The organism is Sphingobium chungbukense, from assembly GCF_001005725.1.
Classification (GTDB): Bacteria; Pseudomonadota; Alphaproteobacteria; order Sphingomonadales; family Sphingomonadaceae; genus Sphingobium; species Sphingobium chungbukense.
This window is the reverse complement of sequence record NZ_LBIC01000009.1, coordinates 285,834-342,339: the sequence shown is the minus strand read 5'-3', so window position 1 is coordinate 342,339 and position 56,506 is coordinate 285,834. Positions and strand designations below refer to the sequence as shown.

Genomic DNA, 56,506 nt, shown 5'->3' with positions numbered 1-56,506 from the left:
GGGCGGCGAAGGGGTCACGACCGACGCGCAGGGCCGGGTGTACATCGCCAACGGGCAGGTCTTCGTCCATGCGCCGGACGGGAAGGAGATCGGCCGGATCGACGTGCCCGAGCGCCCGTTGCAATTGCTGTTCGGCGGACCGGACGGCAGGACGCTGTACATCCTCACCCACCACGCGCTGTATGCGGCGCGTATCGGAGACGGATGACAAGCCCTGTCCTCTGTGGCTTGCCCGTTGCACCGTGACGGTGCAAGGTCGCGGATCGACAAGAGGAACGCGACCGTGACTGCCCAACTGGCTTATCCCCCCATCGACATACCGGCGATCGGCGACGGCACGGCAACCCGCGTCGCGGAGGGCGTCTTCTGGCTGCGCATGCCGATGGACGGCAGGATCGAGGCGATCAACCTGTGGGCGCTGGCCGATGGCGACGGCTGGACCATCGTCGATACCGGCCTTCGCACCACCGAAACGACAGCGGCCTGGCGGCAGGCCTTTGCCTCGACCCTCGGACACCGGCCGGTGCGGCGGATCATCGTCACCCATCTCCACCCCGATCATAGCGGCATGGCCGGCTGGCTGGCACAGAAACAACCGGCCCAGCTCTGGATGACACGGTTGGAATATATGACCCTGCGCGTCCTGGCCGCCTATACCGGGCAGGAAGCGCCGGAGGAGGCCATAAGATTTTACAGGACCGCCGGCTGGGACGAGGAAGCGCTCGACCATTATCGCGCGCGCTTCGGCGATTTCGGCAAGCTGCTCTATCCCCTGCCCGACAGTTTCCGCGCGCTGGAACATGGTCAGACGCTGATGATCGGAGGCCGTGCGTGGACGGTCGTCGTCGGGCGGGGGCATTCGCCCGAACATGCCATGCTCCATTGCCCGGAAGCGAAATTGCTGATCTCCGGTGATCAGGTGTTGCCGGAAATCTCCTCCAACATTTCGGTATTCCCCCTGGAACCCGAGGCCGACCCCCTTGCGGGCTGGCTGGAATCCCTGAACAGCATCCAGCGCGTTCTGCCCGACGACGTGCTGGTCCTGCCCGCGCATGGCAAACCCTTCCATGGCCTGCATGCGCGCATCGACGCCTTGCTGGAAGGGCATGAGACCGGCCTTGAAAGGCTTCACGCGCTGCTCGAAACACCCAAACGGGCGATCGACGTCTTTCCGGCCCTGTTCAAACGGGAGATCAACAGGAAGCTGTTGAGCCTTGCCACGGGGGAAAGTCTTGCCCATCTGGCCTGCCTCCGCAGTCGCGGGCGGGCGGTGGATGAGGCGGACGAAGCCGGCATCCGATGGTGGCGCGCACTTTAGGGTCTTTCACGCCGCATTCAGCCGCAAGGGTGCACAAGGTCGGCATCGAGCCGCGCCATGGAGACTGGGACGTTGCTTAAGTCGATAGGAACAGCATCCCTCCTGCTTTCCTTGTCGGCGGCCGGATGGGCCTCGGCCGCCAGGGCGGAAACCTATTATGTCAACTCCATCAAGGGCGACGACCGTTTCGGCGGGACATCGCGGGAACAACCCTGGCGGTCGCTCGCCCGCATCCGGGACACGCCGCTCAAACCGGGGGACCGCGTGCTGCTGGAGGCCGGGTCGCTCTGGAAGGAACCGCTGACGATCACCCGGTCCGGCCGGGCCAATGCGCCGATCACCATCGCCGCCACGGAGGGCGGACCGCGGCCGCGCATCGATGCGGGCGGCGTTTCCCCCTATGGCGTGGCGGTGATGAACGCGGAATATGTGACCGTCAGCGGGCTGGAAGTGACCAACACTGCCCCCGCCCCGGCGCAACGTTTCGGCGTGCTCGTGTCGGGCGAGGACAAGGGCGTGATGCGGGCCATCCACATCAGCGACATGTACATCCATGATGTACGCGGCACCAACGACCGCAAGGATAATGGCGGCATCGTCTTCCGCGCGACCGGGCAGCGCGTCGCCACCCGTTTCCATGACCTGCGCATCGAGCGCAACATCGTCTGGCGCGTCGACCGGTCGGGCATCGCAGGCATCAGTGACCGGGTGACCTTCCTCAACTGGTTCCCCAGCGAAGGCGTCGTCATCCGCGACAATTATGTCGAGGATGTGGGCGGCGACGGCATCGTTCCACGCGGCACGGACGGCGCGCTCATTGAACATAATATCGTGCGCCATGCGGGCAGCCGCGCGCCGGGCTACAATGCGGGCATCTGGCAATGGAGCACGGACAACAGCCTGATCCAGCTCAACGAAGCCGCCTATACCCGCACCCGCTACGACGGCCAGGGCTTCGATTCCGACTTCAACTCGCGCCGCACGACCATCCTCTACAATTACAGCCACGACAATGCGGGCGGTTTCCTGCTGATCTGTTCGCCCCGGCCCAATGACAAGGATAATCTGGGCAATCGCGGCACCCGCGCCCGCTTCAACGTCAGCCGCAACGACGGCAGCCGGATCTTCCAGCTTTCCGGCAATGTGTCGGACGCGACGATCGAGAAGAATGTCATCCATGTCGGCCCCGCGCTGGACGTGCAGATGATCGTCGCGACGCAATGGGACGGGTGGGCGCGCGACGTCAAATTCCACGACAATCTGTTCAAGGTCGCGGGCACGGCCCGCTATGGCAGCGAGGCCGGACGAAACGGACCCGACTATCTGATCAAGGCGGGATTCTCGCCCTCCTCCTTCATCCGGTTCAAGGGGAACAGCTATATCGGCCGCCATGTGGAACCGCCGGAGGACGGGATCGGCCAGGCCGTCATTCCCTATGTGGAACAACCGCTGGACTGGGAAGTCCCGACCTTCGATCCATCGAAGCCGGACGGATTTGCGGACTTCATCGTCCGGCACCGTGAATGGATGCTGGGCATGTTGCAGCGCGAACTGCAATCGACGGTCGAACTGAAACAGACCCGGCGCATGTCGATTTTCGAAGCGCGCCGGTGATCTGCCACGTCGGATGGGGGAGATCAGGCTGGCCCGATTGTCGGCGGCTGGTCCTCCCATCGTCAGCCCGACCACCCATCGGGGCGGGCGACAGGCAATCGTGCGTTCCTTTCAACCTTGCCGTCCTGGAGCATCGTGCGCAAAAGTGGGAACCGGTTTTGCGCTTAAAGCGATGCGACAACAAAAGCTTAGAGCGCGCGACTTGCGTACGATTTGACGCAGCGCGCTCTATTCCTCCGCCGATGGGGAAATGCTGGCATGATGCCCCTCATCGATGCTTTGGATCCGCTTGATGAGCCGATCGGCCAGTGATGGCCGCACCGGCCTGCCCTCCATGATCTTGCGCCAACTATTATAGCTGATGCCGAAGCGGTCGTTCAACGCCTCGTCGGTCCTGCCGACTTGCAGGAGCAGCATCCGGTCAACAAGATTTTTGTCGATCACGACGAGATTTGACATTTTCCTCTCGATATTCTTGACGGTTCCAGGACAATATTCAGATCAGACCGGGCTTGGCCCCGACAACATTCCATGGACAGCATCCTGGAACGCGATTGGTTGTTCGACATTGGCGAGGTGAGCGGCCTTGAGCATGGCAAGGCGGGAGCCTGCGATGGCTGTTGCGAGAGCGTTGCTGTGGGTTGGCGGTGTTGCAGGGTCGTGCGTTGCGCCGATGACGAGGGTGGGGGTTTGGATGAGGGCGACGGTGCGTCGCATGTCCATGTCGCGGATGGCGGCGCAGCAGCCGGCATAGCCCTGGGGGTCGGTGGCCTGGAGCATGGCGGCGATGGGGGCGATGGCATGCCGGCCGCTTTGGGCGAAGGCCTGGGTGAACCAGCGCTCGACCGAAGCCCTGGCGAGCGGGGCCATGCCCTGCCGGCGTACCAGGGCGATGCGCGCGTCCCAGGCGTCGGGCGGCCCCATGAAGCTGGAGGTATTGGCAAGGACCAGGCGGCGCAGCCGGTGCGGCTCGCGGATGCCGAGCCATTGCCCGACCATACCGCCCAGCGACAGGCCGCAAAAATCGACCGTCGCGATGTCGAGCGCATCGAGCAGTTCGATGACGTCGCGCCCCAGCCGGTCGATGGAATAGGCGCCCGCAGGGGCATCGGACGCGCCATGGCCGCGCTGGTCGTAGCGCAGCACCCGGAAGCGGTGGGCCCATTGCTCCATCTGCGGCGCCCACATGCCCATGTCGGTGCCCAGCGAGTTGGAGAGCAGGAGGATGGGAGCGCCTTCCGGCCCGTCGAAGCGCCAGGCGATGCGGCAGCCGTCGCCGGTGGTGATGAACGCCTTGTCCATCAGACCCGCTCCACCGCGGGCGCCGGCCCCCCATATGTCCCGATCTGCGGGTTCGGCTTGCCGGGATTGCCCGAGAACCCGAACCCGCCCGACATGATCATCATGCCGTCGAACGACAGTCCGTTCAGTGCGACCCGAGGGCTGTCGTGGATACAGGATGCCATGGAACGCCTCTTCCCGCTTCAGGCCGCAGCGCGGATGCGGGACGAGAAGCCCTCGTCGCTGGCGACGTCCGCCTTCTGGAGTTCGAAATCGAAGGCGATGGTGGCGGTGTCGCCCTGCCGGTTGGGAACGGGCAGCAGGCCATCGCGCGTGGCGAAGGCGAAATCGTCCGCGGCGAAGGGATCGTCGCCGAAGTTGATCTGCGTGGTCAGCGTGCGGTAGCCGGGCGCCTCGACGAAGAAATGGACATGGGCCGGACGGTTGCCGTGGCGGCCGAGCCCCTGCATCAGCCGGTCCGTGGCGCCCTGCGGCGGCACGCTGTAGCCGTTGGGCATCTTCGAATGGAAGGCGTAGCGCCCGTCGCTGCCGATGCGGATGCGGCGGCGGTTGTTGAAGGGGGTCTGTTCGCGGGTCGGGTCGAAATGCGAATACCAGCCCTGGCTGTTGGCGTGCCAGACATGCAGGATCGCGCCTTCGACGGGCGCGCCGTCCGGTCCCTTGATCGTGCCGCTCATGAAGAGCGTGCCGGTGTCGTCGGCATCGTCGGTCAGGTTGACGTCGCCCTCCACCAGCGGCGCGCCCGCGACATAGAGCGGCCCTTCGATGGTGCGCGGGGTGCCGCCGGTCCTGCCGGCCTCGGCATCCCGGGCGTCCATCAGCAGGTCCATGAAATGTTCCAGCCCCACGCCCGGCACGATCAGGCCGAACTCCGCCGCGCCGTTCTGGAAATAGTGGATCGCGGCCCAGAACTCGCTCTCGCTCACCTCATGGCGCACGATCGTCTTCATCACCGCCTCGACCAGGTCGCGGGTGATCGCCTTGAGCCGCTTGTCGCCGCCCTGCGCGTCGACGCCGCTGGCGCGGTCGAGCAGGGCCTGTACCGGCGCGGATGCAACAAAATCTTCAGTCATCATGCCTCTCCAAAGGGTTGAATATCAGCGATCATCGTCATGCAGCGAGGAGGGATGGCGGCAGAGCGCCGTCACCTTCACCTCCATGAAGGGATAAAGCGGCAGGCCGGTCAGCAGGTCGTGGAGCTGCGCGTTGCTCTCCACATCGAAGATGCTGACATTGCTGTACTGGCCCACGACCCGCCAGATATGGCGCCAGGTCCCGGCCCGTTGCAGCTCCTGGAAGCGCGCCTTCTCCGCCGCCTTCAACGCTTCGAACCGGGCTGGATCATAATCCAGCGGGACACGCACATCCATTTCGACTTTGAAGAGCATGGGTCAGGCCATCCGTGCAGAGGGGAGGGAAATGGTGGTGCGCGCCGCGTCCCGGCGCAGGAAGGCGATCCGTTCCTCGTCCAGCGTCACGCCCAGGCCCGGGCCGTCCGGCACGCCCAGGCCGTAATCGGCATAGTCGAGCGGCTCGGCCAATATCTCCTCGGTCAGCAGCAGAGGGCCGAACAGTTCGGTGCCGAACGGCAGGGTGGGGAAGGTCGCGAAGACATGGGCCGATGCCGCCGTGCCCACCGCCGCTTCCAGCATCGTGCCGCCATAGACGGCGATCCCCGCCGCCTGCGCGATCGCCTGCACGTCCTTCGCCGCGTACAGCCCGCCCGACTGTTCGATCTTGACGGCGAAGACGTCGGCGGCGGCGGCGGTCGCATAGTCATAGGCGCTGGCGGGGCCCTGCAATGCCTCGTCCGCCATGATCGGGATCGGCGAGCGGGCGGCGAGACGCGCCATGCCCGCGCGGTTATGGCGCATGATCGGTTGTTCGACCAGGTCGCAGCCGGCATCGGCCAGCATCGCGACGCCCTGGCGCGCCACCGTCTCGTCCCACGCCATGTTGACGTCGACCCGCACGCTGGCCCGGTCGCCCAGCGCCCGCTTGATCGCCGCGACATGAGCCACATCCTCGCCCAGCGGCCGCTTGCCGATCTTGAGCTTGAACGCATTGTGACGACGGGAAGCGAGCATCGCCTCGGCCTCCTCGATATCGCGCCCGGTATCGCCGCTCGCCAGCGTCCAGAGCACCGGCAGCCGGTCCCGCACCCGACCGCCCAGCAGTTCGCTCACCGGAACGCCCAGCCGCTTGCCCTGCGCATCGAGCAGCGCGGTCTCCACCGCGCATTTGGCAAAGTGATTGCCCACCACATGCTTCCCGATCACGCCCATCAGCGACGCGATCCGGGTCGCATCCCCAGAACGCAACAGGGGATCGAAATAACGATCGATGGCAAGCTTGATACCCTCAGGGCTCTCCGGCCCATAGCTCAGCCCCCCAATCGTCGTCGCCTCGCCAACCCCCTCAATCCCGTCGCTGCAATGAAGCCGCACTAGGCAAACAACCTGCGCTTCCATCGTCGCCATCGCCAAAACATGCGGACGAACCGTAGGCACTTCCAATATATTCGTCTCAATACCCGTGATCGTGATCACGCCTGCACCCCATATTGTTCGCGGACCAGTTCCGCCACGCCCATGCGTTCCAATATGGAGGTCGGACACATGAAGGTGACGCGCACCACGCCGGGCAGGCGGCTGATTTCGATGGAGCCCGCGATGGTGGCCCGGTTCATGATTTCATCATAGGGCAGGCCCGTCACCTCCGCCGCCCGTGCGAGGCCGTTATGGGTCGCATCGTTCAGCGTCGGCCCCGATCCGATGAAGGTGATCGGCGCATTGTCCTCGATCGACTGCTGGCCGTAGCGTTCGGCCAGCCGCCTGATCGCCCTGCTTTCCTCACCGCTCATCGGCTGCGCCAGGAAGGGCAGGTCCTCGGGATGTTGCAGCAGGATCGGTCCGTCCAGCTTCAGCCCCTTGATGACCTTCACCTCCAGTTCGACGACGCCCGACACGTCCGTCGCGTGACCGGCGATCTCGCCATTGCCCTGCTGTGCGTGCATGTCGCCCATATAGACGCCGCCGCCCGGCACCTTCACCGGGCAGATGAGGATGGCGCCTTCCCGCACCGAATTGGTGTCCATATGGCCATCGGTCTTGTGCTCGTTAAGCTCCTCCTGCGTGAAGCTGTAGCCATGGGGGGCGTCGATCAGGAACGAGCCGAAATCGCCGGCATTGTGGGAATCCGGCAGGTCGCGCGAGGGAATGGTGCCGATATTGCCCAGAAACGGCCGCATGCGGCTGGCCAGGCCGGATATGTCGGCGCGCGCCAGGGCGAGGATGGAATGCTGGTTCGCCTGATCGGGCATCGCCGCGACCGTGCGCGCATCGCCGGCGATGCGTTGGGCGACATCCTTGCCGACGGTCAGCGAGACCTTGTTCTCGCGGTCGAGGACGATCACATAACCGTTGGAGAAGCGGAACGCATTGACCTCCGCGCCGCAACCGTCGCAGCGCACGGCTTCCTCGCCAATTCCCTCGATGTGGCTGGAGGGGCTGGTGGCGCCGCAGTTCGGGCACAGCTTGGCGACGAAGGGGTCGCCCAGATAACGACCCTCGACAAATTCCATGACGCCCGACGATGTCGCGAGCGACGTCACCTGGACGGTCTTGAGCCTGATCGCGATCGCATCGCCGATCTCCGCACCCTCGACAAGGACGGGCCGCGTCACTTCATGGCCGCCCTGAAATTTCGGCGTGATCATCGGACCCCAGCAGCCGGGCGGGGTGCCGGTGCGGATGGTGCCGCCGTCCCGGACGGTACCGGCCGGTTCGATGCCCGGCCCGACGATGCCGCCGCTATAGTCATAAACCTCAATATGCGATCGTGCGTCAGACATTGGAACTACCCTCGATTTCTATTGGGACCGATCAGAGCGCGGCGTCGCCGTCGGTGCGGACGAAGCGCCGCGCGTCGAAGCTGTAGGGAACCGCGCTGCTGCCGCCGTAAAGCTCATGATGCGGGGAAGCCTCGGCAAAGGCGCAGGCGAGCAGGAAGAGATCATGCACCTCTTCGGGCATCCCGCTGGCCGGATGGTCCGACAGCAGGCGCAATATGTCGTCGAGCCGCGGCATCATCGCCTCGTAAAGCGCCTTGAATTCGGCGGGGCTGGCGGACCAGCGGATTTCGCTGCGTTCATTCTCGCTGGGCCTGGCCCAATGCGCCGCAAGCGGCGCGAGGTCGGCGAAGGGAGCGGGAAGGATGGGATGGGTCATGATCAGGGTCCTCAGGCCGCGAGAAAGGTGTCGAGCGTGCGCGCGGCATGGCGGATCAGGAATTCCTGATCCATCAACTGCATCTCATCGATCGATCCGGACATGATGCCGGTGAAAGTGTCCTCCATGGTGGCGGTGTCTTCCAGCCAGGCATTGCGATGCAGCGCGTTCACATGCTGCTGCGCCACCTGTTCCGCGGCGGTTTGGGCTGGCCGGAAATAGTTGATGCCTTCCCACAAGGTCCGCCCATGGTCGAGCGGCCAGAACTGGTGGGTGAAGAAGGACATGCCCGGATAACCGCAGCCCGAAGCCAGGTGGATGATGAAATTGGGGAACAGGTTGGGCAGTTCGAACTGGAAATCCGCGCGCCGCTCCGGATTGATCGCGGGCGGCAACTGGTCCGGACGCGGCCGGTGGCGTTCGGTCGTGCTCAGCATCGAGGCGAAGGCGAGCGTCGAGGGCGCCGTGTCCATGCCCGCGCCGTAGATGGTGGAGGATGCGTGCGGCCCCATCAGCTTGAAGTCGGTGTGATCGACCCCCTTGAAGCCCGGCAGCGACCCGGCATGGATCGTCGGCACGTGATAACCCTCGCTGAAAGCATAATGCGCAACCTTCCAGTTGCAGTTCAGCACGGTCGAATAGCGGAAAGCGGTGGTCGATTCCGCATAAGGATAGCCGCCGAACAACTTGCCGAAGTCACCCAGATATTCGGTCAGCGACTGCGCCGGTTCGGCATCGAAGTTGATGAAGACAAACCCTTCCCAGATGTCGCAATGGATTTCGCGCAGGCCAAGGCAGGCGGTGTCGAGCTTGCCGAACTTCTCCTTCATCGGCACCGACCGCAGCGGCCCGTCGGTGGAGAAGACCCAGCCATGGAAGCGGCATGTCACCACATTGGCGCGCGAGCGGCCGAAGGTTTCGAACCCGGTCGTCGGGACGACCTTGTTGCCGCGATGGGTGCAGACATTGTGAAAGGCGCGGATCTGGCCGTCCTTGCCGCGCACGATCAGGACGGAGGCGTCCGCGACCGGCAATTCCTTGACCTTATAATCCCCGACATTGGGAAGTTCCCAGCTCGTCGCGACCTTCAGCCAGGTCTTCCGGAAGATCTTCTCGCGCTCCAGTTCATAGATGGCGGGATCGCTGATCGCCCGTACCGATACGGGATCGACGCCCAACTCTGCACGAATATCCTCCGAACTGCGCGAGATATGGGCCAAATCTTCCGCCGTTATCCCTGTGGTCATCATTCACTCTCCGAATATTGAAATGGGTGCCGTCGCTCATTTGGGTGTTCACGCATCGGCGAGCGCGTCGGGCTTCTCGCCCCAGCCGTCGGGATAGTGGGAAATGAGATCGGCCTGGAGTTCGAGCACGGCGAATTGCCAGGCCGGCCCGCTCTTCCTGGCCATCGCGACATAGCGGCCGCCGATCCAGTAGGCCCGGCCGCTGGCCGAGGTCGCGACTTCCCAAAGCATGAATTCGACGGCGGCATGGTCGCAGGACGACGCCAGTTCCACCTTGGGGGAAACCAGATAGTGCAGGGTCCATCTGAAACCCCGATCGGCATTGCCGGCCACTTCCCGCGCGATGGCGTCGCCGCCCGACAGCATGCCGTATCGGTCGATCCGGAACGTCGCATCGTCGGTGAACAGCGGGCGCAGCATCTCCGCCGACGGCCCGGCGTCGAAGGCGCGGGAAAGATCGACGATCAGCGCATCGATGTCGCGCAACGCCTCCAGCCGCGCAATCCGCTGTTCCAATGTATCGGGCATATGTCCTCCTTCCGGTGGGGGCGCCGGTTCCGTCGGTCGGAACCGGCGCCTTCATGGTTCAGAAGGTCCGGCGGGCGCTCAGGAACCACTCGCGCGGCCGCCCATAGGCGCCCTCGGTGATCCCGCCGAACGAGTCGACGAAGCCCGATCCCAGATATTTCTGCTTGGTCAGGTTCTTGACGCCGAGCGTGACCAGCCAGGTGTCCGGCTCGTCGCGATAGGCGATCGAGGCGTTCACCAGATGATAGCCGCTCTGCACCAACAGCGGGCTGTTGACCGCATCATTGTAGACCGTCGAGCGATAGGACCAGTCGACGCGCGGCGTGAACTTGCCGACACCCGCGACATCGATATCGTAGGAAGCGCCTGCGCTCAGCGTCCATTTCGGCGCATTTTGAAGATGCGTGTCCTTGGTCACGCCGCTGTTGAGCGCGCGGATGTCGACCTGCCGATATTTGGCATCCAGATAGCCAAGGCCCGCCTCCAGCTTCAGTTCTTCGGTCGGACGCGCCTGCAGTTCGAGTTCGACGCCCTTGATGCGGGCCTTCGCGGCGTTCTGGATGATGGGCGCGAAGCCCAGGATCGGGTCGTTCACGGTGATCTGCAGATCGTCATAATCGTTGACGAAGGCAGCGCCGTTCAGACGGAGATGACGGCCCAGCAGGTCGGACTTGAAACCGACTTCATAGGTCGTGCTCGTTTCCGGACGGAAGGAGGGGATATTGGCGAAGGGCGGAAAGACGCGCTGGGTGAAGCCACCGCCCTTGAACCCCTGGGAGTAGGACGCATAGGTCAGGAATTCGGGCGACCAGCGATAGGAAAGGCTGGCCATCGGCGTCCAGGCGCGGTCCTTGATCGTCATGCGCGCGCGGGGACCCATCAGCGGATCGCCATTCTGAAGACCCGAGCCGTCGGGGTTGAAGGGCTGACCCGTCAGGAAACCCGCCGCCACGACATATTGATTGCCGTTGTCGAAGGTCTTCCTGTCCTCGGTCCAGCGGATGCCACCGGTCAGGCTCAGATTATGCACGATCTCGAACGTCGCCTGGCCGAAGGCGGCAAGGCTGCGTCCGTCTAGGATCGCACCGCTCATGAATACGGCGTCGACGATATTGACCAGATCTTCGTGATTGCCGCTTTCCTTCGAATAATATCCGCCGACGACCCAGTTCAGGCGGCTGTCGAAAGCATCACCGAGCAACTGGAATTCCTGCGAGAACTGGTCCTGTTTCCAGTCGCTCTTGGTTTGGACGATGCTGGCCGGGCTATGGTCGGAATCGCGGGTCCAGAAGCCGGTCACCTTGCGATAGGCGGTGATCGACTTGGCGGTGACGCCGCCACCCAGGCGCCATTCCAGCGTGCCGGAAACGCCCCAGATGTTGAGGTCGGACGCCGATTCATAGCGGCGCTTGCCGAAATTGTTGAATGTGTCTGAAACCGCCTGGAACGTGCCGCCATGCCGGTAGGGCGCCTGCGCCCACTGGCTGTTGTAGCAGCGCGTGTCGGACAGGCGCGCCGGATTGGAGAGGTCCGTGCAGATACCGGCCGCCCCGGAATAGACGCTGTTCCAGACCTGCGCCGCCGGTGCGTTCTCATCGACCGCCAGCATGACGTTGGGCGCCGATTTCTCGCGCGAGCGCGTACCGTCGACCGCCAGGTTGATCGACAGGTTGCTGGTGGGTTCCAGCCTCAGCGCGAAGCGGCCGGCCAAAGTGTTGGTGTCGCCCAGGTCGGGCGCCAGCGGCACGGTGCCTTTCACATAGCCGTCGCGCATGTGATAGAAACCCGACAGGCTGGTATAGATGCCGTCGGCGACCGGCACGTCGATCGACCCCTTGATCTGGACGCGGTTGTAGCTGCCCGTCGTCAGGTCGAGGCTGGCGCCAAGCTCCTCGGCGGGCTTCTTGGTCACCACGCTGACGGCGCCGCCGATCGTGTTGCGGCCGAACAGCGTGCCCTGGGGGCCGCGCAGCACCTCGATCCGCTCCACATTGAGGACGTCGAGCACATTGCCCACGCCGCGCGAGATATAGACGCCGTCGAGATAGAGGCCGACGCCGGGATCGGCGGAAAGCTGATAGTCGTTCTGGCCGATGCCGCGGATGAAGATGGCGGCGGTGGCGTTGCTGGCGGAAACCGGCACGGAACTGTTGAACTTCACGTTCGGCGTGAAGTCGCCGATCTGTGTGACATTGTCGATGCCGCGCTGTGCAAGCCCTTCGGACGTGACGGCCGAGATCGAGATCGGCGTATCCTGGAGCGATTCGGCGCGACGACGGGCCGTGACCGTGATCTCCTCGATACCGCCGGGCTGGCTGGCTGCCTCGTCCGGGGCCTGCTGCGCGAGCGCCGACGAACCGTGGCCGATGCCCGCCAGCGCCAGGCCTGCGATCAGGGCCCGAAGCGAAGCGGATTGCAGCGGCCCAAAGTGCAGGGACAAGGCGCGGCGGCCGGAGGGGGTGCGATTGCGGGCGTTAGGTTTCATTGTAGCTCCCTGGTTTGACTGGTTATTATTGTCGTTGTACCGCCCGTCCGCGCCTCGCGGATCGGATCGGCCTTGCTACTCCTGGAACGGCGTTGGCGACCGACATCGGACGCTCGCCTATAATCGAACGCAGATGAAGGCATCGCGCTAGCCCGTTGCTGCGGAGTTCGACAACTGAGCGCGATGGAGTGCAAGGCGCGGAACAAAGCGGTCCCCTGCCCCTTTTACGGCCCCGCCGCCTTTGATGCCGCCGCAGGCTAACGGACACGGGAACGGGCTAGCGGGTCATGGCGCGCGCCGACATCATTTGTCCGGAATTTCAGCCATTCGACTGTCGCCGGGAGTCGGCAACCGGTCGAATCCATAAGGACAGCAGGATGAACGACGCACATCGCTGGTTACATGAGCATCCCGAACTCGGATCGGGGCCGATCCCCATCGAACCCTATATCGCGCCGGAATGGTATGAACGTGAGCGCGAGAAAATCTTCAGGAAGGTCTGGCTTTGCGTCGGCCGGGTCGACGAGATACCCAGGAAGGGCGATTACAAGGTCAAGCGCCTTGCCGCCGCCGACACATCGGTCATCCTGATGCGTGGCAAGGATGACGTCGTGCGCGCCCATCACAATATCTGCGCGCATCGCGGCAATACCGTCGTCACCGAAACCGGTCCGGAAACTTTCGGTCGCAGCAAGGCCGCGATCGTCACCTGCCGTTTCCATGGCTGGGTCTATGGTGCCGATGGTGCGTTGAAACATGTACCGAGCGAAGAACGCTTCTATCAATGTTTCGACAAGAAGCAGAACGGCCTGTCCCCGATCCATATCGATTTCTGGGAAGGTTTCATCTTCATCAATCTGGCGGAAACACCCGACAACAGCCTGGCCGATTTCCTGGGCGACTATGCCGGACATTTTGCGGGTTTCCCCTTCGCCGAACTCAGCTATCAGTTCACTTATCATACCGAGCTGGAATGCAACTGGAAGGTCGCGCACGACGCCTTTGCGGAAGCCTATCATGTCGACACCATCCATGCCGGGTCCTTCCCCAACACCTTCTCCACCGGCCTTCAGAATGTGAAGCTGATGGGACCGCACCGGACCTGCGCCGTATGCCTGACGCTGGGCGCGACGCCGACGCCCGTTGCAGGCATCGCCAATTCGATCGCCGGCGCCTCGCTCGTCACGCAGCGCGCCGAAACGATGCTGCCGCCGACCATCAACCCCGACAAGCGGGACGATTTCGCGTTCGAACTGAGCGTGCTCTTCCCCAACACGCTGATCCACATATCGGAAGGGATCTGGTTCACCCATCAGTTCTGGCCGATCGCCCATAACCGGACGTTGTGGGAAGGACGCTATTATGTCCGGCCGCCCAAGACCAATGCCGAACGCTGGGCGATGGAACATGCCATGACGCTTCAGCGCAACGCCTGGCTGGAGGACACCGCCACCATGGAAGACACGCAGCGGGCGATGCAGTCGCGCGCCAAGACGGTGCAGAACCTGCAGGATGACGAGATCCTCATCCGTCACAGTGCCGCCGTCGTCGATGAATATGTCAACGCCTGAGGGAGACGCGACCATGACGCAAGCCGAACTGCCCGCGGGCTTCGAAGACCTTTCCGCCTGCCTCGACTGGAACCTGCCGACGGCCGACCAGCGCCAGAGGAAGCGGCAGGGATCGTCCAGCGCGGAACTGCGCGCCTTCTATGACCGGATGCTGCCCCGGCTTTCCGGCATCCTGGCCGAAGTCGACCGCTTTCCGCTCGGCGCGCTGCCCCAAAGCCATCATGCACTCTACAATCTCGCGCTCTCGCTGGCCGAGGTGGCGCCGCATATCGAGCTTTATTCCGGCTCGCCAGGCGTCCCCTATGCGTTCGAGGAAGGACGGTTCGTCGCCGTGCATGGCGGGCAGGAGACCTGGCGCGGCCTCAGCCCCATGGCCACGGCCTGAGATGACGGGGATGACCCCTTCGACGGTCGAGGAGCGGTTGTTCCGCATAGAGGCGCGCAACGAGATTTCCGATCTCGTTGCGCGCTATGCGCATGGCGCCGACCGCAGGAACGATCCGGCAATGATGCAGCCGCTGTTCCACGAGGACGCAAGCTGGTCGGCCGAGGGCTTCGCGACCTTCCACGGCGCTTCGGCGATCGCGGCGGGCCTGGCCGCGATCGCGGCGGAAGAGGTGCTCTGGTCGATCCATTATATGATCGCCCCCTATGTCGAGTTTGCAGAGGACGGCCGGTCGGCGCGCTGCCGCTGGTATCTCTGGGAACTGTCCACCATGGCGCATGATGCGGGGGCTGAAGATCGCTGGCTGGGCGGCTGGTATGACAGCATTGCAAGATATGAGGATAATCTATGGAAATTCGCTTCGGTGAAACTGGACCTGCGGGTGCAGGGAGTGGCGACGCCACCCTGGAGCCTCAAGAAGGCATTCGATCAATGACCCGGTTGTGCGCGGTCGACGAACTGGACGAAGACGAGATATTGCGGGTCGAACTGGACGGCGGACACGGGATCGCCGTCTATCTGCTGGACGGCGAGATATTCGCAACCGACGATCTGTGCACCCATGGCGAAGCGTCTCTGGCGGAGGGGGAGATAGAGGACGGGAAGATCGTCTGCCCCTTCCACCTCGGCAGCTTCGACATCCGCACCGGAGCGGCCTGCGCCGCGCCCTGCTCGATCGCGCTCAAGACCTATGCCGTCGAGATCGTCGACGGGGCGGTGCATATCGCGATGTGACGGCCCTTTTTCAGCCCTTCAGTTGCCGCAAGGTGGCTGAAGGGCGTTCGCCGAAACGTTCGGCATAGTCGCGCGCGAATTTGCTGAGATGGCTGAAGCCGCAGGCGAGCGCGACGTCGGTCACGCTATGCCCTTCCTCCACACCCTCCAGCAACATCTTGCGGGCAAGGTCGAGGCGAACATTCTTGAGATAGCCCATCGGCGTCACACCACGAAACCGCCGGAAACCGGCATGGAGCGACCGGGCGCTGATGCCCGAAATCTCGATCATCTCGATCAGCGAAATCGGTTCGCGCGCATGATTGCGGATGTAATCCTCGACCCGGCGGACATAATAGGGCGCAGGACCCGACGGCGCCGAATCGAACAGATCGGAATGATTGTGCGGCACCGCCGCGAGCAACAGGCGCTTCAGCGTGTCTTCGACCGAACCGCTGGCCCGCGGATGGGTATAGCCCGTCAGCCCATGATCGATATCGTCGCAGATCGTGCGGACGAGATGGGCAAAGGCCTGGGCCGCGCCGACCAGCGGCACCGGCCGCGTCGAGAAGATCAGTTCGTCGGGCCGGAAACCCAGTTCCTGCGCCAGAACCCGTTCGAGGTCGGCCTTCGGAATCTTGATGGTGAAATGCTTGTAGCCCGCCTCGAACGTCTGGCTGAAATGGGCATCGGGGGCCAGCACGCACATCTGGCCCGGCGCCAGGCTGAAGCTGTTGCTGTCATGGGTGATGAAGGACGTGCCATGCAGCGAGAATTGCACGAGGTAGATCTGCCCCATCTGGGGCACGTCGATGGAGATGCGGCCGAAGGGGTTGCCGTAATCCTGGGCGTTGAAGGTGAGTGCCCGCAATTGCGCCTGGTTGTGACGGAAATCGATGGGAGGCCTGCCTCCCTGCACGTCCAGCCGGTGCGGGCAGAACATCCGGCTCATATGCTCTTCGACTTCGCCCGCGTCGGTGCTGCTGAACCTGTTCCACTGGACGAGCGGAAGGATTTCCCCGTTCCAGAAACGGCTGGGCGCTGGAATATCGGTCAGCATGCCCATATCCGCCCGTGTCCCGCGACGTGGGACGACATCCTCCCTTGTCGGCCCGAACCCGAAACATGCGCCTTCCGATGCGGCCTGTCGTGCCCTCCCCAAGACACTGTCATAATGCGACGGTTCATTGACGCGTCCTCCTCATTCTCTGACGCAATGACGCCCGCTTTTCTTCCGCCGGTCAAGCCGTAGTTCGCAGAAGATCGCGCCGCGGGGGCAAGGCCTGCGATAACGGGATAGTGATCGGGAAATTTTGCGCTCAGTTTCGACACCGATAAGCGGCGATGCCGACATGCGTGCAGGTCGGCCAGTCGCGCCGAACGGTCAGAACCGGGAGAAGAGAGTTGAACGAACCAATCGCCGTGGACGTCCTGGTGATCGGCGGGGGTCATGCGGGCGCGCATCTGGCCATTTCGCTTCGGCAGAAGGGCTTTGCCGGAACGATCACGGTCGTGAGCGACGAACCCAGCCTGCCCTATGATCGCCCCCCCTTGTCGAAGGGCTATCTGATCGGCAATCTGGAGATCGACCGGCTTTTGCTGCGGGACAATGATTATTGGACCGAACAGCAGGTCCGCTTCGAACTGGGACATCGGGTCGGCGCACTCGACACCGGCCGGAAGTGCGCAGAACTGGAGGATGGCCGCATCATCCGTTTCCAGTGGTGCGTCTTCGCGACCGGGGGCAAGGTTCGGCGTCTCATCTGTCCGGGATCGGAGCTTGCGGGCATCCACTATCTGCGCACCGTCGCCGATGTCGACGCGATCCGCGGCGGGTTGGAGAATGGCGGCGTGCTGGGCGTGATCGGCGCCGGATATGTGGGCCTGGAGGTAGCCGCCGCCGCGCGCGAGATGGGCCATGAGGTGGTCGTCATCGAGGCGCAGGACCGCGTTCTCCAGCGGGTGACGTCCCCCGTCGTGTCTGACTTTTTCGAGCGCCAGCATCGCGCGCACGGCGTGGACCTGCACCTGGGGCAACAGGTTGCGGGCTTTGCCGGCGAAGGGCGCATAGCGGCCGTCCGGCTGGCATCCGGTCTGGAAATCCCGGTCGATCTCGCGATCGTCGGGATCGGCATCGACGCCGACACCGCCCTGGCCGAAAAGGCGGGCATCGCCTGCGACAGCGGCATATTGGTGGACGAATATTGCCGCACCTCGGCCGAGGGCATATTGGCCATCGGCGATTGCGCCCGCCATCCCAATGATTTCGCAGGCGGCCTATGGCGACTCGAATCCGTCCAGCATGCGATGGATTCCGCGGCCATTGCGGCCGATACCATCCTGGAAGCGCCGACCGAATATCGGGCACTGCCGACATTCTGGTCCGATCAGTACGACCTGAAGCTGCAATCGGCCGGTCTCAACAAGGATGCGGACGAAATCGTCGTCCGGGGCGACAGCAAGGAAGGCCCCCTGACCGTCATCTACCTGAAGGAGGGACGCATCATTTCCGTCGATGCGATCAACAACCCCAAGGATTTCATGGGTGCGCGTTCGCTGATCCTCAAGGAAGCCCGCCCGGACCGGGCGAAGCTGGCGGACATATCCATCCCCTTGAAGAAGGCGGCCTGAGATCGGTCGATTCCACCGGGCGAGGGCCCAGCCCCCTATCCGCAGGGGCCGGACAAGCCCTCAATAGGCCGAACGCAGGCAGAAATCCTTGAACGCGCGTGCATCATGCAGGGCGTTGTGGGGCGTCTTGCTGTTGGCGGCCGAACTGAAACCCGCTCCGTTGATCAGTTCGAGGCGAAGGTCGCTGATGGCGATCTTCTCCCCCGGCCCCGTCACCATGAGGTGGCAGAAATAGGCGAGATCGTCCGGCCAGTCCGCCACGATCACCGGATCGGGATCATGCGCCAGATAGGCTTCGAGATGGTGGGCGGCCTGTTCGCGATTCAGCTGGAGGTCGATGCCGGGCGGAACGAAGCGAAGATAGGGGATCACATTCTGCTGCACCCAGGGATGGATTTCGTCCGGAAGGGGCAGCGAAACATAGAAATCCTGATCGCCATATTCCGGCACCAGCGCCAGGCTGATCAGATCGCCGCCAAAGCCGTTGAATTCGGTATCGAGGAAATATCGCAATTTCAGGGACGCTTTTCACAAGGGTGCAGGGGCAACATCGTCCCGTCGCTATGACGTCGACTTTGCGGGCCGTAAACCCCTTCATCGCGCCTGCGCTTGGACTATGGCCCGGCTTGTCCTAAGAGGCGGGCGCCCCGCCTACGGAAGGACAGCATGCAACCACGCGAATTCATCGGATCGGCCCATGTCCCTGGGGGCGAGACATTGACGCTCTATCGCCGGGGCCGGGATTTCATGATCGTGCTCGACCGCAACGAACTGATGAGCAGCCGCATGAGCGGATCGGAGGAGGCGCTCGCCAACATGACCTGCGAACGGTTGCGGGGGCGCAAGTCCGTGCATCTGCTGGTCGGCGGCTATGGCATGGGGTTCACCCTGCGCGCGGCGCTCGCGGCGCTGGACGGGAGCGCCCGGATCACCGTGGCCGAACTGGTGCCGGAGATCATCGAATGGGCGCGCGGCCCCATGGCCGAACTGGCGGCGGGTTGCCTCGACGACCCGCGCGTGCATCTGGTCGGTCAGGATGTCGCCGATGTGATCGCCGACGGGCGTGGCCTGTATGACGCGATCCTGCTCGACGTCGACAATGGTCCGGACGGGCTGGTGCGCCAGGCCAATGACCGGCTTTATTCGGCGCGGGGCCTGTCGGCCGCGATCGCCGCGCTCAAGCCGGGCGGCGTGCTGGCGATCTGGTCCGCAGCGCCCGATGCCGCCTTCGCCCGCCGATTGTCCCAGACCGGGCTTGCTGTCGATGAAGTGAAAGTCCGCGCCCGCAGCAACGGCAAGGGGCCGCAGCACATCATCTGGTTCGCGCAAAGGCGATAGAGGCTAAGCGCGCACCTCGCGCCATGTGCCGGGCGGCAAGCCGTCGATGGTCCAGTCGCCGATCCGCCACCGCACCAGCCGCAGGGTGGGATGGCCGATGGCGGCCGTCATCCGGCGCACCTGCCGGTTCCGGCCCTCCCGGATGGTGAGGCTGATCCACCGGTCGGGCACGCTCTTGCGAAAGCGTACCGGGGGGTCACGGGGCCAGAGGGACGGCGGATCGATCAGTTCGACCTGCGCAGGCAGGGTCATCCCATCCTTCAGCCTGACGCCGCGCCGCAACTGGTCCAGCGCGGCGGCCTGCGGATCGCCCTCGACCTGTACCAGATAGGTCTTGGGCATCTTGAATCTGGGATCGGCGATGCGCGACTGGAGCCGCCCGTCATCGGTCAGGAGCAGCAGGCCTTCGCTGTCCAGGTCGAGGCGCCCTGCCGGATAGACGTGCGGCACGTCGATGAAATCCGACAGGGTCGGGCGCGCCGATTCGGACCGTGCATCGGTGAATTGCGACATCACCCCATAGGGTTTGTTGAACAGGAGCAGGCGCGGCACTCAATCTTCCTGATCGAAGGCGAGGCTGCCCTGGTCGATCAGCGCGGCCAGCAGGTCCAGCGTTTCCGGGGACCGGCCCGCCGTGGGATCGAGCCGGACTTGCGCCTGGGCGCAAATCGCCTCGGCCAAGGCCACGGTTTCGCCGGAACAGGCAAAGCTGCGACCGTCGGCGAACAGCAGCAATCCGTCTGCCCGCCGAATGAAGGAAAGGCGGCTGGCCGGATTCCGCGCCAGCGCCATGCCCTGTTCAAGGCAATCGGCCAACTCCGCCCGACCGATCGGTTCTTCGGGGCGCCAATCCGTCTCGGGATATTTGGGCGCGCTGTTATATTCCCCGAACCAGCACGCAAAGGCATCACGATCCAGCAATTTCCCTGTGACCATGGCATGCAACCGGGTCAGGGCCGCCTCCGAAATCTCCCCCGGATTGCCCTGAACCCGCAGATCCGGGTCGCTGTAACGATCATCCTCCTGCATCTCATCGACCAGATGATCGCACCAGCCCTCGATCAGCTCGCTGCGGGACGGCGCGCGAAAGCCGATCGAATAGGTCATGCAATCGTCGCCGACCGCCACCCCGTCATGCGCGAAGCCGGGCGGCACATAGAGGATGTCGCCGGGTTCCAGCACCCATTCCTCTGTCGCCTCGAACCGGGCGAGCAGGCGCAGATCGTCATGCGGCAGCAATTCGCTCGATCCGTCGCACAGCGGCCCCACCCGCCAGCGGCGCTTGCCCAGCCCTTGCAGCAGGAACACGTCATATTGGTCGAAATGCGGCCCCACGCCGCCCCCGTCGGATGCGTAGCTGACCATCACATCGTCGATGCGCCAGTTGGGTACGAAGCGGAACGGATCGATCAGCGCGGCAACATCGGGAACATGATGATCGACCGCCTGGACGAGCAGCGTCCAGGGCTGCGCGCCCAGCCGGCTGAAACGGTCAGCCGCGAATGGGCCATGGGCGAGCGTCCAGCCTTCCTCCTCCCGCACGATCAGCCGGGATTCGACGCCCTCCTCGCAGGCCAGGCCTGCCAGTTCGTCGGGGTCCAGGGGATTGCGCCACGCATCCCACGGATTTCGGATCAGCAGCGGCTTCTTCTGCCAATAATCGCGGAGAAAGATGTCGGGATCGTAATGCATGTGCTCCGCAGCCTATCCGGCATATGGGGAATGATTTCAACCGTCGACGCAGTGGCGTCATCCCCACCCCGTCGCATTCATGAGGATGAGGGCGACACGGTTCAGCCCATCGCCTTGACGAGATTGGCCATGAAAGCATCCACGACCGGCGGCTTGGGCGCGCGGACGCGTGTCGCCACGATCAGGGGACGCGTCCAGGGTTCGATATCGACATCGATCTTGACGATCCGCCCGGCCTTCATGTCCCGCGCCACCAGCATTTCGGGCAGGATCGTCAGGTGCATTCCACCGTCGAGCATCGCCTGGGTGAAGATGACGGATGTCGTCTCGATTTCCGGCCGTGGCCGCACCAGACCCGCCGTTCGGAAGCTGGCATCGATCACCTGCTCCACCGCCCCGATATTGGCCCCTGCCAGCCAGCGCTCATTCTTCAGATCATGGAGCGTCACGCGGCCCCTGCCCGCGAGCGGGTGGTTCGCGCCGGCGAGGACGGCATAGCGGATGTCGCCCAGAACCTCTTCGCGGATAAGGGGATCGTGGCGGTCGACCTGGCGCACCGCGACGATCACATCGAGCTTGCCGAGCAGAAGATCGCTGACCATCATTTCATAGATGCCCGCCAGCACGGTCAGGCGCATATCGGCCCGTTCGCCCGTCAGCATCCTGACCGCGCTGGCGACGACGTCCGCCGCCGCGCTGGGACCGACCCCGATCCGCAACCGGCCATGCCGACCGCCCATCATGTCGGTCAGGTCCGCGCGGAAGCGATCGCTCTCCGCCGCGATCGTACGCGCATGGGGCAGGAAAAGGTCGGCATAGGCGGTCGGACGGACCCGGCGTCCATCGCGTTCGAACAGGCGCACGCCCAACTGCGCCTCCAGGCGCAATATGCTCTTGCTGACCGCCTGCTGGCTCAACCCCAGCCATTCCGCAGCGGCAGCGAAAGTGCCCATGTCATAAGCGGCCAGAAAATGCCGCACCTGTCGCGATTCCATGTCCTCGATTACACAATCTTTGGTTGTTCAAAAAGACAATTTGTTGTTGGTCTACCCCCCCCTCCCTGCGCAATGATCGGGGCACAGAGAGAGTGAGGGCACATGCAGATCATTACGGAAAAGCAACCGATCGTCGCTGACCAGGCGGGCGTATGGGAAGGCGAATATGTCCATCTGGACGCCGACCACAATATCATCGACCGTCACAAGTCGCGGCTCGTCTGCCGCCTGACCGACGGTCCGGACGGCGTCGCGAAGCTGAGCCAGACCAATATCTACACCTGGGCCGACGGCACGCAGGAAATCCGCTATTTCGACGGCACCTTCCAGGGCGACCGCATCTGGATCAAGAACGACCTGATCGACGGTTTCGTCGGCGCGCTCAACTATGACGAGACCAATCGCACCATCATGGTCGGCTGGACGCGGACCCACGAACCCGATTTCCGCTATTATGAAATGATCACCGTGGCCGAGGACGGCGATGCCAAGAACCGCACCTGGCACTGGTATCGCAAGGGCCGCCTGTTCCAGCGCACCGTGATCAACGAGAACCGGGTCTCGCGCGACTGGCAGGCCTATGACGATCCGAGCTACTACAGCTACCGTCCCCGGGCGGCGCTATGAACGAAAAAGCGCTTTCACGCAGGGCGCTGTTGGGTGCGGCGGGAGGCATTGGCCTCTCCGCCGCTCTCGGCGTTTCTGGGCAGGCCGCCGCGGCCCCGGCCGAGCCCAAGGCCGATGTCGCCATCAACCCCGACGGCCGCTATCCGGTCGTGCCCCTCACCAAGGATAGCTGGACGCTGGGCGTTGCGCAGGCACGGTCCATTCCCGTCGACCTTTCCCGTGTCGAGGCGAGCCGCCGCGACAATCTCAACCATATGCTGGGCCTGATCGATGCCGCCTTCGCCTTTGGTGGGGGACCCGATCTGCTGTTCTTCCATGAGTTTCCGATCACCGGCTTCGGCGCGGGATGGACGCGCCAGGACGTGCTGAAGGTCGCCATCGAGATTCCCGGCGTGGAGACGGAGGCAATCGCGAAGAAGGCCCGCCAATACGGCGTCTATATCGTATTCGGTTCCTATGCGCGCGACCCCGATTGGCCGGGACATGCGCTGTCCATCACCACGGTCATCGGCCCCGATGGGCGCATATTGTCGCGCGGCTGGAAGGCGCGCAACATCAAGGGCGCCTTCGGCGGCGAGATCGAGCTGTTCACGACGACGATCTATGATGTGCTGGACCGCTTCGTGGAGATGTACGGACGCGATGCGATCCTGCCCGTCATCCAGACCCCGATCGGCAACCTGGCGACCAGTTCGGTGCAGCGCGAACCCGAACTGTTCCGCGCCCTGGCGATCAAGGGCGCCGAAGTGATCCTGCGCACGGCGACCGGCGGCTTCGTTCCCGCCGATGTTGCGGCGACCTCTCTCTACAACAGCGTCTATACCGCCGTATCGAACAACGCGATCTCGCCCGGCTCGCCCTTTTTCGAGGACAGCAATGCCGGTGGGTCGGCCATCTATGGTCCCGACGGCGAAGTCATGGCGATCGCCAAATCGCCCAACGAAACATTGGTGACGGCGCGCATCCCGATCGGCGCCTTCCGGGCGCGGCACCGCCAGCCGACGATCCATCCGCAACTCTATATGGATGTGTTCAACGGTTATACGCCGCGCTTCCCGCCCAACCTGTTCGACAATTATCAGCCCGGCGATCTGAAGGATGCCGGGCGCTATCTGCGTGACAAAGGTGTCTGGAAATGAATGGTGTAACCCGCAGCGTAACCGGCACGATCCTCTATACCAGCACCAAGCCGGAGCGCATGGGACAGGGTCGTGGCCGTGAACATTTCCGCATGGATTTCCATGCCGATGGCTGCCGCACGATCGCGGCGCACGGGCAGATCGACGATGCCCCGTCCGTCGTCCGCGACGTCAACCTGCGCATCGGCAGCGACGGCCTGCCGAAGGAAAGCTTCGTGCGCATCGCCGTGGGCGGCGAATTCCGCGGTTCGGGCTGGTTCCGTTTCGCGGACACATTTGCCGAATGCGAAGCCATGACGACCGTCGAAGGACGGGTTTCCCAGCGCATGGAACTGGACACGCCGCTGGTGGCCTTCGGCAATCACGCGATGGTCAATGACGGCTTCCTGCTCAACCTCTACAACCTGTCGCAGGGGCCGGGCGTGCAGGTGTTCCGCAACATCCTGCTGTCATCCCCCGACCATCGCGGCGCGACCGGGCCGATGCTGTTCCCGATCGATCTCGCCATCGAATTTGTCGGGCGCGAAACGGTGAAGGTCGCCGCCGGCAAGTTCGACGCGCTGCATTTCCGCTTCACCGACATTCCCGGCCTGCTGCTGGAACATCCGCCCTACGACCTGTGGTGCACAGACGATGGCGACTATGTGCTGCTGAAGGCCGCGGTCGGCGGCTATATGCAGACCGCCTATGAACTGACCGCCTATGACCGGACGGAGACGGTCGCATGATCGTCGCCTGGCTGCTCGCCGCCCATATCGCGGTGCTGGGCTATTGGCTCGGTTCCGAATTCGTGATCAACAGCACCTATCGCTATGTATCCTACAGCGACCGCATGCCGTTCGAGGAGCGGTCGCGGCTGATGGAGCATGTGATGCATGTCGACCAGCATGTCCGCTATGCCCTTGTGCTACAGGCAAGCCTCGGCCCGGCCATCGCCGCCCTCTACGGCTATATCCCGGGCGGCGAGGCCACGGCGATCGGCTTCGGCATCTTCGGCGCGTTCTGGTTCGGGTTCGTCGAACTGGTCCATCGCCTGCGTCACAGCCGCATCGGCAAGACGCTGGGCGCCATCGATCGCACGTCGCGCTATGTGCTGATGGCCGTGTTGCTGGGCGTCGCCACCGGCCTGATCGGCGGGGCATGGGACATGCCGCAATGGCTGCGCTGGAAGCTGGCGCTGTTCGCCTGCGTCATGATGTGCGGGGTCGGCATTCGCCTGGCGCTCATCGCGCATTTCCGTACCTGGGCGATCATGGCCCGCGAAGGGCCGACCGACGAGACCAACGCCATCATCAAGCGCACCTATGTCCGCGCTACCTCGGTCCTGCTGCTGCTGTGGGTGTTCATCACAGCGATCACCGTCGTCAGCATCTGGAAGCCGATGTGAACGACGACGCGCTGATCGATGCCCTGAAAGCCCGCCTGCCCGCCGAAGCCGTACGCACCGACGACGACGCGCTGACGCTGGCCATGCACGACGTCCATGTGACGGGCGAGCGGCCCGTTGCCGTGGTCGTGCCGAAGGATGCGGCCGAACTGGCATCGGCGGTCGCGGCAGCGACGGCGCTGGGCCATGCCGTCATCCCGCGCGGCGGCGGCCTCAGCTATACCGGCGGCTATGCCGCGCCCGGCCCCGGCGCGGTGACGATCGACATGCGGGGCATGAACCGCATCCTCGACATCGCGCAGGAGGATATGACGATCACCGTCCAGGCGGGCGTGACCTGGAAGCAGATCAACAACGCCTTGAAGCCGCTCGGCTTGCGCATGCCGTTCATCGGCACTTTTTCGGGCGCGGGCGCCACGGTCGGCGGCGGGCTTGGCCATGGCGCGCTGTTCTTTGGATCGGCCCGCTACGGATCGGCGGCGGACAATGTGCTGGGGATGGAGGTCGTGCTTGCCGACGGCACCCTGTTGCGGACGGGCCAGGGTGCGCTTGCCCAGCCCAGCAAACCCATATTGCGTAGCTTCGGCCCGGACCTGACCGGCCTCTTCACCCATGACGGCGGCATGTTCGGCATCAAGACCGAAGCGACGTTCCGTCTGATCCGCACCCCTGCCGAACAAGGCTATGCGAGCTTTGCGTTCAGCGACATCAGGCAGGCCGCCGACGCCCTGTGTGAAATGGCGCGCGCCGATCTGGCGGAGGAGATCTATATTCTGGATCCGAGCGCGGCGGACGCGGTCCATGCCGATGCATCGACCATGGCGAAGACCGCCGTTTCGGTCGCGCGCGAGGCCGGCGGCGCGTTCAAGGCGGTGAAGGCCCTGGCTGCGCTCGCCAAGGGCGGCACGGACTTCATTCCCGAGGGCCATTTCTCGCTCCACCTGACCGCCGCCGGACGCTGCGCCGCCGCCGTCGAGGCGGATCTGGCCGCCGCCCATCATATCGCCAGCCGACGGGGCGGCAGCGCAGTCACGCCGACCATTCCCCGTGTCGCCCGCGCCGAAATCTTCGCCAATCTGAACGGCGTGCTCGGTCCCAGAGGCGGGCGCTGGGCCGCTCTCAATGCCAAGGTCGCCCATTCCGACGCGCATCGGCTGATCGACGCCTTCGACGCGATGATCGCACCGCATGCGGAAGAGATGGCGGCGCATGGCGTGCGCTATACGCGCCTCGTCTCCGCCCTCGCCAATCACTGCTTCAGTTTCGAACCCGTCTTCCACTGGCAGGACAGGTGGCAGCCCTTGCATCGCAGCGCGCCCGATCCGGCGCATCTGGCCGCTTTCGAGGAACCTGTTCCCAATCCGCAGGGGCGGGCGCTGGTCGACCGGCTCCGCCGGGAAACCGTGGACCTGTTCCGCAGCCTGGGCGCGGCGTCCAACCAGATCGGACGCACATACCCCTTCCGCGCGGCGCTGTCGCCGGCACCCGACCATCTCCTTTCCACCATCAAACAGGCGCTTGACCCCCGGGGACTGATGAACCCCGGCGTCCTGGGCTTTGCCTGATCCATTCCAGGAACCACCATCATGAAGATCATTGCACCCACCGCGCTTGCCCTCACCACGCTGATACTGGCGGGTTGCGGCGGGCAGCAGGCCGCAGCGCCCGCCAATCCCATCGCCCAATGCACGACCTGCCACAGTTTCAAGCCGGGCGCGGGCGGCCTGTCGGCCCCCAATCTCCACGGCATCCTCGGCAAGGCGGCGGCAAGCCAGCCCAATTTCAAATATTCCAACGCCATGAAGGACAGCGGGATCGTCTGGACAGCGGAAAAGCTCGACGCCTACATTGCCGCCCCCACCGCCCTGGTGCCCGGCACACGCATGAATTTTCCAGGCATAGCGGATGCCGCGAAGCGGAAGGCCATCATCGACTATATGCAAGACGAAGGCAGCAAGTAACCACAACAACGGGGCCGGACCGGAAAGGGGCGATGTGAAATGATCAGAAATATCCTGGCAGGTTTCAGTGGAATCGTCATCCTCGCGGCAACGCCGCTTGCCGCGAGGACGCTCGATCCGGACAAGCCCGAAGACGCCGTCGATATCATGAAACGCGCCCAATGCGGTGCGAAGGACGGCACACCGGCGGTCTATCACTGGACCGGCAAGATCTTCTCCCGCGTCGCGGGCGAACCCGACCGGCTGCTGTTCACCGGCGAAGGCATGAATATCCGCCAGTGCGCGACCGTCATCGATCCCAAGCGCGGCAAGGGCTATCGTCAGGTCAGCCGCGAAGTGATGCTGTTCACCGACCCGAAAACGGGTGAGGTGATCCGCAACTGGACCAATCCATGGACGGGTGAGGCCGTGGAGGTGATGCAGATTGCCAATGATCCGGTGAACGTGCCCACCACCTTCCCCTATTCCGCCGACGGCAAGCCTTTCCAGTCCCATTACAAGCGCATGGGCCAGTGGCTGGCCATGCCTCTGGAAATTCCGCTATTCTATCATAATGTCCTTTCCGGCGATTATCAGGACTATGTCGGCGGCCAATATCACGCGATGGAGATTTTCGACTTCATCGCCCGCGCCGACGAAATCCTCGACACGAAGAATCCCACCGCTTATCCGTCGATCTCCTGGGTCCGCATCTCCGACTGGATGCCGTGGATGAAGATGCGGGGACGCCAGGGACAACTGGTCTTCAATGCCGTGGGCACGAAGCTGGACAGTTTCGATGCCCTGCCCACTCTGTTGAAGGATGAGATCGCGGCACATTATCCAACCTATAGGCAGGCCCCGCCGGCGGACGACGCCCGGCCCAATGAAACGACATGGACCGCCTTCAGGAAATGGGCCGACGAACGCCGCAAGGTGTCGCCGCCAACCGCGCGACCGGCGCAGTGAAGCGATCGCCTCCCGGAATGTAGAACGGCACCCATCCGCTAACGCCAAAAGGCACCTTCAGGCGACGCCAGGATCCGGCGACATCGCGCATTCCATATTGGCGCCAGATCGGCACGTCGATCCGTGGGGCTTTTCGGCCACACCCCCGCAGAATAGATATGAACCGGGAAATTTATACGGATAAATTTTTAAAATTTGTCTGGACAACTTAGCGCATGGTCGCAATGCTGCCCCCGATCGCGGCCAGGAGCCGTTACTTGAGGGGGAGCATTTCGGAAATGAAAAAAACAAAGAGTTCAGCACACAGGGTCGCGCTCATCATCTCGACCGCGATGATCGGCCTGGCCACCACGCCAGCCTCCGCACAAAATGCCGGCGATCCCGCCGCCAGCGCCGAATCCGCGGACGCGATCGTCGTGACAGCGCGCAAGCGGGCGGAAACGCTGCTCGAGGTGCCGATTGCGGTCAACGCCTTCAACAGCGCGTTGATCCAGGACAAGATGGCGCAGAGCGTTTCAGACCTCGCCGCCTTCACGCCGGGTTTCCAGATGCAGCAATCCTTCGGCCGCGGTGGTGATCGCCCGGTCATCCGCGGCGCGTCCAATATCCTGTTCAGCGACGGCAAGGTCGGCATCTTCCTGGATGGCGCGCCCTATTTCGGTGATTTCTCATCGCTCGACCTTGCGAATATTGAACGAGTCGAAGTCATCAAGGGACCTCAGTCGGCCGTATTTGGTCGTGGGACGCTGAGCGGCGCGGTCAACGTAGTTCTCAAGCGTCCGACCAAGGATTTCGAGGGCCGGGTTTCTGGCACGCTCGGCAATTTCGACCGTCGTGAACTGAGCGCATCCCTGTCGGGCCCGATCATGGACGGTATCGGCTTCCAGGCCGGATTGAAGCTGTTCGACATTGACGGCCAGTGGAAGAACGACGCCGTGCGAGGCGAACGGCTGGGCGACCAGAGCAGCCGCCAATATACCGCCGGCCTGTTCTTCGACCCGACCGAGGATATCAAGGCCTCCGTCCGCTGGCTGCACCAGACCGACGATGACGGCCATTTCGCCATCGGACTCCAGCCGGCCAGCGCGAACAACTGCTTCCTGTCCACCCGCCCCTATTATTGCGGCGTGGTGAAGCCCATGACCCGGTTCGGCGCGAACACCGATCGCCTGCTGCGCCCCGGCCTGTACCGCAATGCGGACCGTTTCATCGGCGACATCTCGTGGGATATCGCCGGGTCGGGCTATGAGGCGTCCTTCCAGGCCGGTTACAGCGACCTCCAGGAAGTCACGGGCCTCGACCAGACCTATGATGCGCGCGGCGTATATTTCCTGCCGCAGTCCCTGTGCGGGCGTTCCTTCTACGCCCTGCCCAATCAGGATTGCCGCAAGTCGAGCTTCGAAACCACCACGGGAACGCGCCGCAAGACGCAGACCTATGAAGGTCGCCTGACCTCTCCCTCGGCCGACCGCTTCCGCTGGCGCCTGGGCATGTTCCACAGCGTGGACAAGCAGAGCGGCATGTCCGAATATCTGGAACTGAACGAAGTCGGCCCCGAATTGCTCGACGACACGCGGCGCGTGCGCAACCTCGCCTTCTTCGGCGGCCTCGATTTCGACGTCACCCGCACGGTGACGGTCGGTGCGGAACTGCGTCACCAGATCGACAAGGTGCGCAGCGAAACGCCGACATACCGCATCGGCGACGTATTCAGCGCCGACTATCTGGCGACGGTCGTCCTGCCCAATCCGAACACGATCGTGGGCGTCGCCGGCACGCGCAAGGCGACCTTCAAGGCGACCTTGCCGCGCGTCACGGTCAACTGGAAGCCGGAACGGAACCTGTCCTTCTATGCCCAGTTCTCGCAGGGCAATTCGCCGGGCGGTTTCAACAAGACCAGCGCGCCCGAGCCGATCTTCAAGGAAGAGAAGCTCACCAACTATGAAATCGGTATGAAGACGTCGAAATTCGGTTTCGACTATCTCAACCTGTCGGCCTTCTGGCAGGACTATAAGAACCAGGTCCTGACCAACACCTATGTCGCCAACAATGTGGTCGATTCCTATAGCGTCAATATCGGCCGCACGCGCATCCGCGGTATCGAACTGGAAGGCCAGTTGCCGCTGGTCGGCGATATCTTGAAGGTCCAGTTCAATTACACCTTCCTGGATGCCGAAATCCGCAAGGGCGTGGAAGCCGAAAAGGCGCTCGAACTGCTTGGCCGCTCGTGCAAGACCGGCTCGGCCGTCAATCTCGACCTGCCCGGCTGCCGCGACGCCGCCTCGATCGCGGGCAACCGCCCGCCGCTCGTTTCCAAGCATAGCGGCACGGTCGGCCTGCGCTTCCAGCACCCCGTCGACGATAACTGGACGGTCTTCTCCGGCGCGGACGTCATCTATCGCAGCAGCTATTTCGATCAGGTGCTCAACCTGGCCGAGAGCGGCGCTTCGACGCAGATGAATGTGCAGTTCGGCCTGTACGACAGCCACGGGCTGCGCGTCACCGTCTATGGCAAGAATGTGCTGGGCGATGAAACGCCGCTGGGCATCCTGCGCTATCTGGACTTTGCCGCTGCCCGCACACCGACCGGCGACTATGCCCGCGGTTTCGGCATCACGCCCGCGCGCAAGCCCGAATATGGTTTGACGGTCAGCAAGTCCTTCTGACGAAAGGCCATCAATCAGGGCCGGGGACAGGCCCATGCCTGTCCCCCCTTTCTTCCTCCAGCCCCGGAGCTTTCCCATGCCCGCCTATATGATCGTCACGGCCACCATCTCCGATCGCGAAGCCTTTCTGTCGGGCTATGGCGCGAAGGCCGCCGCTCTGGTCGAAAGATTCGGCGGCCAATATCTGATGCGCGCGCCCGGCGCCCAGTTGCTCGAAGGGGGTTTCGGCGATGGCGGGTCCGTCGTCATTTCGCAATGGCCGAGCCGGGAGGCAGCGCTCGCCTTCTGGAACTCGCCCGAATATGGCGAGGCGCGAACGCTTCGCCAAGGCGTCGCCGATTGCCAGGTGCTGCTGATCGAAGCCCCAGCCATCGCCAGTTGATCCCAGTCCAAGGAAGGAAGCACCATGTCCAAATTATACGCCATCATCACCCGCGACAAGCCCGGCGCCACCGCCACGCGCATGGAGAAGCTGAAGGAGCATCTCGCCCACGTCGAGGCCGGACTGGACCGGCTGGCCGTCGCCGGGCCGCTGCGCGACGAGGAAGGCAATTTCACCGGATCGCTGCTGGTCGTGAAGGCCGAAAGCGAAGCGGAGGCGCGCACCCTGCTGGAAGCCGATCCCTATTACAAGGCGCAGATCTGGTCCGACATCGAGATTCGCGCGTTCAATGCGGCAGCAGGTGACTGGGTGGGCGGCAAGACCTGGTAAGGAAGACGGAACATGGCACGCGTCGCACGGATAGAGACCAATGGCGGGCCGGAGGTCATCGCCTTTCATGATATCGACCTTCCCGCTCCCGCCGCCGGAGAAGTCCGCGTCCGGCATAGGGTGCTGGGGCTGAATTTCATCGATACCTATCACCGACGGGGCATCTACCCCGTCGCCCTCCCCGCCGAGCTTGGCGTGGAGGGTGTCGGCGTGGTCGAGGCGATCGGCGGCGGCGTCACCGATTTCGCGCCGGGCCAGCGCGTCGGCTATTTCGGCCCCGAACGAGGCGCCTATGCGACCCACCGCAACATCGCCGCCGCATCCCTGATCACCATTCCCGACGACATCGACGACGAGACGGCGGCCGCAGCGCTGCTGAAGGGCTGCACCGCCGAACTTCTGGTCGAACGCTGTGCCAGGGTGGAGGCGGGCTGGCCCGTGCTGGTCCACGCCGCCGCCGGGGGCGTGGGCCTGATCCTGGTCCAGTGGCTGAAGGCGATCGGCGCGACCGTCATCGGCACGGTCAGCACGGAGGAAAAGGCCGAAAAGGCGCTAGCGGCAGGCGCCGATCATATCATCTTCTACCAGAGCGAGGATACGGCGAGCCGCGTCCGCGCGCTGACCGATGGCGAGGGCGTGCACGTGGTGTTCGACGGCGTGGGCATGTCGACCTGGGAATCGTCGCTCGACAGTTGCGGCATCCGGGGGCTCATCGTGAATTACGGCAATGCCGACGCCCCGGTGGGCGGGGTCAATCTGGGCGTGCTGGCGATGAAGGGTTCGCTCTACAATTCCCGGCCCATGCTCTACCATTATTACGCCAAACCTGCCGAGCGGGCGGCGGGTGTCGCGCGGCTATGGGACATGCTGCGTTCGGGCAAGGTGAAGATCAGCGTCGGCCAGCGCTATCGCCTGGAAGATGTGGCGCAGGCCCATATCGACCTGGAGGCACGCAAAACGACTGGATCCACTCTATTGTTGCCCTGACCGTTCGGGAACGGGCGCCCCGATGGAGGCGCCCGTTCATCCGTTCAGAAACTCCATGATGAAGACCAGGCGGATCGATCGGCATTCGGCCCTATCGTTTCGCGGCAGGATGGTGAAACAACCGTCCGCCAGGAAAGGCGCCACCGGACGGCCAACCTTCAGCAGCGGGCCGGCCTCGACCGCATCCCAATATGGAGCGATTGGTCAGCGCAAGACGCTCGGCCGCTTTCCATCGAAAGGCCGCTCGATGATCGACATGCTCATCCGGGACGCCCGCCCTCCGGAAGCTGAAGCGCGCCAAAGGGATCCGCGGCATCGGCATCGAGGAAGCTCATCACCAGATCGGCCGCCTGCTCGGGGAAACCGTCAAGGAAGCCATGCCCCCAATGCGGCAATTCGACCACCCGGCCATTGCGCATCAGCTTCGGCGCGCGTCGGCTCTGCTCCGTCAGATCATCATCGGTGTTGAGCACGAGGACGGGCTGCGCGACCTCATCCAGGCGCATGTCGGACCGGAAGGAAAAGGCGGCGTTATGCCCCCACCATTCCCGGTTGCCCGCCAGCAGCCCTTCGGGAAACATGTCGTTCAGCTCTTCTATGGTCAGGCCGCGTCCCAGATTCCAGCGCACGAAACCGTGCCACCGCCGGAGCAGATGGCTGCCATCGACGGCCGGTTCGTGCCGTGCATAGAGGCGCTGCATCTCGATCAGCTCGTCCGCCGTGAAGATCGGTGCGGAGACGCAGACCAGCCGCCGCACAAGGTCAGGCCGATCCGCCGCCAGGTCGGCCGCGATCATCGAGCCGGTGTGATAGCCCATGAGATCGACCGGCCCGGCCAGGCCAAGCGTAGCGATCGCCGCCTGCATCGCGCGGCTATAGTCGGCTATGCCCGGCGGCGCGGGCGGCGGATCGGACATGCCGAAGCCCGGCGTGTCTATGGCGATGCCCATCCGTCCGCGTCTTTCCAGCACCTCCAGGAAACGCTGATAGATGCGCCCGCTCATCGGGCTCATGTGAAAGCATATCAGCGGCGGCCGTTCCCCCCGTACGCCCGCCACGCGCACATGCATCTGTCCATAGGGCCCATCGACATAGGCGCGCCGGACCATCTCAGCCGCCGATCTCGATCAGTTCGATCAGCTCGCCCGCAAAACCGCGCACCGTCACCACCCGCCGATCGCCGTAGATGGCTCCCCCCCGCCTTGTCGGCGGCGCGATGAAGGTCACGTCGAGCGCATCGAGATCGTCGACGGCAAGCGTGATCATCGCATTGCCCGGCGGCAGCATGTCGGGGTCGCCCTGCCGCACCGTCGCTTCGGCGGGATAATCGTCGACTTCGACGATCGGCAACCGCCCCTTCTGTACCATGGTGATGGTCGTGCGATAATCGCTGCCCAGCCCGAAGGCATTGTTGATCATCGAATAGGCCAGCGTGTAGCTGGTCGAGATATCCAGCTTCAGCGCCCGTTCGAACCATTGGAGGCTGGCTTCCCGGTCGGGCGTCGCCAGGATCGCGATGAAGATATGATCCGTCAGCGACCGCGCCTTGGGCAGGTCGGAGGCCGGCGTGTCTTCCGCCACCTCGTTGAGGTAGATCATCTCGCGCCCGCGCCCGGTAACCTGCATGGGCACGAAATAGGGCATGCCCTCCAGCGCCTTGGGCGGACCGACAATGTCGAAGCCGCTGCCCTGAAGGCGCTGCGGCCATCCGAAGACATCCTGCACCGTCAGTTCATAGGCCGCCCAGCCATAGCTTCTGGTCGGCTTGAAGTCGGCGGGCAGCGGCGCTTCGACCAGACGGAGAAAGCAATGCGCCCCGCTTTCGGGTTGCAGGACGGCAAATGGCGCCCCGGCGCTTTTGGGGCATCCCCAGCTCGCGGCAAGATCGGCGTCCAACCTCCCCTGCTCGACGATCCTGAGGCCCAGGCAGTCATGATAATCCCTCAACGCAGCGTTCAGGTCCGGCGTCGAAATGACACCGCCGGCGATACGGCCGTGCGTCAGATAGGCGCTCATTTGAAGACGGCCCTGCGCTTTTCCAGAAAAGCCGAAACACCTTCCTGGAAGTCCTCGCCCAGAAATGCCGCCCCGAACAGGGCCTGCGTTTCCGCATCATCATCGGCTTGACCGTCCAATATACGGCGCACGATCCTCTTCGTGTTGCGGACGCTGTGAGAGGATGCCGCGGCGATCGTCTCGGCCAGGCTGACGGCCGCCGTCACCGGATCGTCGTCCAATATCTCGATCAGGCCGATGCGCTGCGCTTCATCGGCGGGAAGCAATTGCGCGGTGAAGAGGATGCGCTTGGCCTGTGCCGGGCCGACCAGATCGACCAGCAGCTTGGTATCGTGCAGCGAATAGACAAGGCCGAGCTTGGCGGGCGTGATGCCGAAGCGCGCCCGCGACGACGCAACGCGCAGGTCGCAGGCGATGGACAGGCCGCAACCGCCACCGACGCAATCGCCGTCGATCGCCGCGATCACCGGCTTTTCGGCGCGCACCAGTTCATATTGGGCGCGGCCGATCGCAGCCTGGTTCTTCGCGCGCCATTCGGGATCGAGCGCGCCCACACCGAATTCCGCGATATCCGCCCCCGCGCAGAAGGTGCCGGCGGTCGCCGAGCGGAGGAGCATGACCTTGATCGTCTCGTCCGCCATCGCCTCCCCCAGCAACAGGGGAAATTCCTCCCACATCGCCTGGGTGAAGGCATTGCGCTTTTCCGCCCGGTCGATCAGCAGATGCGCGACCGCGCCCTGTTTCTCGATCCGGACGCTCATGCCGGATCGACCTTCGCCAGATGCTGGGCGATGGCGTGGCGGGTGGTGATCCACACATGCTTCTTCGCGGTCACATGGCGGAAGAATTCCTCCAGCGCCCAGATGCGGCCCGGACGGCCGATGATGCGCAGGTGCAGGCCCAGCGACATCATCTTGGGATTGCCCGCCTCCCCTTCGCGATAGAGCTGGTCGAAGCAGTTCTTCGCATATTCCAGCCACTGCGTCGGCGTCATCGCCGGGTCGGTCCACATCTTCATATCGTTGGAATCGAGCTGATAGGGGACGATGGCGATGGGCTTGCCGGGCACGGTGTCCCGGTCCCAGAAGGGCACGTCGCCCGAATAATCGTCCATATGATAGGCGAAGCCCTCCTCGATCAGCAGGCGCCGCGTATTGTCGGTGTGGAAATAGCGGCTGAGCCAGCCATAGGGGCGCACGCCGACGGTCTTTTCGATCGACTGTACCGCCTTGCGGATGAATTCGCGTTCCTGCTCCTCATTCATCTTGAACTGGTGGACCCAGCGCCAGCCATGGCTGACCGGCTCATGCCCCAGCTCGGCGATGGCCTGCGCGATGTCCGGATGGTTTTCCAGGCTGAGCGCCGCGACCGTCCAGCTCGCCTTGATGTCATAGTCGCGCAGCAGCCTGACGATACGCGGGGCGCCCGCCTTGATGCCGTAGCGATAGTTGGATTCATTGCCATAGTTGCGGATGGCGGACTTGATATGGATGCCCAGTTCATCGACCGGCTCCATGCCGCGGTCGCCACGGGCCACGGTCATTTCCGACCCTTCCTCGACATTCACGACCACCGACAGCGCCAGCTTCGCGCCATTGGGCCAGTCGATACGTTCTTCGATCATCAATGCATCTCCTCACCGCCCGAGACGTTCAGCGCCTCGCCGGTCACATAAACCGCGTCGTCGGAAGCCAGCCATGCACAGGCCCCGGCGGTGTCGCTGCCCTTGCCGGGGCGGCCCATCGGGTTCTTGCGGTGCATATTCTCGACATAGGCCTCGACACTGTCGAAGCCGAGCAGCTTCGAGAAATATTCATTCTGCCGTGCACCGAGACCCGTCGTGACATGATTGGGGCACACCGCGTTCACGGTGATGCCATATTGGCCAAGCTCGATGGCGTTGGAGCGGGTCAGCCCGACCATGCCATGTTTCGAACTGGTATAGGGCGCCATGTGCGGGAAGCCCGACTTGGCCGCCTGGCTGGCGATGTTGATGATCCGGCCGCCCTTGCCGCCCGCGATCATCGCCTTGGCCGCCGCCTTGGTGCCGTAGAAGGCGCCCGACAGGTTCACGCCGATCACCGCTTCCCACTCGCTGGAGGTCGTTTCCAACAGCGGCTTCATGATATAGCCGATGCCTGCATTATTGACCCAGATGTCGAGCGATCCGAACAGTTCGACGGCCTTGGCCGCCAGCGCCGCGCAGCTTTCCTCCGACCGCACGTCGCAGGGGATGACCGCGACCTTCGCGCCGCGCTGGCGCAGTTCCTCGGCCACCGCCTCCATCTCATCGGTGGTGCCGATATCGCTGGCGCCCATATGCTCGGCGGGCTTGCCAAGGTCGGACACGATGCAGTTCGCGCCCTCGTCCGCGAAGCGTTGCAGGATCGCCTGCCCCAGCCCCTTGTCGCGGCCGGAGCCGGTGACGACGATGGTTTTTCCTTCGAAGCGGCGCATCACAGCGTCTCGGTCAGAATGAATTGCGGATTGTCCGCGAACTGCTGGAATTGCGCCGCGACCTTCTGCACGGCCTCGCTCGACGCATCGACGCCGAAGGCCGCCATGTCGCTGATGTCGATCACCTCGAAATAGGCGTAGGGCGACGGCGCATCGCTGCCCAGCACGCCGGTCGCCCGGTGCACCTGGAAATCGGTGACGGAGGACAGCGCGTTGACGCCCGGAATATCAACCGTCCGCGCCCAGTTTTCATAAGCGGCGGGATCGGCGTCCGGCTTCAGATTGAACAGCACGATGATGCGCATGGGGCTCTCCTTAATGTCACTCAAATCAGGGGGGACGGCACGAAACCGGCAAGACCGGCGTCGAGCTTGCGGGCCAGCGCAAACAGCGCAGCCTCACCATGGGGCGGGCCGACCAGTTGCACCGCCACCGGCATCCCGTCGGCGTTCAACCCCGCAGGAATGCTGATCGCCGGCAAGCCCGCAATATTGGCGAAGGCGGTGAAGGCCGATTGGGTCACGGGCGGGCGGCTATTGTGGCGGAAGGCCGCTTGCGGAGCTGTCGGCATCAATAATATGCCATCGTCCCCGATGGCATCGCGCACGGTCATCCGCGTACGCGCCAATATCTGCTGGGCGCGCGTGACGTCCGCGTCGGAACGGCTGTCGGCATAGTCGAGCATGAAGCGCAGTTCGTCGGACAGCCGGTCGGCCGCTTCCGTCCGGGCCGCGCCCAGATGCGTGATCAGTTCGCGGGCCGCAACGACGAACCCCGCAAAGCGCACGTCGGCGGCGCTATCCGCCAGCTTGAGCGACCGTCGCGGCAGATCGTCGACCAGCGCCCCTGCATGCTCATAAGCGGCAAGCACCGCCGCCTCGCAACCCAGATCATCGAAATTGTCGAGCAGCACCAGCCGCTTCGGGGTGATACCGGCATCCGCCGGGCCGCCCAGCACCGCCATCAAGGATTCCAGGTCGTCGATCGATCGCGCGATCGGGCCGATGCTGTCCAGCCATTCGCTCAGGGGAACAAGGCCCTTGTCGGAAATGGCGCCCGGCGTCGGCTTGATGCCGTAGACGCCGTTATAGGCGGCCGGAATGCGTACCGAACCCAGCGTGTCGGTGCCCAGCGACGCGACACAAAGCCCCGCCGACACCGCAGCGCCACTACCGCCCGACGACCCACCGGGCGTGTGGCCTTCACGATGCGGATTGATCGTCTGGCCGAACCAGGGATTGTCGGTCGTCGCGCCCAGCGCCGCTTCATGCATGTTGAGCGTGCCGAGGATGATCGCACCGGCCGCGCGCAGCCGTGCCACCGCCTCCGCGTCCTCGGCGGCGGTGATGCCACGCCGCACCGCCATGCCGGCATTCCACTCCAGCCCCTTCACCGCGATGTTGGACTTCACCGCGACAGGCACGCCCTCCAGAGAGCCCGCCCTGCCCTCTACAATCCGCTTGCCGCTTTCCACAGCCGCAGCAACGGCACCGTCGCGGTCGACCTCTACATAGGAGCGGATCGCACCGTCATGGGCATCGATGCGCGCCAGATAATGCGCGACGACCGCGGCGGGCGCGGTTTCGCCCGCCGCATAGGCCGCACGCAATCCGGCGATGCCGAGCCGATGCAGTTCACTCACGGCTTGCGCTCATCGATCAGGCGGATCGGCTTCTGGCGCACGTCGATCTGGGTCAGGGTCGCCGTCTCGCCGGCACCGACCAGCTTCACCGAAACCTCGACGCCCAGCCCCTGCCGCAGCAGGCCGGCCAGTTGCGTCTCGTCCGTGCCGCCCCGGCTTTCGAGCGTGACCTGCATATCGTCCCGCCCGGAGGCATCGCGCGAGACATGGCAGACAAATTCCCCGGTCAGGTCGGCGCGATTCTCGATCAGCGAGCCGATGGCATGGGGGAAGACATTGATGCCGCGCAGCTTCACCATATTGTCGCTGCGGCCCTTGAACCCGGCGATCCGCTTGAAGGCCATGCCCGTCTGGTTGGCGCCGGTCAGCTCATGGGTGATGTCATGGGTGTTGAAGCGGATGCAGGGCGCGATGTCATCCTTGAACAGGCAGGTCACGACCATGTCGCCGGTATCGCCCGCGCCCACGGCCGCGCCCGTATCGACATCGAGCAGTTCCAGATATTGCGCGTCCTCCCAGACATAGAGGCCGTCGCGTTCCGGACCTTCGCCCGCGATCGATCCGGTATCGCCCACGCCATACCAGTCATAGGCCTTGGCCCCGCCCCATGCCTTTTCGACGCTGGACCGGTCTTCGGTGCCCAGATGGCCGCAGATCATCTTGATGTTGATCCTGTCGAGCAGCCCTTCCGCCTCGGCCACCTCGGCCAGCTTGCGGATATAATCGATGAAGCCGACCAGCACAGAGACGTTGAAATCCGCCATCAGCCCGACCTGGTTGATCGATCGCGTCTCGATGCCGGTGCCCGCCGACAGGAAGATCGAGTTGGTGAAATGCATCACCGCCTCGCGGATATAATGGCCGCCATTGATCATGCCGTGGCCATAGACGGACTGCACCACGTCGCCGGGGCTGACCCCCTGCCAGCGGTACATGCGGCCCACGAGCAGATTGGTGATCTCGCGCCCCTTGGGACCGAAGAGCAGTGCCTGCGGGCGCCCGGTGGTGCCCGACGTGGTGTGGAAGATCGTCGGCGGACGATCGGCTCCGCCCAGGCCAGCGAAATCGCCATAGGGCGGGTGGGCGGCGATCGAGGCCATGAGGTCGGTCTTGTCATAGACCGGCAGCTTCACGATGTCCTCCAGGCCGCGGATATCGGCCGCCTCGATGCCCTTCGCGCCCCAGAGGCGCTGATAGAAGGGGATTTCCCAGCCGCGCTTCATCAGCTTGAGAAAGCGTTCGTTCTGCAACGCGTGCAGTTCGTCGCGGCTCATACCCGTGTAGCGCGCCACGAAGGCATCGCCCACCGGATAGTCCTGAAGCATCTGCTTGGCGTCGAAGGCTTCGAAATAGGTCGGGAAAGTCATGGTTGCTCCGGACGTGTGAAATAGGAAAGCGGATCGGAAAACAGGCGCGGATCGGGCTCGCTGGCGGCAAGCTCGCGGGCAAGGTCACGTTTGGCCTGCGTCTGCGCGGGACTCATGGCGGCGTCGGGATGGCCGAGCGTCGCAGGGATGGTGCGCTCCAGGAGCGTGCCGTCGGCGCGCGTGACGACCAGTCGCTGCGGCGATAGGGCGTTGGGATCGGCATTGCCGTCCAGCGTGATGACCAGCCTGTCGGCCAGCGCGGCGATCGCCGGATCGGCGAAGGTCGCGGGCGTGAACCGGCGCGGATCGATCCGCCCATCGGTCAGCATCAGCGCCACCAGCAACGGCAGGCACAGGCGCGCATAGGCCGGCGTCATGTCCGCGCTGAAGGGACGCCCCACCAGTCGCTGGATGAGCGGCGGCACGAAAGCGTCGATCCTTACGACCGAACCGGCGTCCACCGCCCCCTCCCGCAGCAGCGTGTCGAGCGTCGCGAGCACCGCATGGCTCGCCCGCCCTGATGGGAACGGCTTGGTGCTGACTTCCGCGATGCGCCAGACCTGCCCCAGCGCATCGGCATAGGAGTTGATGTCGCCTCCATCGAATAATGTGAAATAGCCGAACGGCCCTTCCAGCGCGTCATGCGGACCGGTCAGCCCGGCCTTGACCAGATCGACCGCCGCGATGGCCGACCTTGCCGCTCCGGCGATCTGGAGCGGCAGCGCGATCGATCCCTCGACATGCGCCTGCATCGTGCCCGCGCATTGCGAATAGGCCAGCCCTAGAACATCGTCCAGTCGGTCCACGCTGTCGATCCGGGCCACCGCCAGCGCCGACCCGATGCAGCCCGCCGTCGCGGGGCGGAAGAAACGGAGCGGCGTGTCCGCCGACAGGCCAAGACCGCTGGCGATATCCACACCGACCGCGAGCGCGGTCAACGCGTCCTCCGGGTCGCATCCGCCGCGCCGGTCGATGGCAGCCATGACGGAAGCCGTCACGGTCGACAGCGCATGGACCACCGCAGGTTCGTGCACCGCGTCCCATTCGAGACAATGGATCTGGAAGGCGTTGACGAAGGCTGCGCCCGCCGCGGGCAGGCGCATGTCCCGCGCGATCAGGCGGGCATCGCTTCCCTGCCCCCAGCCACACGCGGCGGCCAGCACAGGATCGGCGCCGGGTGCCGTCGAACCCGCCGCTCCGGTCGCCAGCGTGTCGCCCAGCAGGTGAAGCGCAGCCGCCCGCACCGCCGGGGGAAGCCGGTGCCCGGCACGGGCGAAATCCACTATGCGTCGCGTCGCGCTCACAACCAGCCCTCCAATATGCGCAGGATGTCCGACACCCGATCGCCCTCAAGCGTGGCCGCGATCATGTCGCTCGCCTCATCGGTGCCGATACCACCCCATGCCATCAGCGCGCGGGCCTTTTCAACCACGCCCGCCTCGGACAAGGGCCGTTCCGGATCGCCCCGCGCATCGGCCAGCGTGACCCTGCCCTTGCCGCTCGACAGGGTGGCCCCGAAATGCGCGGGATAGGCGCGAGTCAATTCCTCGCTCTCCATTACCGTCACCAGGCTGCGCGCCGGGGCCAGCGCGGCGATCGCATCGGGTTCGAAGTCGGCCAGTTGCGGCACGCCTCTGTCCATGACGATCGCAACGGCATGTTGCAGCGAGAATTTCGCATCGAGCACGCTTTGCGGATCGGGCCGGTCGCAAAAGACGAGCGCATCGCGATAAGTGGCGACCGTCACCCGTCCCTCCAGCGCCCCCGCCGCCTTCAATTCCAGCGCCGCGTCGATGGCGGGATGCGCATGGCGGCAGGCGCCCCATGGCTTGAAGCTGACCTCATCGATGCGCCAGCCCTCTGCCAGCATCAAAGGTTTTGGCGCATCGCACGTCGCCGCGAACAGACCCTGTGGCCCTTCCAGGATGAAGCGCGGCCCGGTCACGCCCGCCACCGCATGCCGCGCCGCTGCCATGCCCGTCATCATCGCATGCGCCAGATGCCATTGCTTGGCCATGACCGGCTCATGCCGCATCTGCCAAAGGCCACCGGTCACCGACCCCGCCAGCCCCAGCGCCGATACGAGCTGGGCCTCGTTTGCGTCCAGACGCGATGCGGCCGCGGCGGCGGCTCCGAAGCTGCCTGCCGTCGCCGTATTGTGCCAGAAGGCATAATGCCGTCCGTCCAGCATCGCGCCGATCCCAATCATGGCCTCATAGCCGCGCACGCCCGCATCGAGCGCATCGTCGAGCGCATCCCCACCCATGGCCAGGACCGTCGGCCAGACCGCAGGCCCCGGATGCAGGATCGCCGTGCGGTGGACATCGTCCATCTCCAACACATTGCCCAGCCACGCAGCCTTGTCGGCGGACGCGGTCAGGCCGTCCTTCGCCAGCGATCGGGCGATATCGGATTGCCTGCCGCCCGCAACGCAGGCCAACCAATCCAGAAGATGAAGCCTGGCCTTTGTCCGGACAATTTTTTCTATCGGACGCTGGAGATGCTGTGCAATGCGTTCGACTAGGCTATGGTCTATTGCAGTCATCGGAGATACTCCGACACGTAATGGATACACAGGGGAGTCTTGATTTGTCGGCCGAAGTTCAAACGACTACGCGAAGCCGCAGCAAAAAGCCGCGCTATCAGGAATTGGCCGAAGATCTGCGCGCGGGAATATTGCGCGGGGACTATCCCGACCCTGCCCAATTTCCTACCGAAAGCGTGCTGTGCGCGCGCTACGGCGTCAGCCGCTTCACCGTCCGCGAGGCTCTTCGTTCCCTCCAGACCGAGGGGCTCATTCAACGCAAGCGCGGTTCGGGCACAGTGATTAAGCCTGCCTCGGCACGCGGCGGCGCGCTGCACCAGCCGCTGTCCAACGTCGGCGAAATCCTGCAATATGCGCGTGACAGCGAAATTCTTTTCACCCCGATGGGCGCGACGCTGCTGCCCAAGAAGTTCGCCGTCCATATCGGCGAGCCGGTGAACGGACGCTGGCATCATTTTCGCGGCCTGCGCACCCGGCATGGCCAGGCCGGACCCATCGCCCTCACCGACGCCTATATCCATCCCGATCTGGAAAGCGCCGCGCGGGAAATCCAGCCCAATGAGGACACGATCTTCCGACAGCTTGAACGCCTCTCGGGCGTCAAGGTCGCCAGCGTGACGCAGGACATCCAGGCGGTACCGGCCAGCGGCCCGGTGGCTATCGAACTGGGTGTACCCCGCCGCAGCCCCTGCCTCCGCATCCTGCGATGCTATTTCGACGCCACCGGCCGCCTGATCGAGATCTCCGCCAGCCACCATCCCGGCGACCGGTTCGCCTACACCATGCATATCGACGTCGAGTAACAGGGGTTCAGCCATCGGCGCCAAGCTCCGGCGCCGATGCGGGAACCCATGGCTGCTCGCCCGCGAAGCGGATCGGCGGCGCGATGTGATGCGCGCCATCGGCCTCGACGATCAGGCCTCTCGCGAGCATATGAGGTGCCGAAAAGGCCTCGCGGAAGTCGAGTACCGGCGAGAAGGCGACATCCTTGTCGGCGAACCACGCGACCCATTCGTCGCGCGTCCGCGTGCGGAAGCTGTCGCGCAGGAAGCCGATCAAGGGCGCCTGCGCTTCGCCCGGATCGACCGATCCCAGCGGGATGAGATCGGGCCGCTCCAGCGCATTCAGCAGATTGGCGACGAATTTCAGTTCGCGCCCGCCCAGCACCACATGCTTGCCATCGGCCGTCTCATAGACATTGTAGAAGGCCGCGCCCCCCAGCGAACGCTGACTGCTCGACCGCGGCGGCTCCCCGCCTGCGACGGCGGTTCCGGCGATATGAGCGCACCATGGCAGCAGGGAATCGAACATGGCGACATCGATATAGTCCCCCCGCCCGGTCCGTTCACGGCCGATCAGGCCCATCAGCACGGCCGACAAGCCTGTCAGCCCCGCCGCCATGTCGGCGGAGGGCGCGCCGGGCACGACGGGCATGCCATCCGGTCCGTCATTGACCGAAAGAAAGCCCGCCATGGCCTGGACCGCCATGTCGTGCGCGGCATGATGCGCCCATTCGCCCGTCTGGCCAAAGGCCGAAATGGAGCAATAGACGATCCGGGGATTGCGGGCCGCGACGGCCTCATATCCGAAGCCCAAACGGGCAACGACGCCCGGCCGGAAGCCTTCGATGAACACATCGGCATCGTCGATCAATGCCCACAACGCATCGCACCCCGCCGCGCTCTTGAGATCGAGCGCGACGCTCTTCTTGCCCCGGTTGAGGTTGCGGAACCAGATCGACTGCCCCGCCTCGAACGGCGCCAGGCCGCGCACCGGCTCGCCACTCAAAGGCTCGACCTTCACGACCTCCGCCCCCTGGTCCGCCATCATGACCGACAGCATCGGCCCCGGCAGGAACTGCGACAGGTCGATGACCTTTATTCCCGAAAGCTTGCCCATCGGATCAGACGACACCCTTGCTCTTGAAGGACTCTATGTCCGTGGCGCTGAACCCGGCCTCCGCCAGCACCGCCTCCGTATCCGCGCCCAGAAGCGGCGCCGAACGGTTGGGCAGGCGCTCTCCATCCATGCGGATCGGGTTCGCCAGCACGCGCAGTTGCTCGCGATCGGGATGGGACACGGTGTCGATCATTCCCGTGCTTTGCAGATAGGGATTGTCGAGCGCCTGGTCGAGACCATAGACCGGCGATACCGGCATGTGTCCGGCGAGCCGCTCCATCCAATAGGCGACCGGCTGTTCCCGGAAAACGCCGTCGAGGATGACGGTCAGCGCATCGCGATTGGCCAGTCGGTCGGCGGGCGTCGCGAAACGTTCGTCGGTGGCCAATCCGGGATGACCGATGCGCTCCACCAGAACGTCCCAGAATTTCGGCAGTTGGGCCATGACGAACACCCATCCGTCGGCCGCGCGGAACATCTGGCTCGGCGTGACCGAGGGATGCGCCGAACGTTCCGTCCGTCCGGTGACGTCGCCCTCGTTCAGATACCAGACCGCCGGATAGCTGGTCTGATGGATCGCGGCGGAAAGCAGGTCGACATCCACGTCCCGGCCCACGCCCGAACGCTGCGCATCGACCAACGCACCCAGCAGGCCGATCGTCATGATCGTGCCGGTCATGAAATCGACCAGCGACAGGCCGGCACGCGTCGGCGGCGCGTCGGGTTCACCCGTCAGCGACAGCCAGCCCGCCTCCGCCTGCATCAAATAGTCGTAGCCCGGCCAGCGCGCACGATCATTGTCCCGCCCATAGGCCGACAGATGCGCACAGACGAGCGCGGGATTGACGTCCTTCAACTGCGCATAGGTCAGGCCGATCTTCTCCGGCAGATCGCCGCGCAGATTGTTGACCACGGCATGGCTCGTCGCGGCCAGCCGGTGCAGGATCGCCTTGCCATCGACCGAATTGAGGTCAAGCGTCAGCGAACGCTTGTTGAGATTGAAGCTCTGAAAATAGAGGCTCTCGCCCTTACGCAGATAATGCGGGCCCACCGCACGGGCCGTGTCGCCCGCCTTGGGCGGTTCGATCTTGATGACCTCCGCCCCCATCTGCGCGAGAAACATGGTGCCGTACGGGCCGGCACCATATTGTTCAGCCGATAATATCCGGAAGCCTTCCAGGGGAAGTTTTCGCGTCACGCCGGATTCCTCTTCAGCCACTGCTTGGCGATGATCATCCGCTGCATCTCGTTGGTGCCCTCGCCGATGCACATCAGCAGGGAGTCGCGATAATAGCGTTCGATCTCATATTCCTTGGAATAGCTGTAGCCACCGAAGATGCGCATCGCCTCCTCCGAATTGCGGACTGCGGCTTCCGACGCGAAATATTTGGCCATGCCCGCTTCCATGTCGCAACGTTCGCCGCGATCATAGGCCTGCGCAGCCTGATTGACGAGCAGCCGGGCAGCCTCCGCCCGCGTCACCATCTCGCCCAGCTTGAGCTGGATCGCCTGATGCTGCGCAATGGGCTTGCCCATGGTCTTGCGGAGCTGGGCATATTCGGTCGCCAGCCGCAGCGAACCTTCGGCCAGGCCCACGCCGCGCGACGCCACGTTGATGCGGCCCAGTTCCAGCCCGCCGGTGGCCTGGAAGAAACCCTCGCCCTCGACTTCGCCGATCAGATTTTCAGCCGGGATGCGATAATTGTCGAACACCAGTTCGGCAGTATCGATCGCCTTGTAACCCAGCTTGTCGAACTTCTTGCCGACGGTGAAACCTTCGCCCTTGGGCGCGATGAACAGGCTCATACCCTTGTAACGCGGCTCGGCCTGGGGATTGGTCTTCACCAGCAGCGCGATGCAACTGCCCTGGATGCCGTTGGTGATCCACGTCTTGGTGCCGTTGATGACATAATCGTCGCCCTCGCGCACCGCATGAGTCCGGATCGCCTGGAGATCGGTGCCCGCATCAGGTTCGGTCAGCCCCAGCCCGCCACGGATTTCCCCGCTGGCGAACTTGGGCAACCATTTCCGCTTCTGCGCCTCCGTACCGAAACGCTCGACCGCCGCCGCCATCATCAGGTGCGAATTGACGATGCCGGTGATCGCCATCCAATAGGAGGAAATACGCGTGACGATCTTGGAATAGGTCGTGGCCGGCAGGCCCAGTCCGCCATATTCCTGGCCGATGGTGGCGCCAAAGAGCCCCATTTCCTTCATCTGCTCCACCAGTTCGGCGGGCCAGATGTCGTTATGGTCGTGATGCATGACCACTGGACGGACATCGCGTTCGATCCAGCGGTCGATGGTTTCCAGCAGGGCGGCTTCGTCGTCGGCATCGATATGCCGTTGGACATGTTCAGACATGGTCACTCACCCTTCAATCGTCGACGGGACCGAAACCACGCTTCCAGATCAGCATGGTACGGTTGAAGGTGCAGACAATCTTGCCGTCCTGGTTCTTGCCGATCGTCTTGACCGTGACGATGCCCTGTTCCGGACGAGAACTGGATTCCCGCTTCTCGACGACTTCGCTCTCCGCATAGATCGTGTCGCCCGGGAACATCGGATGGGTCAGCCGGATATTGTCCCAGCCGAGATTCGCCACGGCCTTCTGGCTGACGTCCGAAACGCTCATGCCGACCATCAGCGCCACGGTCAGCGGCGAACAGACCAGCGGCTTTCCGAATTCGGTCTTCTTGGCGAATTCATAATCGAAATGCGCCGGATGCGTATTCATGGTCAGCAGCGTGAATTGCACATTGTCGGCATCGGTGATGGTGCGTCCGGGCCGGTGTTCATAGATGTGGCCGACCACGAAGTCTTCATAGTAGCGACCGAAAGTCTCACGGAAGCGTCCGGGGCTGACTTCTACAACGCCTTCACGCATCTTGTTTGCTCCGCATGGCCAATATCCTTTGATATCGCCGCATGATCGGCACTTCGAGCATGCGGCCGTTGAAACGTACTGCGGCCCCACCGGCCGCATCGAAAACCCTTTGCGCCTCTTCCGCTTCGGCAATCTGTTCGGCCGTCGGACGGAAGGTCGCGTTGATCACGTCCACCTGCGCGGGATGGATGGCCGCCTTGCCGCTGAAACCTAGTGCATGCGCAGCCGCAGCCTCATGAGACAGGCCCGCCATGTCGTCCATCGCAATGAAGGGCACGTCGATCGCCGGAATGGCGGCCCCGGCGCACGCCATCACGAAGGCGCCACGCGCCGAACGCAGCGGCTCCCATGCCAGCGCGACACCCAGTTCCGCGGCGAAATCCCCGCCGCCGAACATCATCGCGACGACACCTGGCGTCGCCGCGATTTCCGGTGCCGCCCGCAGGCCCTTCACCGTTTCGACCAGCGGCACGATGCCCGGGGTGCGATCCCCCAGTACAGAGGCGATGATCCCGATCTCCACCGGACTTTCCACCATCGGCACCAGGATCAGCGACGGCAGAACCGGCGCATCGGCCAGCGCGAGCAGGTCCTCCAGACCCGCGCGCGTGGTCATGCCGTTGATGCGCAGGATGAGTCGCGAATCGCACCCGGCAATCGCCGCGATGGCCGCCGCGCGCGCATCCCCCTTGGCCGGTGCGGGGACCGAATCCTCAAGATCGATGCACACGGCATCGGCATTGCTGGCCAGCGCCTTGCCATAGCGCTCCGGCTTCGATCCCGGCACGAACAGCAGCGATGAAAGAGTGATGGGCGTGTTCACCGCGGAACCCTTTTTGTTGACCGCTCTAAAATTTGTCCGGACAAATTATAAGTCAAGCACAAAAGCGCCGGCCCGTGCTTTTCCGTCAGAACGGCTTCACCGTCCCAAGGTAGGAGGTGACAATCAGCAGCCCGTAAACGATGAAAACCCAGATACGGGTACGGTCCATCGTGCGGCGCAGCGGTACCTCCGTCTCATCGCTCGACCCTTCCTTCAGCAGGCGGCCGAGCTGCGGACCCACCGGCTTGAAGGCGACGTCGATCATGATGGCGGCAACGAAGATCAGCCCGAACAGCAGCGCCTTCATGGCAAGCCATTTTTCGGCCAGCGGCGCGCCCGTGGCGAGCGAAACGATCCCAGGCCCAAATAGCCGATGGTGATCACATTCTTCAGCCAGAATTCGATTTTCCGGTTGCGCGCGGCACGCGGCGTCATGTCGTGGAAATGCGCGTCCCAGACGAGCCAAAGCCATGCGAGCCCCGTCAGCCAGGCACCTGCCAGCAACAAGGACGGCACCGCCCAATATCCCCCCAGTGTCACCACCGAAAGCGACACTGGCACCATCAGGGCCCATGCCGTGCGCGGCGTCATGTCGACCAGGACAAGCAGCTTCAACAGAGCGATTCGCTGGTCCAGCGTATAGAGGTGGCGCTTGCGGAAATGCTGCCCCCACGAGAAAAACGCCGACGTCGCCGCCGAGCCACAAAACAAAGAGAAACAAGTGGAAATAGACGAGGCTGGGATAGGCCAGATCGGCGAGTGACATCTGAAATTTCTCCTCCATGGCTCAGGGCCGCTTGACAGCTTCCTGCTTACATGAAAATTTGTCCGGACAAATTAGAAAATCGTCGGCAGGCGGGAACAAGCCGATCCGGAACCAGAAAAATAGGGAGAATGATATGAAGCGCCTTCTGCTTGTAGCGACGACCGCGCTGAGCGCAGGCATTGCCACGCCACTGCACGCCCAGACCAACAACTCGCAAACGCCTGTCCAGGCTGGCGATCAATCGGGCGGCGGCATCCAGGAATCGTCGTTACCGCCCAGCGCCGTTCGGAAAGCCTGCAAAATGTACCGATCGCGGTATCGGCCTTCTCGGCGGATCAACTGCGCAGCCAGGGCGTTTCCAGCACACTCGAACTGGGTCGCTTCGTCCCCAATCTGGTGTCGATGAACAATACCGGCGTCGGATCCGCAAACGCCTTCTACCTGCGTGGCCTGGGCAACACGGAAACCATTCCGACCTTCGACCCGCCGGTCGGCACCTATGTCGACGAAATCTATCTCAGCCGCCAGAATGCCAATAACATCAACCTGTTCGACGTCGAGCGGGTCGAGGTTCTGCGCGGTCCGCAGGGCACGTTGTTCGGCCGCAACACGACCGGCGGCGCCGTGAACGTGATCCTGAAAGAGCCGGCAAGGAATTCGGCGGCTTCGCGGAAGTCGGCTATGGCCGCTTCAACAAGAAGATCGCCCGCGGTTCGGTCGACGTGCCCTTGGCCGACACCCTTTCCGTCAAGCTGTCCGGCTATTGGCAGAATGACGACGGCTATGTGAAGAACGTCACGACCGGCCAGCGCATCAACGACGATGACGGTTGGGGTGCGCGCATCGGCATCCATGGTGAATTGAGCCCGTCGGTCCGCTGGAACGGCTCCTACGCGCATATCGTCGCCAACGGCGAGAATATCCTGAACTTCCAGTGCAATCCGGCCAATCCCTCGGACTGCAACGGCCGTTTCGCCACCACCGGCATTCCTTCGGGCAAGAGTTCGCCCAACTCCCCCTTCGCATCGCTGCCGATCAGTGGTCGCAAGAAATATTTCCTGATGGGCAATTATACGACAACCAATCTCGTCACGTCGAACTTCGAAGTCGACCTGGCGGAAAAGATGACACTGAACCTCATCACGGGATTCGTCGCCCAGGACCAGCAATATGGTCTCGATTTCTATGACGGACGCAGCGGTCCTTCGCTCGCCAATCCGGTTCCACCCGTGCGGGGTTATGAGCGGGGCGGGTTTGCGATCCTCAACGACGGCACCCACCAGCAGTTCAGCCAGGAAGCCAAGATCAATGGCAGCATCGCCGATGGGCTGATCGACTATGTCACCGGCGCCTTCTATCTCGTTGAACGCAACCGCACCGACTTCGCCGACACCTTCACCCTGTCGCCGACCAGCACGCTGGTGCTGGCGGATCGCATCCTGCGCAACAAAACCGAGGCGCTGGCCGGATACGCCCAGATCGATGTCAACGTCACCGACCAGATCAAGCTGACCGGCGGCATCCGCTACACCGACGAAACCAAGACCCTGCAGGTGCAGGACAACCGAGCGAGCTGTAATGACGGCACGATCGAGGCGACCTGCCTCGACACCTTCAATCTTGTCGGGCCTTCGGGACTGAAGATTCCCAACAAGCTGAAGACCAAACAATGGACGCCGCGCTTCGCGATCAATTACAAGGTCAATAAAGACATCCTGCTCTTCGCCTCGGCGACGCGCGGATTCAAGTCGGGCGGCTGGAACGCGCGCGCGACATCTGTCACGTCCTTCCTTCCCTTCGGACCCGAAAAGGTCTGGAGCTATGAAACCGGCATCAAATCCGAATGGTTCGACCGCCGCCTTCGCGCCAACCTCACCTTCTTCTACATGGACGTCAACGATCTCCAGACGCCTTCCGCTCTGGTCAATCCCAATGGCTCGGCCACCTTCATCACCCGCAACTTCGCCGACATGACGAACAAGGGCATAGAGGCCGAGTTCACTGTCGTGCCGGTCGAAGGGCTGAACCTTTACGTCAACGCCGGTTATCAGGACGCCAAGTTCAAGATCGATCGCAACGCGCCTGATTTTGACGAATATGGCATCCAGTCGGTCAATGCGCAGCAGAAGGCATGCCAGGCCCTGATCGCCGCGGGCAATATCCCTGGCGGCACCGGCACCACCGCATCCTGCGGCGTGGGCATCGTCGCCCCGGACGGCACCATCGCCGATCCGACGCGTGTGCCGCACTGGACGATCGCCTTGGGCGGCAACTACACGATGCCGCTGGGCGGCAGCGGCCTGTCGCTGGTTCCCTCCCTCAACGCCAGCTATCGCAGCAGCCAGGAAACCAACGCCGCCAATTATACGATCTACTCAGGTTCGATCACGGGGACCAACGGCACCTATCCGGCCAATCCCTACGGCGGCGACGAGATATTGAATGGCTCGTTCACCCCATCGGCCTGGTTCGTCAATGCCGGCCTGGCGTTGAACGGTGCTGACAAGAAGTGGCAGCTTTCGGTGTCCTGCACCAACTGCCTCAACAAGACGGCTGCCAACACGTCCCTGGCGAACACGCGCTATATCGACCCGCCCATGACCTGGGTGGCGCGCGCTCGCTACAACTTCTAGTAACCTCCCCGCCCGGCAGGACTGCAAAGCGCATCCTTGCCGGGCGGCAGCTTGGAATAGGTCCGAGATGTCGCGTTATGACACTGTAATACAAGGAAATGGTCCAGGCATGACGATCGCCACCGGCGCGCGCTCGGAATTCAGATTAGGTGCCAAGCCGCTCGCGGCGGCGTTGATCGGGGTCGCGTGTGGCGCGTCACCGCTGCCGTTCAACGTCCTGCCGCTGGTCATGGGGCCGGTCAGCGTGGAATTCGGATGGGATTTCGCCGCCACCAGCGCGGGCGTCACCGTCTTTGGCATCATCGCCGCATTGCTCGCGCCCTTTTACGGCGCGCTTTCGGACCGTTTCGGCGTCCGTCCGGTCGTGCTCTGGTCGCTGTTCCTGTTCGGCGTCGTCTTCGGCTCCTTCTATTTCCTGCCTGCTTCCAAGATCGGCTATCTGCTCTTCTGGGCGGTGCTGGGCGCGATCGGCATCGGTTCGACGCCCGTCACCTGGAGCCGCGCGATCAGCATGTGGTTCAACCGCCATCGCGGTCTGGCCCTGGGCATCATGCTGCTGGGCACCAGCCTGGCCGCCATGGTCGTGCCGCAGATCGCGCAAAAGGCCATTTCGGCCGGGGGCTGGCGGATGGCCTTCCCGGTCGTCGCGCTGCTGCCTTTGCTCGTCGCCATCCCCCTCGCCTTCCTGTGGTTCCGCGAGCCCCGGCCCGACGAACGTCCTGAAGGCGTGGCCGACGCGACCGGGACCATCTTCGGCATCACTTTGAAGGAGGCCATGGGCGGCGGCCGTTTCTGGATCCTCTTTACCTCGATCCTGCTGACCGCCTTCGCCTATGGCGGGGCGCATATCCATATCGCGCAGATTGTCGGCCTGCACGGTTTCTCCGCGCAGGTCGCCGCAAGCGTGCTGGGCGTGGTCGCCATCGGCATCCTCGTTGGGCGACTGCTCGTCGGCTATATGTTCGACCGTTTCTGGGCGCCGGGCGTCGCCTTCCCTGCGCTGCTGCTGCCCGCCATCGCCTGCTGGCTGCTGATGGGCACGAACGCGTCGCTCAGCCATGTGATCGTCGGCGGTTTCCTGCTGGGCTTCGCGGCTGGAACGGAATCCGACATCATCGCCTATCTTGCCGCCAAATATTTCGGCATGGCGCATTATGGCCGCATCTACGGCGTGCTCTATATGCCCTTCGCCATCGGCTCCGCCATCTCACCGATCGTCTACGGCATGGTGCGCGACCGCACCGGCGGCTATGATCTGATCCTTGGCGTGGCGATGGCCATGTTCGCGGTCGGCGGCGCGCTGTTGTTGGCGCTCGGCCGTTATCCCGACCTCAAAACGCTCCGTTCAGGAAATTGACGTGGAAATTCTCGCTCCCCAAGATGATCTCGCCCTCGCGGCGATCACCGAGGCCGTCGGCGCCGAAGCGCTGATCACCGACGCCGCCGAACGCGCCTATCATTCCCAGGACGTGTTCAGCACCGGCCCGACCGTCCTTGCCGTGTTCCGTCCCACCGACAAGGACATGCTGGCCCGCGGCATCGCGGCAGCGACGCAGGCGGGGTGGCCATCGTCCCGCGGGGTGGCGGCATGAGCTACACCAGCGGCTATCTTGCGCCGGAGGCCGGGGCGCTGCTGATCGACACCGGATCGATGAACAGTATCCTCGACATCAACGAGGAAGACATGACCGTCACGGTCGAATCCGGCTGCACCTGGGACAAGCTGCAACGCGCCCTCAAGCCCAGGGGGCTGCGCGCGCTCGCCTGGGGCACGCTGTCGGGCATCAACGCCACGGTCGGCGGCGGCATGAGCCAGAACGGCGTCTTCTGGGGCGCATTGGGCGGCACGGTGGTCGACGCCGCGCTCAGCTTCGAGGTGGTGCTGGCCGATGGCACGATCCTGTCGACCGGCAGCAATTTCTTCCGTCCCTTCGGCCCCGACATCACCGGGCTGTTCGCCGCCGACTGCGGCGCGCTGGGCGTCAAGGCGACCATCACCCTGAAGCTGGTGCGCGAAGGCACGGCCTTCTCCTATGGCTCCTTCTCCTTCCCCGACGCCAATGCCTTCTTCAGCGCGATGAGCGCGATCGCCCGCGAAGGGCTGGCCTCCGAAAGCTTCGGCTTCGACCCCTATCTTCAGGCCCAGCGCATGAAGCGCGACAGCCTGACCAAGGATGCCAAATCGCTCGTCAACATGATGAAGGCGCAGGGCTCCGTCCTCAAGGCGCTGAAGGAAGGGGCGAAGGTCGTCGCCGCCGGCCGCTCCTTCCTCGACGACGTGCCCTTCTCGCTGCACCTGATCTGCGAGGGCCGCTATCAAAGCGCTGTCGACGCCGACATGAAGGCGATCGAGGCGATCGCGGTGAAACATGGCGGCAAGCCCATCGAAAACACCATCCCCAAGATCATGCGCGCCAATCCCTTCCCGCCCGTCAATTCGATGGTCGGACCGGAGGGCGAGCGCTGGGTTCCCGTCCACGGCTTCCTGCCGCATAGCCGGCTGGTCGAGGCATGGGACCGCATCCAGGCGCTGTTCGAGGCGAACAAGGCCGAGATGGAAGCCCAAGGCGTCGCGGCGGGCGCCATGCTTGCTGCTGTCAACCGTTCCACCTGCCTGATCGAGCCGGTCTTCTTCTGGCCCGACGCGCTGGAGGAACTGCATTGCCGATCGCTGGAACCTAGCCATCTCGCCAAGCTCAACCGCTTCCCCGCCAACGCGACATCGCGCGCCGTGGTCGACCGGCTACGCAAGGAGATCGTCCGGATTTTCCGCGATCTCGGCGCGACCCACCTCCAGGTCGCCCGCACCTACCCGCTGGAAGAAGCGAGCGACCCGCGCGCCTGGACCCTGCTAAGGGCGATCAAGCAGACCGTCGATCCCCAGGGGCTGATGAACCCCGGCAGCCTGGGACTGTGACGCGATGAGCACCGTCAAGCCCTATGCCGCCCTCGCGCTCCAGATAGCCGCCCGCTCGGTCGAGCGGCTGCCTGACCGCGCCGCCGCAACCGCCCAGATGCTGGCGATGATCGAGGAGATCGGCGTCAAGCTGCGCGCCTCCTCCGTCTTCATCCAGCAATATGGCGGCAGCCCCGTGCGCCTCGCGGTGCTGCCCGAATATTTCCTGACCAGCTATCCCGGCCGCATCTCGATTCCCGACTTCGCGGAAAAGGCGGCGCTGGACATGGACGGCCCGGAATATGAGGCGCTGGGCCGGATCGCCGCCGCGCAGGACCTGTTCCTGGCGGGCAACGCCTATGAACGCGATCCGCATTTCCCCGGCCTCTATTTCCAGACGAGCTTCGTCGTCGCGCCATCGGGCCAGGTCGTGCTGCGCTATCGCCGGCTCAATTCGATGTTCGCGCCGACGCCGCATGACGTCTGGTCGAAATATCTCGACATTTACGGGCTGGACGGCGTGTTCCCCGTCGCCCGGACGGAGATCGGCAACCTCGCCGCCATCGCGTCCGAAGAAATCCTCTACCCCGAAATCGCGCGCGCCCATGCCCTGCGCGGCGCGGAGATTTTCGTCCATTCCTCCTCGGAGGTCGGATCGCCGCTCGCCACGCCCAAGCAGGTCGCCAAGCGCGCCCGCGCGTTCGAGAATATCGCCTATGTCATCTCCGCCAACACGGCCGGGATCGAAGGATCGGCCATGCCGCTGGCGTCCGCCGACGGCAATTCGATCGTCATCGACTATAAGGGCAATCCGCTCGCGGAATCGAGCCCCGGCGAAACCTTCACCGCCTTCGCCGATCTCGACATCAACGCCCTGCGCGCCCAGCGGCGCAAGCCCGGCATGAGCAACTTCCTCGCCCGCCAGCGGCTGGAGCTTTTCGCCCCCGTCTATGGCGGGGAAACGCATCAACCCGCCAACAGCCTGATCGCCGACGGGGTGGTAAAGGTGCCCGACCGTGACCATTTCCTGAAGGTGCAGGAACAGGTGATCGACCGTCTTTCGAAGGATGGACTGATATGAAACAGGATGTACCCCCGCCCTATACCGCCGTCGCCCAGCATGCGGTCTTCCCCCAGCCGACCCATGACGAGGCGGCGCGCTACAATTTCCTGACGGCGTTCAACAAATATCTGTCCGGGTCGATCGGCGCGGGCAACAGGATCGCCTATGACACGCGCGTCCTGCCCGCTTTCCAGGCGGACCATGGCCGCGATCCGCAGGACCGTTTCGAAATCCGCGATGCGATGAACCAGGACCCCTGGCACCGCTACTGGTCGGCGCTGAAGCGCAATTCGATGGAAATGCGCCAGCAGAACGGCCGTTCGATCACGCTGCGCCAGATCGATGAACTGAGCGCGAAGGTGCGCCAGTATAATGAGGGCCGCGAGACGTTGCAGCTCGACCCGTCCCTCCCCATCCCGCACTATATGGATGTGGTCGACATCCACTGCATGCCGGGCAATTATCAGGGGGAGGAACGCCCCGGCGACATGTCGGCGGGCGCCAATTATGACAGCGGCCTCTTCGCCACCACCGCGGGCGGGCTGGGCGCGCTGTCGGACGGCGGCGGGCAGGCGCTGGTCGAATGGGTGCGCAAGGAACGCCCCGACTGGAAACCCCGCCGCATCCTCGATCTGGGCTGCACCGTCGGCCACAATATCGTGCCGCTCGCGCTCGCCTTTCCCGATGCGGAGGTGATCGCCATCGACACGGGCGCGGCCGTGCTGCGCTATGCCCATGCCCGCGCCCAGTCGCTGGGCGCGACCAACATCACCTTCATCCAGATGAATGCCGAGGATATGAGCCGTTTCCCCGACGGCCATTTCGACTGGGTGCAGACCACCATGTACCTGCACGAACTGTCGGGCAAGGCGCTGCCGAAGATCATCGCCGAAAGCGAGCGCGTGCTGGCGCCGGGCGGCCTCATGTTCCATCTGGAACAGCCGCAATATAGCGACGACATGCCGCTGTACGAACA

61 protein-coding genes (2 of these 61 only partly in view) are annotated in these 56,506 nt (G+C 64.0%); 28 read left to right on the top strand and 33 right to left on the bottom strand.

Annotated features, from left to right (window positions below):
- From YP76_RS19535 to YP76_RS19525, 3 genes are all read left to right on the top strand, one after another.
- A protein-coding gene (locus tag YP76_RS19535; RefSeq protein ID WP_046765236.1) for a glycosyl hydrolase family 28-related protein crosses the window boundary here: on the top strand, positions 1-208 show its 3' end. The gene continues 2,843 nt to the left of window position 1, outside the view; the window shows 208 of its 3,051 coding nt (coding positions 2,844-3,051); its start codon lies beyond the left edge, outside the window; the stop codon is at positions 206-208.
- 75 nt (positions 209-283) lie between these two features.
- Entirely contained in the window at positions 284-1,318 is a 1,035-nt protein-coding gene (locus YP76_RS19530; RefSeq protein WP_046765235.1) for an MBL fold metallo-hydrolase, read from the top strand.
- A 72-nt stretch (positions 1,319-1,390) separates the two neighbouring features.
- Entirely contained in the window at positions 1,391-2,932 is a 1,542-nt protein-coding gene (locus tag YP76_RS19525) for a right-handed parallel beta-helix repeat-containing protein (RefSeq protein ID WP_046765234.1), read from the top strand.
- Between the two features lie 228 nt (positions 2,933-3,160).
- On the opposite strand, the gene YP76_RS19520 is transcribed toward YP76_RS19525, so the two are convergent.
- The 11 genes from YP76_RS19520 to YP76_RS19475 are packed head-to-tail and all read right to left on the bottom strand — an operon-like array spanning position 3,161 to position 12,723.
- A complete protein-coding gene (locus YP76_RS19520; RefSeq protein ID WP_046765233.1) occupies positions 3,161-3,391 on the bottom strand; it encodes a hypothetical protein in 231 nt (76 codons plus the stop codon).
- Between the two features lie 42 nt (positions 3,392-3,433).
- Positions 3,434-4,234: a 3-oxoadipate enol-lactonase gene (pcaD, locus tag YP76_RS19515; RefSeq protein WP_198147550.1), complete on the bottom strand. Its 801-nt coding sequence runs from the start codon at positions 4,232-4,234 to the stop codon at positions 3,434-3,436.
- A complete protein-coding gene (locus YP76_RS29295) occupies positions 4,234-4,398 on the bottom strand; it encodes a hypothetical protein (RefSeq protein ID WP_408640437.1) in 165 nt (54 codons plus the stop codon). Before YP76_RS29295 ends, pcaD begins: the two co-directional genes overlap by 1 nt.
- Before the next feature lie 18 nt (positions 4,399-4,416).
- The gene (locus YP76_RS19510) at positions 4,417-5,307 is read right to left on the bottom strand and encodes a dioxygenase family protein (protein WP_046765340.1); all 891 of its coding nucleotides are present in this window, start codon (positions 5,305-5,307) and stop codon (positions 4,417-4,419) included.
- A gap of 24 nt (positions 5,308-5,331) precedes the next feature.
- The gene (catC, locus tag YP76_RS19505) at positions 5,332-5,622 is read right to left on the bottom strand and encodes a muconolactone Delta-isomerase (RefSeq protein ID WP_046764065.1); all 291 of its coding nucleotides are present in this window, start codon (positions 5,620-5,622) and stop codon (positions 5,332-5,334) included.
- A gap of 3 nt (positions 5,623-5,625) precedes the next feature.
- Positions 5,626-6,783, bottom strand: coding sequence for a muconate/chloromuconate family cycloisomerase (locus YP76_RS19500; RefSeq protein WP_084733271.1), 1,158 nt, complete (start codon positions 6,781-6,783; stop codon positions 5,626-5,628).
- Positions 6,780-8,087, bottom strand: coding sequence for an acetamidase/formamidase family protein (locus tag YP76_RS19495; RefSeq protein ID WP_046765231.1), 1,308 nt, complete (start codon positions 8,085-8,087; stop codon positions 6,780-6,782). The genes YP76_RS19500 and YP76_RS19495 overlap by 4 nt, the downstream gene beginning before the upstream one ends.
- A 31-nt stretch (positions 8,088-8,118) precedes the next feature.
- Positions 8,119-8,463 carry a hypothetical protein gene (locus tag YP76_RS19490; protein WP_046765230.1) on the bottom strand — a complete coding sequence of 115 codons (345 nt, stop codon included), beginning with the start codon at positions 8,461-8,463 and terminating at the stop codon, positions 8,119-8,121.
- Between the two features lie 11 nt (positions 8,464-8,474).
- The gene (locus YP76_RS19485; protein WP_232307645.1) at positions 8,475-9,710 is read right to left on the bottom strand and encodes an aromatic ring-hydroxylating oxygenase subunit alpha; all 1,236 of its coding nucleotides are present in this window, start codon (positions 9,708-9,710) and stop codon (positions 8,475-8,477) included.
- 48 nt (positions 9,711-9,758) lie between these two features.
- Positions 9,759-10,238 (bottom strand): nuclear transport factor 2 family protein, encoded by a 480-nt coding sequence (locus YP76_RS19480; RefSeq protein ID WP_046765229.1) that lies wholly within the window; start codon positions 10,236-10,238, stop codon positions 9,759-9,761.
- A 58-nt stretch (positions 10,239-10,296) separates the two neighbouring features.
- A complete protein-coding gene (locus YP76_RS19475) occupies positions 10,297-12,723 on the bottom strand; it encodes a TonB-dependent receptor (protein ID WP_084733270.1) in 2,427 nt (808 codons plus the stop codon).
- A 377-nt stretch (positions 12,724-13,100) separates the two neighbouring features.
- Between YP76_RS19475 and YP76_RS19470 the strand changes: the two genes are divergently transcribed.
- Genes YP76_RS19470 through YP76_RS19455 form a run of 4 tightly spaced genes read left to right on the top strand, consistent with a single transcriptional unit; the run spans position 13,101 to position 15,474 of the window.
- Entirely contained in the window at positions 13,101-14,294 is a 1,194-nt protein-coding gene (locus YP76_RS19470; protein WP_046765337.1) for an aromatic ring-hydroxylating oxygenase subunit alpha, read from the top strand.
- 13 nt (positions 14,295-14,307) lie between these two features.
- On the top strand, positions 14,308-14,679 hold the full coding sequence (locus YP76_RS19465; protein ID WP_046765228.1) for a hypothetical protein: 372 nt from the start codon (positions 14,308-14,310) through the stop codon (positions 14,677-14,679).
- Between the two features lies 1 nt (position 14,680).
- On the top strand, positions 14,681-15,175 hold the full coding sequence (locus YP76_RS19460; protein WP_198147549.1) for a nuclear transport factor 2 family protein: 495 nt from the start codon (positions 14,681-14,683) through the stop codon (positions 15,173-15,175).
- Positions 15,172-15,474, top strand: a complete 303-nt coding sequence (locus YP76_RS19455; protein WP_046765227.1) for a non-heme iron oxygenase ferredoxin subunit — start codon at positions 15,172-15,174, stop codon at positions 15,472-15,474. The genes YP76_RS19460 and YP76_RS19455 overlap by 4 nt, the downstream gene beginning before the upstream one ends.
- 10 nt (positions 15,475-15,484) lie before the next feature.
- Here YP76_RS19455 and YP76_RS19450 read toward each other — a convergent pair whose 3' ends face one another.
- Positions 15,485-16,513, bottom strand: a complete 1,029-nt coding sequence (locus tag YP76_RS19450) for an AraC family transcriptional regulator (RefSeq protein ID WP_046765335.1) — start codon at positions 16,511-16,513, stop codon at positions 15,485-15,487.
- Positions 16,514-16,857: 344 nt separating this feature from the next.
- Between YP76_RS19450 and YP76_RS19445 the strand changes: the two genes are divergently transcribed.
- Positions 16,858-18,084, top strand: coding sequence for an NAD(P)/FAD-dependent oxidoreductase (locus YP76_RS19445; RefSeq protein WP_198147548.1), 1,227 nt, complete (start codon positions 16,858-16,860; stop codon positions 18,082-18,084).
- 60 nt (positions 18,085-18,144) lie between these two features.
- Here YP76_RS19445 and YP76_RS19440 read toward each other — a convergent pair whose 3' ends face one another.
- Complete coding sequence (locus tag YP76_RS19440; RefSeq protein WP_046765226.1) at positions 18,145-18,597, bottom strand: 3'-5' exoribonuclease; 453 nt, start codon at positions 18,595-18,597, stop codon at positions 18,145-18,147.
- 153 nt (positions 18,598-18,750) lie between these two features.
- Here YP76_RS19440 and YP76_RS19435 point away from each other — a divergent pair, with 153 nt between their 5' ends.
- Complete coding sequence (locus tag YP76_RS19435) at positions 18,751-19,422, top strand: spermidine synthase (RefSeq protein WP_046765225.1); 672 nt, start codon at positions 18,751-18,753, stop codon at positions 19,420-19,422.
- Positions 19,423-19,425: 3 nt separating this feature from the next.
- On the opposite strand, the gene YP76_RS19430 is transcribed toward YP76_RS19435, so the two are convergent.
- The 3 genes from YP76_RS19430 to YP76_RS19420 form a co-directional block, all read right to left on the bottom strand.
- The gene (locus YP76_RS19430) at positions 19,426-19,974 is read right to left on the bottom strand and encodes a pseudouridine synthase (protein ID WP_046765224.1); all 549 of its coding nucleotides are present in this window, start codon (positions 19,972-19,974) and stop codon (positions 19,426-19,428) included.
- Complete coding sequence (locus tag YP76_RS19425; RefSeq protein ID WP_046765223.1) at positions 19,975-21,114, bottom strand: cupin domain-containing protein; 1,140 nt, start codon at positions 21,112-21,114, stop codon at positions 19,975-19,977.
- A gap of 101 nt (positions 21,115-21,215) precedes the next feature.
- Positions 21,216-22,109, bottom strand: coding sequence for a LysR family transcriptional regulator (locus tag YP76_RS19420; RefSeq protein ID WP_046765222.1), 894 nt, complete (start codon positions 22,107-22,109; stop codon positions 21,216-21,218).
- A 102-nt stretch (positions 22,110-22,211) separates the two neighbouring features.
- On the opposite strand from YP76_RS19420, the gene YP76_RS19415 reads away from it, so the two are divergent.
- The 11 genes from YP76_RS19415 to YP76_RS19365 all read left to right on the top strand — a co-directional run bounded on the left by YP76_RS19415 (position 22,212) and on the right by YP76_RS19365 (position 32,536).
- On the top strand, positions 22,212-22,736 hold the full coding sequence (locus YP76_RS19415; protein WP_046765221.1) for a hypothetical protein: 525 nt from the start codon (positions 22,212-22,214) through the stop codon (positions 22,734-22,736).
- Positions 22,733-23,875: a nitrilase-related carbon-nitrogen hydrolase gene (locus YP76_RS19410; protein WP_046765220.1), complete on the top strand. Its 1,143-nt coding sequence runs from the start codon at positions 22,733-22,735 to the stop codon at positions 23,873-23,875. The genes YP76_RS19415 and YP76_RS19410 overlap by 4 nt, the downstream gene beginning before the upstream one ends.
- A complete protein-coding gene (locus tag YP76_RS19405; RefSeq protein ID WP_046765219.1) occupies positions 23,872-24,603 on the top strand; it encodes a DUF3108 domain-containing protein in 732 nt (243 codons plus the stop codon). The genes YP76_RS19410 and YP76_RS19405 overlap by 4 nt, the downstream gene beginning before the upstream one ends.
- Entirely contained in the window at positions 24,600-25,262 is a 663-nt protein-coding gene (locus YP76_RS28365; protein WP_046765218.1) for a hypothetical protein, read from the top strand. Before YP76_RS19405 ends, YP76_RS28365 begins: the two co-directional genes overlap by 4 nt.
- A complete protein-coding gene (locus YP76_RS19395; protein ID WP_052757502.1) occupies positions 25,259-26,827 on the top strand; it encodes an FAD-binding oxidoreductase in 1,569 nt (522 codons plus the stop codon). Before YP76_RS28365 ends, YP76_RS19395 begins: the two co-directional genes overlap by 4 nt.
- Positions 26,828-26,848: 21 nt before the next feature.
- Positions 26,849-27,223 carry a c-type cytochrome gene (locus YP76_RS19390; RefSeq protein ID WP_046765217.1) on the top strand — a complete coding sequence of 125 codons (375 nt, stop codon included), beginning with the start codon at positions 26,849-26,851 and terminating at the stop codon, positions 27,221-27,223.
- Between the two features lie 39 nt (positions 27,224-27,262).
- Positions 27,263-28,171, top strand: coding sequence for a DUF1838 family protein (locus YP76_RS19385; protein WP_046765216.1), 909 nt, complete (start codon positions 27,263-27,265; stop codon positions 28,169-28,171).
- Between the two features lie 278 nt (positions 28,172-28,449).
- Positions 28,450-30,837: a TonB-dependent receptor gene (locus tag YP76_RS19380; protein ID WP_046765215.1), complete on the top strand. Its 2,388-nt coding sequence runs from the start codon at positions 28,450-28,452 to the stop codon at positions 30,835-30,837.
- A gap of 76 nt (positions 30,838-30,913) precedes the next feature.
- Positions 30,914-31,219 carry a DUF1330 domain-containing protein gene (locus YP76_RS19375; protein WP_046765214.1) on the top strand — a complete coding sequence of 102 codons (306 nt, stop codon included), beginning with the start codon at positions 30,914-30,916 and terminating at the stop codon, positions 31,217-31,219.
- A 24-nt stretch (positions 31,220-31,243) separates the two neighbouring features.
- Positions 31,244-31,549 (top strand): YciI family protein, encoded by a 306-nt coding sequence (locus YP76_RS19370; RefSeq protein ID WP_046765213.1) that lies wholly within the window; start codon positions 31,244-31,246, stop codon positions 31,547-31,549.
- Positions 31,550-31,561: 12 nt separating this feature from the next.
- Positions 31,562-32,536 (top strand): quinone oxidoreductase family protein, encoded by a 975-nt coding sequence (locus tag YP76_RS19365; RefSeq protein ID WP_046765212.1) that lies wholly within the window; start codon positions 31,562-31,564, stop codon positions 32,534-32,536.
- A 260-nt stretch (positions 32,537-32,796) separates the two neighbouring features.
- Here YP76_RS19365 and YP76_RS19360 read toward each other — a convergent pair whose 3' ends face one another.
- Genes YP76_RS19360 through YP76_RS19315 form a run of 10 tightly spaced genes read right to left on the bottom strand, consistent with a single transcriptional unit; the run spans position 32,797 to position 42,563 of the window.
- On the bottom strand, positions 32,797-33,645 hold the full coding sequence (locus tag YP76_RS19360) for an alpha/beta fold hydrolase (protein ID WP_046765211.1): 849 nt from the start codon (positions 33,643-33,645) through the stop codon (positions 32,797-32,799).
- A gap of 1 nt (position 33,646) precedes the next feature.
- The gene (locus tag YP76_RS19355) at positions 33,647-34,552 is read right to left on the bottom strand and encodes a VOC family protein (protein ID WP_046765210.1); all 906 of its coding nucleotides are present in this window, start codon (positions 34,550-34,552) and stop codon (positions 33,647-33,649) included.
- Positions 34,549-35,313, bottom strand: a complete 765-nt coding sequence (locus tag YP76_RS19350; RefSeq protein ID WP_046765209.1) for an enoyl-CoA hydratase/isomerase family protein — start codon at positions 35,311-35,313, stop codon at positions 34,549-34,551. The genes YP76_RS19355 and YP76_RS19350 overlap by 4 nt, the downstream gene beginning before the upstream one ends.
- Entirely contained in the window at positions 35,310-36,176 is an 867-nt protein-coding gene (locus YP76_RS19345; RefSeq protein WP_046765208.1) for a polysaccharide deacetylase family protein, read from the bottom strand. Before YP76_RS19345 ends, YP76_RS19350 begins: the two co-directional genes overlap by 4 nt.
- Positions 36,176-37,009, bottom strand: a complete 834-nt coding sequence (locus tag YP76_RS19340) for an SDR family NAD(P)-dependent oxidoreductase (RefSeq protein WP_046765207.1) — start codon at positions 37,007-37,009, stop codon at positions 36,176-36,178. Before YP76_RS19340 ends, YP76_RS19345 begins: the two co-directional genes overlap by 1 nt.
- Complete coding sequence (locus tag YP76_RS19335; RefSeq protein ID WP_046765206.1) at positions 37,009-37,314, bottom strand: REDY-like protein HapK; 306 nt, start codon at positions 37,312-37,314, stop codon at positions 37,009-37,011. The genes YP76_RS19340 and YP76_RS19335 overlap by 1 nt, the downstream gene beginning before the upstream one ends.
- 20 nt (positions 37,315-37,334) lie before the next feature.
- The gene (locus YP76_RS19330) at positions 37,335-38,651 is read right to left on the bottom strand and encodes an amidase (protein ID WP_052757501.1); all 1,317 of its coding nucleotides are present in this window, start codon (positions 38,649-38,651) and stop codon (positions 37,335-37,337) included.
- Positions 38,648-40,018: a phenylacetate--CoA ligase family protein gene (locus YP76_RS19325; RefSeq protein WP_046765205.1), complete on the bottom strand. Its 1,371-nt coding sequence runs from the start codon at positions 40,016-40,018 to the stop codon at positions 38,648-38,650. The genes YP76_RS19330 and YP76_RS19325 overlap by 4 nt, the downstream gene beginning before the upstream one ends.
- Complete coding sequence (locus YP76_RS19320; RefSeq protein WP_046765204.1) at positions 40,015-41,322, bottom strand: MmgE/PrpD family protein; 1,308 nt, start codon at positions 41,320-41,322, stop codon at positions 40,015-40,017. The genes YP76_RS19325 and YP76_RS19320 overlap by 4 nt, the downstream gene beginning before the upstream one ends.
- Positions 41,319-42,563: an MmgE/PrpD family protein gene (locus tag YP76_RS19315; protein ID WP_046765203.1), complete on the bottom strand. Its 1,245-nt coding sequence runs from the start codon at positions 42,561-42,563 to the stop codon at positions 41,319-41,321. Before YP76_RS19315 ends, YP76_RS19320 begins: the two co-directional genes overlap by 4 nt.
- Before the next feature lie 44 nt (positions 42,564-42,607).
- Here YP76_RS19315 and YP76_RS19310 point away from each other — a divergent pair, with 44 nt between their 5' ends.
- Positions 42,608-43,366 carry a GntR family transcriptional regulator gene (locus tag YP76_RS19310; protein ID WP_232307643.1) on the top strand — a complete coding sequence of 253 codons (759 nt, stop codon included), beginning with the start codon at positions 42,608-42,610 and terminating at the stop codon, positions 43,364-43,366.
- A 7-nt stretch (positions 43,367-43,373) separates the two neighbouring features.
- Here the strand turns inward: YP76_RS19310 and YP76_RS19305 are convergent, their stop codons facing one another.
- The 7 genes from YP76_RS19305 to YP76_RS28800 form a co-directional block, all read right to left on the bottom strand.
- Positions 43,374-44,477, bottom strand: coding sequence for a CaiB/BaiF CoA transferase family protein (locus YP76_RS19305; protein ID WP_232307642.1), 1,104 nt, complete (start codon positions 44,475-44,477; stop codon positions 43,374-43,376).
- A complete protein-coding gene (locus YP76_RS19300; RefSeq protein WP_046765330.1) occupies positions 44,467-45,660 on the bottom strand; it encodes a CaiB/BaiF CoA transferase family protein in 1,194 nt (397 codons plus the stop codon). The genes YP76_RS19305 and YP76_RS19300 overlap by 11 nt, the downstream gene beginning before the upstream one ends.
- Entirely contained in the window at positions 45,657-46,826 is a 1,170-nt protein-coding gene (locus YP76_RS19295) for an acyl-CoA dehydrogenase family protein (protein ID WP_046765201.1), read from the bottom strand. Before YP76_RS19295 ends, YP76_RS19300 begins: the two co-directional genes overlap by 4 nt.
- Positions 46,827-46,839: 13 nt before the next feature.
- Positions 46,840-47,349 (bottom strand): MaoC family dehydratase, encoded by a 510-nt coding sequence (locus YP76_RS19290; protein ID WP_046765200.1) that lies wholly within the window; start codon positions 47,347-47,349, stop codon positions 46,840-46,842.
- A complete protein-coding gene (locus YP76_RS19285; RefSeq protein WP_052757500.1) occupies positions 47,342-48,172 on the bottom strand; it encodes an HpcH/HpaI aldolase/citrate lyase family protein in 831 nt (276 codons plus the stop codon). Before YP76_RS19285 ends, YP76_RS19290 begins: the two co-directional genes overlap by 8 nt.
- Before the next feature lie 85 nt (positions 48,173-48,257).
- On the bottom strand, positions 48,258-48,479 hold the full coding sequence (locus YP76_RS28805; protein ID WP_046765199.1) for a hypothetical protein: 222 nt from the start codon (positions 48,477-48,479) through the stop codon (positions 48,258-48,260).
- Complete coding sequence (locus YP76_RS28800) at positions 48,476-48,787, bottom strand: hypothetical protein (protein WP_232307641.1); 312 nt, start codon at positions 48,785-48,787, stop codon at positions 48,476-48,478. Before YP76_RS28800 ends, YP76_RS28805 begins: the two co-directional genes overlap by 4 nt.
- Positions 48,788-49,178: 391 nt before the next feature.
- Here YP76_RS28800 and YP76_RS28795 point away from each other — a divergent pair, with 391 nt between their 5' ends.
- The 7 genes from YP76_RS28795 to YP76_RS19245 form a co-directional block, all read left to right on the top strand.
- Positions 49,179-49,727, top strand: coding sequence for a Plug domain-containing protein (locus YP76_RS28795; protein WP_332307425.1), 549 nt, complete (start codon positions 49,179-49,181; stop codon positions 49,725-49,727).
- On the top strand, positions 49,667-51,571 hold the full coding sequence (locus YP76_RS19265; protein ID WP_046765196.1) for a TonB-dependent receptor: 1,905 nt from the start codon (positions 49,667-49,669) through the stop codon (positions 51,569-51,571). The genes YP76_RS28795 and YP76_RS19265 overlap by 61 nt, the downstream gene beginning before the upstream one ends.
- 109 nt (positions 51,572-51,680) lie before the next feature.
- Positions 51,681-52,928, top strand: a complete 1,248-nt coding sequence (locus YP76_RS19260; RefSeq protein WP_232307640.1) for an MFS transporter — start codon at positions 51,681-51,683, stop codon at positions 52,926-52,928.
- Between the two features lies 1 nt (position 52,929).
- Positions 52,930-53,163, top strand: coding sequence for a hypothetical protein (locus YP76_RS28790; RefSeq protein ID WP_052757499.1), 234 nt, complete (start codon positions 52,930-52,932; stop codon positions 53,161-53,163).
- Positions 53,160-54,488 (top strand): FAD-binding oxidoreductase, encoded by a 1,329-nt coding sequence (locus YP76_RS19255; protein ID WP_052757498.1) that lies wholly within the window; start codon positions 53,160-53,162, stop codon positions 54,486-54,488. Before YP76_RS28790 ends, YP76_RS19255 begins: the two co-directional genes overlap by 4 nt.
- Before the next feature lie 4 nt (positions 54,489-54,492).
- Entirely contained in the window at positions 54,493-55,548 is a 1,056-nt protein-coding gene (locus tag YP76_RS19250; protein ID WP_046765195.1) for a nitrilase-related carbon-nitrogen hydrolase, read from the top strand.
- Positions 55,545-56,506 carry the 5' portion of a class I SAM-dependent methyltransferase gene (locus YP76_RS19245; RefSeq protein WP_046765194.1) on the top strand. Its footprint extends 238 nt past the window's final position, so 962 of the gene's 1,200 nt are visible here — the first part of the coding sequence; its start codon is at positions 55,545-55,547; its stop codon lies beyond the right edge, outside the window. Before YP76_RS19250 ends, YP76_RS19245 begins: the two co-directional genes overlap by 4 nt.

What these genes read in the sequence shown, in the direction of transcription:
- YP76_RS19520 (WP_046765233.1), bottom strand. Translation starts at nt 3,391, where the DNA reads ATGTCAAATCTCGTCGTGATCGACAAAAATCTTGTTGACCGGATGCTG.
- pcaD (WP_198147550.1), bottom strand. Translation starts at nt 4,234, where the DNA reads ATGGACAAGGCGTTCATCACCACCGGCGACGGCTGCCGCATCGCCTGG.
- YP76_RS29295 (WP_408640437.1), bottom strand. Translation starts at nt 4,398, where the DNA reads ATGGCATCCTGTATCCACGACAGCCCTCGGGTCGCACTGAACGGACTG.
- YP76_RS19510 (WP_046765340.1), bottom strand. Translation starts at nt 5,307, where the DNA reads ATGACTGAAGATTTTGTTGCATCCGCGCCGGTACAGGCCCTGCTCGAC.
- catC (WP_046764065.1), bottom strand. Translation starts at nt 5,622, where the DNA reads ATGCTCTTCAAAGTCGAAATGGATGTGCGTGTCCCGCTGGATTATGAT.
- YP76_RS19495 (WP_046765231.1), bottom strand. Translation starts at nt 8,087, where the DNA reads ATGTCTGACGCACGATCGCATATTGAGGTTTATGACTATAGCGGCGGC.
- YP76_RS19490 (WP_046765230.1), bottom strand. Translation starts at nt 8,463, where the DNA reads ATGACCCATCCCATCCTTCCCGCTCCCTTCGCCGACCTCGCGCCGCTT.
- YP76_RS19485 (WP_232307645.1), bottom strand. Translation starts at nt 9,710, where the DNA reads ATGACCACAGGGATAACGGCGGAAGATTTGGCCCATATCTCGCGCAGT.
- YP76_RS19480 (WP_046765229.1), bottom strand. Translation starts at nt 10,238, where the DNA reads ATGCCCGATACATTGGAACAGCGGATTGCGCGGCTGGAGGCGTTGCGC.
- YP76_RS19475 (WP_084733270.1), bottom strand. Translation starts at nt 12,723, where the DNA reads ATGAAACCTAACGCCCGCAATCGCACCCCCTCCGGCCGCCGCGCCTTG.
- YP76_RS19470 (WP_046765337.1), top strand. Translation starts at nt 13,101, where the DNA reads ATGAACGACGCACATCGCTGGTTACATGAGCATCCCGAACTCGGATCG.
- YP76_RS19465 (WP_046765228.1), top strand. Translation starts at nt 14,308, where the DNA reads ATGACGCAAGCCGAACTGCCCGCGGGCTTCGAAGACCTTTCCGCCTGC.
- YP76_RS19460 (WP_198147549.1), top strand. Translation starts at nt 14,681, where the DNA reads ATGACGGGGATGACCCCTTCGACGGTCGAGGAGCGGTTGTTCCGCATA.
- YP76_RS19455 (WP_046765227.1), top strand. Translation starts at nt 15,172, where the DNA reads ATGACCCGGTTGTGCGCGGTCGACGAACTGGACGAAGACGAGATATTG.
- YP76_RS19450 (WP_046765335.1), bottom strand. Translation starts at nt 16,513, where the DNA reads ATGCTGACCGATATTCCAGCGCCCAGCCGTTTCTGGAACGGGGAAATC.
- YP76_RS19435 (WP_046765225.1), top strand. Translation starts at nt 18,751, where the DNA reads ATGCAACCACGCGAATTCATCGGATCGGCCCATGTCCCTGGGGGCGAG.
- YP76_RS19425 (WP_046765223.1), bottom strand. Translation starts at nt 21,114, where the DNA reads ATGCATTACGATCCCGACATCTTTCTCCGCGATTATTGGCAGAAGAAG.
- YP76_RS19420 (WP_046765222.1), bottom strand. Translation starts at nt 22,109, where the DNA reads ATGGAATCGCGACAGGTGCGGCATTTTCTGGCCGCTTATGACATGGGC.
- YP76_RS19415 (WP_046765221.1), top strand. Translation starts at nt 22,212, where the DNA reads ATGCAGATCATTACGGAAAAGCAACCGATCGTCGCTGACCAGGCGGGC.
- YP76_RS19410 (WP_046765220.1), top strand. Translation starts at nt 22,733, where the DNA reads ATGAACGAAAAAGCGCTTTCACGCAGGGCGCTGTTGGGTGCGGCGGGA.
- YP76_RS19405 (WP_046765219.1), top strand. Translation starts at nt 23,872, where the DNA reads ATGAATGGTGTAACCCGCAGCGTAACCGGCACGATCCTCTATACCAGC.
- YP76_RS28365 (WP_046765218.1), top strand. Translation starts at nt 24,600, where the DNA reads ATGATCGTCGCCTGGCTGCTCGCCGCCCATATCGCGGTGCTGGGCTAT.
- YP76_RS19390 (WP_046765217.1), top strand. Translation starts at nt 26,849, where the DNA reads ATGAAGATCATTGCACCCACCGCGCTTGCCCTCACCACGCTGATACTG.
- YP76_RS19385 (WP_046765216.1), top strand. Translation starts at nt 27,263, where the DNA reads ATGATCAGAAATATCCTGGCAGGTTTCAGTGGAATCGTCATCCTCGCG.
- YP76_RS19380 (WP_046765215.1), top strand. Translation starts at nt 28,450, where the DNA reads ATGAAAAAAACAAAGAGTTCAGCACACAGGGTCGCGCTCATCATCTCG.
- YP76_RS19375 (WP_046765214.1), top strand. Translation starts at nt 30,914, where the DNA reads ATGCCCGCCTATATGATCGTCACGGCCACCATCTCCGATCGCGAAGCC.
- YP76_RS19370 (WP_046765213.1), top strand. Translation starts at nt 31,244, where the DNA reads ATGTCCAAATTATACGCCATCATCACCCGCGACAAGCCCGGCGCCACC.
- YP76_RS19365 (WP_046765212.1), top strand. Translation starts at nt 31,562, where the DNA reads ATGGCACGCGTCGCACGGATAGAGACCAATGGCGGGCCGGAGGTCATC.
- YP76_RS19360 (WP_046765211.1), bottom strand. Translation starts at nt 33,645, where the DNA reads ATGGTCCGGCGCGCCTATGTCGATGGGCCCTATGGACAGATGCATGTG.
- YP76_RS19355 (WP_046765210.1), bottom strand. Translation starts at nt 34,552, where the DNA reads ATGAGCGCCTATCTGACGCACGGCCGTATCGCCGGCGGTGTCATTTCG.
- YP76_RS19350 (WP_046765209.1), bottom strand. Translation starts at nt 35,313, where the DNA reads ATGAGCGTCCGGATCGAGAAACAGGGCGCGGTCGCGCATCTGCTGATC.
- YP76_RS19345 (WP_046765208.1), bottom strand. Translation starts at nt 36,176, where the DNA reads ATGATCGAAGAACGTATCGACTGGCCCAATGGCGCGAAGCTGGCGCTG.
- YP76_RS19340 (WP_046765207.1), bottom strand. Translation starts at nt 37,009, where the DNA reads ATGCGCCGCTTCGAAGGAAAAACCATCGTCGTCACCGGCTCCGGCCGC.
- YP76_RS19335 (WP_046765206.1), bottom strand. Translation starts at nt 37,314, where the DNA reads ATGCGCATCATCGTGCTGTTCAATCTGAAGCCGGACGCCGATCCCGCC.
- YP76_RS19325 (WP_046765205.1), bottom strand. Translation starts at nt 40,018, where the DNA reads ATGACTTTCCCGACCTATTTCGAAGCCTTCGACGCCAAGCAGATGCTT.
- YP76_RS19315 (WP_046765203.1), bottom strand. Translation starts at nt 42,563, where the DNA reads ATGACTGCAATAGACCATAGCCTAGTCGAACGCATTGCACAGCATCTC.
- YP76_RS19295 (WP_046765201.1), bottom strand. Translation starts at nt 46,826, where the DNA reads ATGTCTGAACATGTCCAACGGCATATCGATGCCGACGACGAAGCCGCC.
- YP76_RS19290 (WP_046765200.1), bottom strand. Translation starts at nt 47,349, where the DNA reads ATGCGTGAAGGCGTTGTAGAAGTCAGCCCCGGACGCTTCCGTGAGACT.
- YP76_RS28805 (WP_046765199.1), bottom strand. Translation starts at nt 48,479, where the DNA reads ATGAAGGCGCTGCTGTTCGGGCTGATCTTCGTTGCCGCCATCATGATC.
- YP76_RS19260 (WP_232307640.1), top strand. Translation starts at nt 51,681, where the DNA reads ATGACGATCGCCACCGGCGCGCGCTCGGAATTCAGATTAGGTGCCAAG.
- YP76_RS19255 (WP_052757498.1), top strand. Translation starts at nt 53,160, where the DNA reads ATGAGCTACACCAGCGGCTATCTTGCGCCGGAGGCCGGGGCGCTGCTG.
- YP76_RS19250 (WP_046765195.1), top strand. Translation starts at nt 54,493, where the DNA reads ATGAGCACCGTCAAGCCCTATGCCGCCCTCGCGCTCCAGATAGCCGCC.